Consider the following 57,671-nt stretch of genomic DNA (forward strand, 5'->3'; position numbering starts at 1 on the left):
GCAGGAACTTGACCCCGACCAACAACACGAACAATACCTAAAGGCGGGTCAATTCTCGGTGGAAACGCCGGGTCAGCTCTCAGTGGAAATCAACATCCAGGGGCGAATCTCGACGAGGCATGCGCCGTCACCGCAATCAACGAAGCTGCTGAAGCGCTGAAATAGCCCCGTGCCAAGCGCAACGCTTGCTCCCCGGCCGCTGCCGGGGGGCGATGCTATTGCCCGCCTCGCCTGTCCGCCCTTGTGGACCTGTCAGGACGGCACTCTTTCATCGATCACATCTTTGCCGCCTGCGCCATTCTTGGCTATGTTTGAGTATCGATGCGAGCGGTGCCATTCCATTTTCGCGTGCTTTCCCGGGATGTATATCGGTCGCCTATCCGTTATTGCCGGTTCAATGCGTCAATAGAGGACTGCCATATGTCATCGGACGGTGATTGCGTCAGAACACGGCATCCTCTCCAGTTGCCGAGCTGCGCTTTTCGAATGTTGCTCGTCCTTCACCTCTGCTGATCGCCTTCGTTCCGGGTGAGCACATCTAGGGGGATGAAATACCGCCTCGGGCGTCTGAAGGGCCACGCAGAAGGGGTTGGAAAAGGAGTAGACCATTGACCTCTGCGCGGCCCGAACCCCGTGGAGGGGCAGGGCATACGCCATCCAACGATCCAAGCAGTTAACTACAATACCGAGGATGCGGTTCCCGTTCAGTTCCGCCACTCGTTGCTCTGCTTCGGCCATACTGACAAATGGTCACATGTAAGGGCTGTTCATCGAAGGTTCATTGTGCAGAAGCCCCAATAGAACCCTTCCGTCGTCGACGTAGTACCTCAGGCGGAAGGGAAGACCGAAACGTCAACATTTCGACCGAGGCTAATCACATGTCGCACAAATTGCTTCTCTCCGCTGCCGGATCGTTGCTTGCTGCTTTCATCATGTCGACGCCGGCACACGCGCTGACGATGAAGGAATGCAGCACAAAATATCAGGCGGCTAAAACTGACGGCTCCGCCACAGGCATGAAGTGGAACGACTTCCGCGCCAAATTCTGTGGCGCGGATGCGGCTGCCGCCGATAAGGAAGACGAGGCGGACGTCACAAAAACAACCGATAAAGAGCCGGAAAAGGCAACGACCGTGGCGCCGAAGAGCGTGAAGTTCCCGAAGGCGGTGGACAAGAAATATTCAAGCGAGACGCCTGGCAAAGGCCGCCTGCACACCTGCGTCGACGCCTATCACGCTGCCAAGGATGCCGGCACGCTGGGCGATCTGAAGTGGATCCAAAAGGGCGGCGGCTATTGGAGCCTTTGCAACACGAGCATCAAGGGTGCCGGCTGAGCACAGGCGCTTTCCGTTACCCGAGAAACCAGGCGGCTTACGCCGCCTGGTGACGAAAACCAAAACAGGCGCTATTCCACCATAAACGTGCCGCCCCCTTGGAGTATTTCTTACCCCTGCCCAAAGTGACGGGAATTCGCTATGCCGCCGTTCATGAGGCCAAGGGCAAGGCATTTGATGCCGTCTACATGGGAAGGTATCCACGGGGGAAATTATAACATAGTCCGCTTCCCGCGGAAGCTCGCGCGCCATCGGCGACACCCTGTCCAGATCTAAGATTCGGCTTCCCGGCGATATAACCCCGTGCAACACGACAGTGTCACCGTTCAAATCGCTCCAGCATTTTTCTTAACTGCGCATTTTGCAGCTTTAGCTTTACGGCCAGCTGACCCCTGAGCACCCGGATCTCTTCGTCAAGGCTCATCTCGTCTGCATGGGAGACGTGTGAAATCGCTCCCACTTTCTTGCCGCGACTTCGTTGTTTTCGCGGGGCGACCTCGACAGCTGGCCTGAGGTCCGCAACACCTTGAGCAGCAGTGACGTCGATAACAAGCCCAGCGGACAAAGCAGGACCAGCGGCCCCTTCGTTTCTGGTGCCTTCGCGGCCAACCTTGTCGAAGACATCGTTTTCGGCATTTTCGGAATGCACAAGTTGTGGGGAAACTGCACCGGTTCGAGGATGTGTCGCGTCGCTAGCCGGCCGATCAGCGCCATTCGCGCTCTCGCTGGCAGCCACGTCAGCCAAACTCGCAGTAGCGGACGCGTCCGGCTTAGCCTCGGTGGCCGAGAAGTTTTCTCTCTTTTGTTGGCGTCCCGGTGAGATCAGTCGGGCCAGAAATTTTCCAGGGAGACGCCATTAATCCACCCTCGAGCTTTATCCCGCAAGCAGGCTGCAAACTTTTAGTCCGGCAACAGCATCCACCGTTGCCAAACTGTATGTCTCGATAAGCATAGAAATGCGGCCGGCGATTGACCGGCTGCTTATATCAATCGAGCTTGAGCCGCTTGCGCAGATCGGCGTTTTCAGCGCGAAGTTTCTCGGCAAGAAGCTTGCGCAGTCGTTGATTTTCTTCTTCCAACTGCAGGAGATCTTCCATCTCATCGATCGCCGTCATCGGCGCGGCCGCGGCGATCTGCACAGCTTTTCTAGCACGGCCTGCAGGCGCACGTTTGGCGCTCGCGGCAGCTTCGATCGCCTTTGCCTTGCGCCCTCGCCTCCTGCCGTCACCAGCGCTGGTCAGAGCAGCTGCTGGCTTTGCCGCAGCGTCAGCTGACGCCGTCTCGGATGCCGCCGCTTTCTTGGCACGGGGCTTGCGCTGCATCTTCGGCGCAGCAGGCGTTTCGACAACGGTCGGTACATCGATCTTGGCTGCCGTATCAGTCTCGTCGGCCATGCTCATCTCCTGTGTATCTGATGCAGTTGTCGACGGCCCGAGAGGCGGTGTCAACAATGACTCGACCCGATCTGCTTTTGGTAAAGACATTTCGCTCTCGGACCTGCCATTCTGAGAGTTATCCGACAGATACGGCGGCGCCTCTTCCTCGAGGTCGCGTGCGACTGACTTTAGATCCATGTTGCCCCAGATCGAGCTTGACCTGGAATCGAGTTTTTGCCTGCCGGTTTTGTACTCGACGGCAAAACTGCGTTGCACTTTTTTCAATATAAGAGGCCCTTGGAGAATTCTCGGATGGGTTTGGTAAATGCTGATACATCGGAAATAACGATTACCGCACTGCCAGTCCATACCCTCAACAGCCTGCCGCCAGCTTTTGGCTTCTAGTTATGGTGTTCCCACGAAACGCAAGAGCTGACCCCGAAAGCCTAAGCACATGGCCGCATCGTGCAGTGGAAAGCCGTGGCCGGCGCAACTGCCTGACGTGACAACAAGCGCCTTGTTCAGGCGTCCACGAACAACGCGACATCGCCGGGGCAAGAGCATCCCTTCGCTATTTGGATGATCCACATTCCCTGTGAGACGTTGTAACGCGATTCCGGCTGCTAAATTCTTTGGGGCGAAGACACATTGCATCAGTCCCCGTTCCCTTGCGTGTCGCCCGAAGGTATCTATTGTCGACGAATGCCGGGCGGTTGGGAGTATGTAATGTCGGCAGTGCCGTTCTCAAAGATTTCGACGCCGCTCAACGCGCTGTTCGCTACAATTGGTCTCTTGGTCGTTGCTACACTGACGACGCAAGGCCTTACTGGACAGGAGAGACTTGCCTTTGAGCTGCTACTTGCGGCAATCTGGCTGGCCTATGTTCTCCAACTGAGCGGCACATTTCTTGCACGACGTCGCCGCTTGTCGGGCGGGATGCCGGCCCTCGTGATCGATTTGCTCGCGGTTCTGGTTCCGGCTGCTGCATTCTTGTTCGTTGGGTCCCGTGATCGAGACCTCTATTGCGCCATTTGGCTTCTCAAGCCCTTGCGCGACTCGACGTTCTTCAGGCTGCTGGCAAAGGTGGTCGCGAATGAATCGCGCAATCTGCTTGGCGTGACATCGGTGTTCGGCATCGTTCTTTTTGGCGCTGCGCTGGCTGGTTATGTCATCGAGCGCGACGCCCAGCCGGATAAGTTCGGCAGTATTCCGCAGGCGATGTGGTGGGCGGTCGTGACGCTGTCGACGACCGGCTACGGTGATGAGATCCCGCAGAGCCTGGCAGGTCGGGTTCTGGCCGGATTGGTGATGATGAGCGGGATCGGTATTTTTGCTCTTTGGGCCGGCATTCTCGCCACCGGCTTCTACGAAGAGGTTCGCCGCCAAGACTTCGTTCGCAACTGGAAATTGGTGGCTGCCGTACCCCTGTTCCAGAAGCTTGGCTCCGCGGCACTGATCGAGATCGTGCGGGCGCTGCGGCCGCGGATCGTGCCCGCCGGTGTCGTAATCTGCCGCAAAGGCGATGTTGGCGATCAGATGTTCTTCATTGTCGAGGGGCGGGTCACCGTGGCGACACCCGACCATCCAGTGGAACTCGGTGCCGGAAACTTCTTTGGCGAGATGGCGCTGGTCAGTGGCGATCCTCGCTCAGCGACGGTCAGCGCAGCAACCGAGGTATCGCTGCTGTCGCTCTACGCCGTGGATTTCCAGATATTGTCGAGCAGTAGTCCGGAGATGGCGGAGACCATCCGAAAGACGGCGTTGGAGCGGCGGGGCGGGCCGCCGAAGGAATAATCCATAACCTGATGGCTGCGCATTGCCGCGGCCGGTGGGCATTACATGACTGACTCGTCACTGAACTTTCATGGGGCCGTGATCAGCCTCAGCGGTTTTGAACCGCTCCCAAACGCTTCGGACAGCCTTAATCTGGAGCGCCCGCGACCGCGGCCGAAAAGACGGGGCGTCGAATTCAGGCCTCGAAAGCCAGCTCTGGCCGTGCCAGAACCGTTGACCCCTCTATTTCAGTGTCAGTGGCTGGTATTTAGGCTGGACCCTAATCATGCAGGGCTGGTTGCGTTCGCTTACTTCACAATGCGATAGGCGATATGCTGAGCGAGCGCCGTTTCGAGCACGCTAGTCGATCCTTGCCAATTCGTCATCGAATTTATTAAGGTTATCGAGATAACATTTAAAGGCTCGTCCGACTGCTCAGCGATTTTGCCAGTGCTTCGACTTACTATTCTCAAGTTCTTATCTGGCTTTTCGGGCGCCGACTCGCAGGTCTTCAAACATCCATTCTCCTGCTGTCCAGAACTGCTTTATAGCTCATAGCAGTATTCTCAAACGCGCAGACAAATTTCATTGTTTAGTAACTGGATACTGTCAATGTGCGTTTTAGCCATTGCGACTTCAGCGAGCAGCAGTTGTGTTGGCAAGGTCCGGCGCTCCGTTCGAAACGGGGCGCCGGGCCGATGTACGACAGTCAGATTGTGGGCACCTTCCGCAACGATGGTACAATGTCGACCATAGAATCGTGTTCGCGCTCGCCGATTTCTAACCGTCCGCCGGCATGAGCGACGTGGCGTGATCCCCCAAAGCGGTTCGGCAGCTGCGAAACTATATCGACATCGGCGATTAGTGACGCGTTGCAAAGGTGGGGCGCGAAACCGTCACTTTAGGGATAGTCGCTGGCGCCAGAGCGCAATTTCGTTCTGGCGTGGCCTGCGCCTAAGCGGGGCCTTGAGGCTCCAAAAAGAGACATTTCGCTCAAATTTTAGTGGTTTCTCGCACGGAATCTCCAGAGGGCATATGCATGCTGGGCCCATCAAAGAGGACGGGCAATGGCCAAGTTTAGAAAAATATCAATTGGCACGAAGGCTTCAATCGTAGCGGCCGCAGCGATTGTTGCCGCAACGAGCCCTCTCAATGCAACGGGGTTAAGCGCTCTGACGCGCACCAGCGGAAACAACTTAGTACGAATCGGCGAAGGGCCAAAGACTCTTGCACCTTTCGCAAGCGTCGTTTTCTGCATGCGGCACAAGGATCAATGCGTCAACACGGGCGGTCCGTCGATTATGGAACTCGACAAAAACCGCAAGTCGCAGCTCATCTCAGTAAACAATTCCGTAAATCACACTGTACGTCCGGTCAATGACAAGCCCGGAGCGGACGTCTGGAGCATGGACGTTGCCGCAGGCGATTGCGAGGACTTCGCGCTAACAAAGCGCAAGAAGCTCTTGCAATTGGGTTGGTCCTCAGGATCTTTGAAAATTGCTGTTGCTATAACGAACAACGGCGAAGGACACGCTGTATTGATCGCTAAGACCTCTGAAGGCGATCTAGTTCTGGACAACCGCTTCAACACGATCAAGGACTGGCGTAAGACGGATTTACGCTGGGTCATGGCCCAGTCAGGAGACAATCCTAAGTACTGGGCCAAAGTGAAGGCCGATGTGGAGGAGCCACAACTTGTTTCAGCCAGAGTAGCCGTGTCGGAAACAGCTGAAATAAATCACAGTAATGACCATGGCGAACACCAGTCGAACATCGCAATGACTTTCGCCTATTTTCAATAGATCCTGTGGTCAGCGAGCTGCGACGACCGGCAAGGGTGCGCCTCTTCAAAAATCATTGGAAATGGTCCGCGCCGGCGAAATCAGCCGAGCTGTTCCCTGCCCGCAAACCAAGACACCTAAGCGCCGGGAACAATCCGCCTCAGTTGCGCTCTTTCACCACGTGCTCTGTCCGAGTTTCCCCACGATCCTACGCCGATGGTATGCGAACCCGTGGCGCAGACGCAATCAGGTGACGCTCGTCCCATTTCTGCGCTCCCCATTGGCGGTTAGATAGTTTTACAAAACCAGTCGAGATTTTGGGGAGTGTTGAGGGCAAATCGCCTTACAAAATAAGCCCAAAAAAAGCGCCTCGGTATTAACCAATGATTAACTTTAGAGGTGACCTGGGCTGAGGATGAAAGTAAAGAAAGCACAAATCGAGTTCGACATAAGAGCGCACATGTCAACGGTAACGACGAAAGATAGTGAAAATAATATTTTTTCAAATTTTGCCAATGAAGAAAATATGCCATCGGATAGCGTTGATGTTCTGGATTCTGGACAAGCGGCAGTTCGTCCTACTTGGTGGGATTTCTTCCTCAAGAGGGTCTTCGATATTTATGCATCTTTCACGGCATTGCTAATACTGGCGCCGATTCTAATCATCATCGCGGCGCTTATTAGGCTTGAGACGCAGGGCTCCCCGCTGTTTTCGCAAACAAGGTGGGGTAAAGACGGTAAGAAGATCACCGTATACAAATTTCGATCCATGCGGTCAGAAGCATGTGATCCGAGTGGCGTTATTCAGACTGTCGAGAACGATCCGCGCATAACGTTTCTTGGCAGGATTTTGCGCAAAACAAATTTGGACGAACTACCTCAGCTTTTCAATGTGCTTCGTGGGGATATGTCGCTCGTAGGCCCAAGATGCCACGCTATCGGCATGCTCGCTGGCGGGATGCTCTATGAAGAGCTCGTCCCAGCCTACCATCGGCGCCATTTAATGCGTCCCGGCCTCACCGGGCTCGCTCAGATGCGTGGCCTTCGAGGACCGACCGATCGGCCCGCCAAAGCCCGCGCCAGAATAAATGCGGACCTTCACTACATTGAAAATTTCGATTTTTGGCTCGACATGAAGATCATCGTTGGGACGATTGTCCGTGAACTGCGAGGCGGAAACGGCTTCTAACTCCGTTAGACCGCTGAGACCGGCGACGTCGTTGTTCGCAGACAAGTACGGCTGCATCAACTAAGTTGCAACGCATTTGACCGCTCCAGCTTTCCCGCACCAGCCCAGATTTTGGATCAACAGAAGGACTATCAATGCGTATTGCTATGATTGGTGCCGGTTACGTCGGCCTTGTGTCAGGCGCCTGCCTTGCGGATTTCGGCCACCACATCACCCGCGTGGACAAGTCCGAAGCCAAGATCGATTCCCTTGAGCGCGGCGAAGTGCCGATCTTCGAGCCGGGTCTCAATGCAATCATTGAACATAATCGGGCGGCCGGCCGCCTCGACTTCTCTAAGGATCTGTCGGCTCCCGTCGCCGCCGCCGACGCAGTCTTCATCGCCGTCGCGCCGCGGCGACGGTCACGCCGACCTGAGCTACGTATATGCCGCCGCCCGCGAGATCGCCGCTGCAGTTACCGGCTTCACGGTCATCGTTACTAAGTCCACCGTTCCGGTCGGCACCGGCGACGAAATCGAGCGCATCTTCCGCGAAGAATTTCCGGGCAAGGACATCGCTGTCGTCTCGAACCCCGAGTTCCTGCGCGAAGGCGCTGCGATCACCGACTTCAAGCGCCCCGACCGCATCGTCATCGGCTCGGAGGACGCGCGCGCGACCGAGGTCATGCGCGAAGTCTACCGTCCGCTCTATCTCAACGAGGCGCCACTATATTTCTGCGAGCGCCGCACCTCCGAGTTGATCAAGTATGCCGCCAACGCCCTCCTGGCGATGAAGATCACCTTCATCAACGAAATCGCCGACCTCTGCGAGCAGATCGGCGCCGACGTGCAAAAGGTTGCCAAGGGCATTGGCATGGACAAGCGCATTGGCGACAAGTTCCTGCACGCCGGGCCAGGCTATGGCGGTTCCTGCTTCCCGAAGGATACGCTCGCCCTCGTCAAGACGGCGCAGGATTATGGCAGCCCGATGCGCCTGATCGAGACGACGGTTGCGATCAACGATAACCGCAAGCGCGCCATGGGCCGCAAAGTGATCGCCGCTTGCGGCGGCAGCGTTCGCGGCAAAAAGATCGCCATTCTCGGCCTGACCTTCAAGCCGAATACCGACGACATGCGCGACGCCCCCTCGATCACCATTATCCAGGCGCTTCTCGATGGTGGTGCAACCGTGCACGCCTATGACCCCGAAGGCATGGAAGCCTCCAAGGGCATGCTTGGACCGGTAGCCTACGGCAAAGACCCTTATGAAACCGCGAAGGATGCCGACGCGATCGTCATCGTCACCGAATGGGACGAGTTCCGAGCCCTCGACTTCCAGCGCTTGCATGCCGCGGTCAAAGCACCGACCATCGTCGATCTGCGCAACATCTACCCTGCCGCCGAAGTCAACCGTCAGGGCTTCAGCTATTTCGCCGTTGGCAAGAAGAGCAGCGTAAACAAAGCTAGCTGAGGAACTTGCCGGGGCCGAATTTACATTTGGGCCTCGCACCCTCGATAAGGCGCACCGCCCAGCTTGAGATGGGCATTGCACAATGAAACAGCGATCGCGTATCGCCCGTCTGGCGCCTTTGCGAAAGGGGTCTCGGGCATAACGAAAGCTCGCACTCCCGAAGACCGTTCCAAAGTTTGTGCGCCTTCTGGGGGACTGTCCAAGATAGCGCCCCCACCCGATCGAACCTCATTTACAATTCTGGCGTCAACTTCATTCCGCTGAGCCGGGCGTGAGCCAGCGTACTGGAGAACTGACCCGGTGATTTCTACTTCATTTCCACGCTCCATTGTCAGCGTATCAAATCCGGTTTTGCAGTCGGAACCCGGATAAATCGAGTCGCGGGAAGCATCATCTACAAATTCGTACTGGGAAAGCTTCCTATAGGTGCTTGGGCCGGGCATGAAAACATTATCTCGGAGACGAACCGGATATTTCCCGGCTGTGCAATCTAAAAATACTTCAGTACTCCTTTTGCCCGGATCGTAGACGACGGAGTTTGACAGCGAAACAATCGACCTAGGACTAATTCTCGGGTTTCGGTCGTTGTTATGTGCGAACAATACCCCGGAAATATCAATATCGAACACATCCGATCCAATCAGCAGACCCATCGAATGATTTCCCTTGGGATGACCCGCCGCTCGCAAAGCTTCAGATATAATTGAGTTTCTGATCTGAACATTGTTGGTGCCAGCGTGCCAGACGCTGAGGTTCTCATCGATCGCCCAACTCACGCTGACATTTTCCACAACCACGTTTTGAATCGCACCACCGTATTTCGCAGGGTTTCCGCCAATCGCGATACCATCTCTGACGCCTGAAACCTCAGGATCGCTTGACGGGCCAGGTCGTACGGAGACGTGGCGAATACAGACGTCATGGCTATGTACGCGAAGCGTCCCACCAACAAGCGTTACTCCCGGCTCAGGCGCCGTCTCGCCGGCCAAGGTTACGAACGGGGTCCGCAAGTCGATATCAGACTCAAGCCTGATTGTGCCGCCGACATCGAAGATAATTATTTTAGCTCCGGGCATTCTTGCTGCATCATCAAGACTCCCCTTCCCTTTAGGAGCGAGCGTTGTTACACGCACTATTTTAGCTCCCGGTTGAAGACCGCATTGAGAATTCGGCGCAAACTCCTCTGCTCGGAGGGGCGAAAAGGCGACTACCGTGGCGATCAAAATAGCCGAAAATGCCGAAAATGCCGAAAATGCTTTCATATAAATTATCTTTCGCAAACGTTGTGTAGAAGCATCGTTGGGGAGTGTTTTATTCACTTGTTTATATTAGAGCACGTCTATTGTCCCAATTGAATTTGTCGCACCCAAACCTTACCGAGGATGCTGGTCCCTACATGCCGACTTTGACTTTTTTTCTTTCGCTGTCTGGATCGTTAACCGCTTGGAAAAAGGCTGGCATTCTCGATCGAGAAATTCTCCATCTCAGCGAATATATAAAGGCTGGCGTGTTCGATAAAATTAATATCTTCAGCTACTCGCGCTCCGACCTTACGCTTTTAAGTGATTTGCGGGCCGCGGACTCGGTTTACGAAAAGTTTGATGTTCTCGTGCCTTCACGCAAGGCGACCAAACCGGTAGTTCTTTTGCATTCAATCTTCGGACCATTGCATCACTACCGTCGGATTGCGGCGTCTGCCGCGCTCAAAACCAATCAGATAAGTGGCAGTTGGGCAGCGCTAATTGCGAAAGTGTGTACGCGACGGCCCCTCCTGCTTAGATTTGGGTACATCCTTTCCCGGCGGTTTCGCCTGAATGGCCAGCGTTCGGCGGCGTTCCTCGCACGCCTAGTAGAGCGGATCGGACTTCGGCTCGCTGATGCCGTAGTAGTAACTTCAGAACAGGCCGCGGCGGAAATTCGCGGGCGCACAGAGTCCTCATCGAAAGTTCACCTTGTGCCGACCTATGTCGATACTGAGCTTTTTGCGCCGGGAAATGCGGTCGAACAAAATGGGCGATTTATCTACGTTGGCCGACTGACTCCGCAAAAGAACCTCGCGAATCTGATACGCGCCGCCCAATGCGGCGGATTTGAGATCGATATGTTCGGCGAAGGTCCGCTTAAGGGGGATCTCGCGGCACTCGCTGAAGGGCTCGGCGCTAAAGTGAGACTCTTGGGCAGTATACCGAACACAGAGCTCGCTGGCACGATGAAGAATTATCGCTATTTTGTATTGCCAAGCTTGCACGAGGGCTTGCCGAAGGTTTTGCTGGAAGCAATGTCAACCGGCTTGATTTGTGTGGGGACAAACATTCCCGGCACGAGCGATCTCATAAAAGACGGCGTGACCGGGTATCTTTCGGACGGAACGACCGATCTCGAACTCGCCGATGCCCTCCAAAGAGCTTCCGAAGGGAAAAACACCGGCTCCGCTGCGCGTGCTTTAATTGAAGAACGCTACAGCATACGCCGTTACATCGAGCAGGAAGCCGCAATATTCGAAAGTGTTTTCAACTGACATGTCGATAAAGGCAAAATCCCTATCAGGTATTGGCTGGTTATCATTTGCCAATTCGGCTAACCAATTAACGACACTTGTCGTTTTCGTCATACTCGCCCGTCACTTAACGCTGGAGCAGTTCGGCCTGGTGATGCTCGCAGTCCTGATCAACAACGTCTTCACAATCGTATTCAAGGAGGGAATTGTCGACTTCATCATCCGATGTGACGATGACCCTGGTGGCGACACCACGGCCACAGCTTTCTGGCTTCTTTTGATATTGGCTGCCCTATGCGTGGCAATTCAAAGCGGTGTGATCGCGCCGTTTGTCGACCATTTCTTCAGCGCAGACACGTCGGTGTACTTGGCCGCCATGGCACCCATTATTGTCCTGAACGCAATGAGTGTCGTTAACCTCGCCAATGCCCGAAAGAAATTCAACTTCAAGATCTCGGCTCTTCGGAACTTCATCAACGGGCTCTTGACCGGCATTGTGGCAATCGTCATGGCCTTGTTAGGATACGGCGCATGGTCGCTCATTATTTCCAGGATCGCCGGCGCCCTCGGATCAGCTGTGATCCTTTGGCATGAGGAACCGTATCGGCCGCAATTGATATTCAATGTCAAGCACGCAAAACGGATTGTATCCTATTCGGCACCAATTCTTCAATTCCGGCTTTTAAGTTATCTGTCGGGCCGCATGCCTGAGTTTCTTCTTGCTGCCTTCGCTGGTCCAGCCGCGTTGGCAATTTACCGGGTCGGTGGACGATTGATCGAGGCAGTCAACTCGCTCTTGCTGGATTCAATCGCAAACGTCCTCGTCACTACCTTTGCCAAGCTCCGCGACCGGGACACGGTCGAGCCCTATATACGCGTGACATCGGCGCTGCTCGCGATCCTTACCCCGATTTATATCGGATTCGGCGCTATTGCTCCCGAGTTGACGCATGTTCTCTATGGCGAGAAGTGGGCGGAGAGTAACATCGTTTTAACATTTCTGTCGCTTCAGATCGTGCCAGCCGTTCTAAAGATGGTCGCGATTACGCTGTTCAAAACTCGTGACCGCACCTCAAAATTGAGGACGCTCGGCATCCTGGATATCGTGTCGTCCGCTCTGTTCGCATTGACAGCGACGACCGGCAGTCCTTCAACAGTGGCGGCGGCGGTTGTCATAAGCGCTTTCCTGACTTGTGTGTTCTATCTGGCGGCCAGCCAGAAGGCATTTGGGATTTCGGGGGCATCCGTCGTCAAAGGAGGATCGCCGTATTGTATCGCAAGCTTGGCGATGTTTGCCGTTGTCTACCCCCTGGCAGGGTTGCTACTGTCGCACATGCCGCCGCTTGCTGCGGCAATGGTCGCAGCCCTAATAGGCGCTCTGATTTATGCTGCGATCATCCTTGTTTTTTTCAGAAAACAATCGCTGAGCCTGCTAGCCGAATTATTGTTTTTGCTGCCCACTCGTCTCAAAAAGCTTTTCGTAAAACGCGAGATTATGCCGGCGGACGAAGGCAAAAAACCGTAAAGACGCTTTCGAAATGCGTCATCTTCGTCTGGCGTCTATCAGCCTGGACTGCATATCCATGTCAACGGCCAAGCCGAAGTCCTTGATGTCTTGAACGGGCGCATGCTCCAGAAAGTGCGCCAGATCCGATGCGAGGGCACTGGCGGCGGCTGAACGGGTGACCGGTTGAAGGCTGAGCCATACTCGCATCCGAAGACTAAGCACGTCGGGCTCGACAGGCGCGTATTTGGATGACAACGACATGAGGGCCGCGAGCTCGGCAGTGTTTTCACCTTGCAGCCTGCGAAGCATCGCAAAACGGAGCCAATAGTTACCCTCTTTCGGCGAGCACCCAAGAGCGAATTTCATATATCGGTCGGCGCGAGTGAGCGTATCGACCCAAGCCGAAAGACTTGGCTCCTGCGCCGCCTCATCGACGGCGTGAAGCATGATAGTTACCGCCGGCATTACCAAGTCTTCCCGGCACCCGTGAGACTGTTTGAGTTCCATCGCAAGCGCGGCCGCGCGTTGCGCTGCTTTCTGACTTACAGAATGACCACCCTCGATACGAGCAGCCGTCGACACCAGATCGCTGAACCGAAGCGTTTTATAGAACTCGGTTCCCGCGAATATCGTCAACAGCCCGCAGGCGATCGAAAGCGCCCCACCTAAAACGGATTTCACGCGCTACTTATCTTCCAAGTAATAGTCTGAGTATTTTGAGTGATAGTATTCAACCGAACCATGCGATCGATAAAGCTTTAGTTTCTTAGTGTCGACCTTATTGAGAACCGCACCGATCGTTCTGGAATGTATTGCAGGCTCACTGCCCAACACAGCTTGCACGACCTTACGAGACGTCATCCCCCACTCAATAACCAGCATAAAACTATCAATGAGGGACGCCATAGCTCGAGCGTCGATGACCGGTCCTGCAGGCGGGAGGTCAATAATCACGTAGTCGAACTTAGCGCGAGCAGCTGCCAGAAAATCTGCCATCGCCTTCGACGACAGCAATTGCGCCGAGTTTGAGACGCGTTTATTGACCAACGCTGGTATAAATTCAACACCGCTTTCTTCAATACGGATGAGTATATTTGCGGCCGATGCGGAGCCATTCAAGATCTGGGGCAAGCCAGATTCTGCATTTGGCGCCAAAAGCCTGGAGGTTCCTGGTTGCCTGAAGTCCGCATCAAGAAGCAACGTTCGGCTGCCCTCTGATGCCAGCAAGTGGGCCAGGTTGATAGCAGCGGTGGACTTGCCCTCCCCGGGCAATGCCGAGACAACCCCGACAACCCGGCAGCCAGAGGTTTCATCGGATTCAAGAGCGATCTTCGCAGCTCTCAAGGTCTCTGCGAACATCGACATCGGGTGCGTTATGACATGATTTACCGCGCCATCTTTAACGGTAGGCATGAATCCAAGGAAATCGATATCGAGCGAGTTTCGGACTTGATCTCCAGTTCTGAAATACTTGTCCTGAAACTCCAGAAATGCCGAAGCTGACATGCCAGCGGCAATGCCCAGGATGCCGAACAGCGCAAGCGCCAGCGGCTTTTGCGGATAGCTTGGTACAGTCGGATTTTGAGCCTTCTCAATAATCCGCGCCTCGGTTATCGGGAACGACTGTTGCTGCGTGGCTTCCTGATACCGCGCAAGGAACGTCTGATAGAGGTTACGAAAAGTATCGGCCTTCCGTTCAAGTTCACGCAGTTGAACCTGCGTTTCCCCGGCTGCTGCGCTCACTTTGCTGGCTTGCCCGACACTGTCGGAAAGCGACTTTTCCTTCGAAAGGGCTACATCGTAATCGCTCTTATAGCTCTCAGATATGCGACCCAACTCTTCAAACATCAGGCGCTCATACTCGGCCATCTGCCCTCTCAGCCGAACCGCTTGAGTGTGATTGGGCCCGAGACGTGCAGAGATTTCCGCCTCTGTCTTGGAGGCTTCGAGATATTTCATTCTTAGATCGTTCGAAATCGAACTGTCCAAAACGTCGGTAACGATCGCGTCAGTGCGATGAGCGTCGATGATTATCTTGATACGATCATATCGAGCTTTTGCCTTGGCAGTCTCCGCCTGCGCATCAATGAGCGCTCTGTTAAGCTCAGATAGCTGTTGATCGGATATGAGTTGGCCGCTGGTTGCAAGAAGTCCATTGTCGGATTTGAATTTCTGTACCGCCAGATCCGTCTCAAGCGCTTTCTGTCTCAATTCGTCGATTCGCTGCTCCAGCCAGTCGCTGGCACGGCGCGTCGCGTCATACTTAGAGTTCAGTTTATCGAGCAGGTAGCCCTCTGCAATGGCATTCACAATTTTCGCAGAAAGGGCGGGCGATCTGGAGGTATACCCTATGTTCAATACGTAGGTTCGACCAACACGGCTCACCGACATGTTCGTTTTTACAGCTGCGGCTGCGTTTTCGCGGGCCTCGTCTATGGCATCCGGGTCTTCTGCTGAACTGGAAAAAAACCGCCGCAAATCAAGGAGCTGAGCCAAGCCGCTGCGTAGTGATTGGCTCGGCGACATGAAGATCGCGTTGTCCTGCAACTTAAGTTTGTCGACGACGGAAAGTGCCACTGAATCGGACCGAAGAACTTCAACTTCGCTCAAAACAGCGGCATCGTCGTTGACGGTGGCTCCGGTCTCGCTCATTTGGCTGAGGAGACCGCTATTGCTTTTGTCAATCAGCAGTGTGGCCGACGCAGTGTACATTGGTACAGCGCTTAGTAGAAAAGCTGCTCCCACCCCGAGCCCAACTGCGAGCGCGATGGCGACGACGGTCCACCGTCGACGAATTATCGCGAGGATAGCGTCAACGTCGAAGTTATCGCGTCGGGTACGAAACTCACTGCCGAGTTCAGCGGCATCATTTTTAAATGGGGACAGCATTCTAACTCCAACGCTACCAATTAATTTGGACTAACCACATTCGTCACGATGGTCGTTGATCTTCCGGCGGCTCTGGCCGCCAACCGTGTCGGTGCAGTCGTTGCGGTCGCCACGTCGCCACCGACATTTCCACTGTTGCCGACCGCTCCCGTATTGCCGATATCTCCTGCCCCGGCAGGAGCGGCACCGTTACCCAGTGCGGCAGTTGCGGTGTCATTGGCGGCACCGAGAAATGCCGTTATGACCTCCTCCAGGCCGCTGGCCGCGATTTTCTCCTGGATTTGAAGTGCGTATTCCGGTTGAGATACGGCGCACGCCCTTGCTGTCCAAGCCAAACCGGCGCCAATCGCTGACTTCTGGCCCGGCGAGGCGCCGGCGGCAAGCTGGACAAGGCGGTCGACATTATCAAACCGACTTCCAGCGAGGGTCCTGACCTCCAAGGACATTGCCGCACCGCCGGTCGGATATTTTGTGGTCAGATCGGCAGGTTGAGAGGAGAACGAGTCCAACTGCTCCGGGCTCGCCTTTGCCGGAGCGATGAAACACGATGCTCCCGCGTCAACAGCTGCATGTACTTGACCAGCACCAAACAACAACACCAAAGCAGCTGCGCACCGTAGTTTAAAATAGCTCATTCCCTCACCTCATTTTCGCGTGCGGACCATATTTTGTGGGAGTGCTTTAAACAACCGCCCGGCCCAGGTTAGTTACTGTATCGTTAATTTCCGGCACGTCGCGAATAGCATCGCGTGTCGTCACGGTGCTTGACGTTGCCCCAAAACCGAAGGGAACATCTGGCGCGGCGCCACCGCCTCCGCCGAAACCGTCTTTGCTGGAGGCAGAGCCCGCTTTGACGAAAAGGAGGAGAGTTGTGTTGTCTACGTTGATCTGGGCGCGATCGCTCCCAACCTTACGGCCCTTTGTCGTAGCTTTAACTGTCGCTTTCTGGTCCAGCGATTTATCATCGCAGCCAGAACCCAGGAGCGAGCGTCTAGCCGAGCCAACGCAAGGGCGACGGCCTGAAGAACCTTAGGACCACTTTTCATCAAGATCGCATTTCCTCAAACCTAACATTTTGAAATCGTTTAACAGATCAGCTTGTCGTTTTCGAGCGCTTCGCGATTTATTTTGAAGATGTTGCACTGGGGCAACGTCGTCACGACAAGTCTATGTGAATCGTTTAAATGTTGTATTATCTGAGATACCATGCATCCTAATATTGCCTTTGTCTTGACAGGAAATCCCAAAAGCTATTCCGGCGACCGCGGCAAATAGGTTGTTAACGCCCGGTATTTGGAGAGGGAAATCGACCAAGGAATGGGCAAGTAGCGTAAAAGTCGCGCTTATACCTAATGCTGCAAACGGACGGAAGCGTCGGCGGAGCTTCATACCGCCGAGATAGGTGCGACACAGAATCCACATCCCCCCCGCCAGTGCAACGAGGAAAATCGCGCCAAGTCCGAAAGTGCCCTCTAGAAAAGTGTTGTGCGCCCTATCCCATATACCGTTTATTCCACAATCTGCGCTCCGATAAGGCGGAAACGCCGAGCGAAATGCGCCGAAGCCCGTCCCTACCCAAAAGTTTGTGCCAGCCCTGATACCAGACAAGACCGATTCGTACGTGCATACCCGACTATCGGCAAGTTTTTCGGTGGTCAGGCGAATGATCGCTCCTTGACCGAACAAAACGATACACGAAAGAATGAAGCCGCCCATGAGAAATGAAGGAGTGACCGTTCGTTGCTCCTCGCGCGCCGGACCGCCGGAAGAATATGCGCGGAGCAATACTGCCATCAGCAGGCAACCAAGTATAGTGGCTGCTATGCCCGCCCTCGACTTGGTCAAAAGTAGCGCAAATATACCTATCGCGAACAGCGCGGGCGTCATCCATCTCCATGTAGGCTTCCCCTTGGGTGCTGCACGCTGCCCATAAAGCATGAGCGCCAAGAGAACCTGCAGAATGAGACCTATGTAGGCCGCTGCGTTATTTCGATTCACAAATGGGCCTGTGAGGCTCTCCTTGTAATGCAGCTTGTCTGCCAAGACGATATGATCAGGGTCTACAAAAAACTGGATCAGCGCCCCAACTACGATTGCGCCGCCCCATGCACCGAGCAGCCGCAGCAGGCGCAACGCCCTATCGTCGCCGGTCGATACGGCCCGAAACAAAAAGAAAATGACGATAGGGACGAGTAATCGCAATATCGCGATATCGGTTGCCCCGGGTGACACAGAAATCGTCTTTTGCCGAATACTCTCGAAGCTTTCGAAAGCCGCGCCGAACGTCATGAAAGTCGAAATATCCAAGGACTGCGAATAGGCGGCAGCTGCCAACGCGCAAGCGATGATGAATAAAAGCCATAGTGTTTTTGTCTCAGCGGCGCGGGGCATCAAAACAAATGCCACCGCGCCTGTTACGAACGTCAGGACAGCGATAAATTGGAACTGAAGTTCGGCGACACCTCCGTATGCTAATGCCGAGAGTGCCACGAGGAAACCGAGCCAATGTGCGTAAAAACGTGACCTCACAACCGTCACCGCACAGCCGTCACCTGAGGGGGTTTCCCAGCGGCGATTGTTTGCGTCATTTCTCGATCCTGCTGCGAGTAGAACGCGGGATTTTGAGCCACGAGAGGAATTATGTACCAGAACATGAAGTCTGCCTGGAGCGGACCATCGTTGTGGTAAAATATGTGCACGATATACGGGACGAATGCGAGCACGCCCACCAAATTTTTCGAGCAGGCGCGCAGCAGGTATGGAACGACAAAAAGCGCCAACACCCCATGCTTGTTGATAAACATCAAATAGTAATTATGGAGCGCATGGACCGTGATCGCCTGAGAATTGGGATAGTTTTTCAGCCAATCCCAGTACTCGGAATAGTGAGCGATGCTGTCGAATGACAGCCCATATCCGAATGGCCTATAGAAGAATAACATCGAACCGTAGACGCTAAGTACCAGACGTCCCTCGCCCGAACTGTTTTCCGTGTTGAATGTCCGAAGCCCGGAGGAATTCATGGCCTCAACAATAGAATCTCCAAGGAGAACTGCAGCCACCATGAAAAGGCCACCTAACAGCCCGAGCATCGGCTTAGCAGACGCCAAATACAGGCAGAAAAATATAGCTAAGCCAAGCATCGGCGACCGATTACCAGAGCATATTGCAACGAAACCGATGAGTGCGATCGTCGCAATCAGTCTTCGATCAAACCCGCTCATGATAGCATTCCGCCCAACTTGGCTAACGCGGTATGCGAAAATTACGGCAAAGGCCAAACTCAGCTGCGTTCCGAGATGAACCGGGCTATATGACAAACCCAACGCTCGGTAATGTGGGTCAAATCCCTCGAAATCTACGAGATCCCGTGGCTGTAAAGCGGACAGTGCGTCGTAGGCGGACCAAGCGGGCGAAAATCCGACAAATTGCAAGACGGCAAAAATTGACGAAATCGCGACCGGCAGCAAAAAAATTAAAACCATTGACTGATAGCCAACGATAGTTATCACGCAATATCCGACAATCAAGCCGATGATTGCTTGAATGTGGATCTGGAAAACTTGACCGATGGAGTAGGTGAAGCCGTCGCCCACCAAAGCGCTGGATATCAGTGCACAACAAGTCAAAAACGTAATGACAAATATCTGATTTCTTTGGTCCTTAACCGCGCGAACGATAAGTCCAGGCTCACACGCGCCCACCACGGCAAGTAACACCGCGACGAACAGCAATCTTACGGGCAGCCCACCGACCGATAGTCTCACCAGCACAACGGCAAGCATCATGTTGATCGCAAACAGGGTCGCTACTATCGGTTTCAGCAAGACGTTACTCAACAGGTTTCACGGTTTTGGCGTTCAATCAGTGGACTTGCGAGTACCATTCGACGAAGCGCCGAACACCCTCAGACACAGGTGTCTGGGGCGTATAGCCCGTCAACAACTGAAGAAGCTCGGGCGCTGCATAGGTACGAGGCACATCGCCCTGTTGCATAGGTAGCATATTACGCAACGCTTTCTGATCCAGCGCCTGCTCTACAGTTTCGATAAATGTTTCCAAACCAACCGGCTGCCCGCCCCCGATGTTCACAATGCGGAACGGGGCGTGCATTGATATAGTGTCAATCGCGGCGTTTGCAGGCGTCGAGGGCTGCGGAATCACTGGTATGAGTCGGACAATCGCTTCAACTAGATCATCGATATAAGTGAAATCTCGGGACATTTGCCCATGTCCATAAACGTCAATTGGCTTGCCGTCGAGTATGGCACTTACGAATTTGAAGAGCGCCATATCCGGCCGGCCCCACGGGCCGTAAACTGTGAAAAACCGAAATGCGGTGGTGGGAATCTTATGAAGGTGCGATTGGCTGTGCGCCATCACTTCCATAGCTTTTTTTGTCGCTGCGTAGAGGGTCAAAGGCTCGTCTGCCTTGTCCGACTCCCCAAATGGAATCTTGCTATTTGCGCCATAAATAGACGAAGTCGATGCCAGAAGAACGTGATTGGGTCGAAACTGCCGGCACAAATCCAGTATGTTCCACGAACCCACCAAATTTGATCCGATGTATGCGTCAGGATTCTCCAAGCTATATCTCACGCCTGCTTGAGCGGCCAGGTGCACGACAACATCGGGTCGAGCCGAGTTGAATGCCTCTGTCAGTCGCTCACGGTCCTCGAGCATTGCGATGACCGGGTGGAAGCTACTGTAGCTCGATAGAATTGCGTGCCGCCGTTCCTTTAGAGAGACATCGTAGTACGGCGTCATCCCATCAAACCCCGTCACGGAATGACCTTCCTCCAACAGACGTCTCGCAAGATGAAAGCCGATGAAGCCCCCAGTTCCAGTCACTAGAAATTGCATATCTCTTCGTCTTCTCTTTATCTGCGGCAAATTTGCCTCGGATCGTGCCGACACTAAGCACACCCGGATGAATAATCTATAAGGGACAGTCCGATTGGCTATCTCTCAACAAAAACACGCGCCATGTGATCACGTATTGGTTTTGTGAAGTAACTTGCGACAGATCGATCGTTCCCCCTGATGAACGACTCCACGGGCATACCGGGAAGGAGCTTCAGTTCCTTCAGCTTTGCGACTTCATCAGTCGGGATGGCAATGTCGCATTTGTAAAACGCAGTATTCGTTTTGGCATCCATCTCGAGATCCGCCGACACTCTTACGACCTGGCCGGTCAAATCTGGCGTTGTATTTCGATCAAACGCACTAAATTTTAGGAACGCTGACTGACCAACGGCAACCTGATCGATCATCGATGGCGCAAGCCTCACGCTCACCACGAGTTCACTTTGGGACGGGACTATCTGAAGGAGCGTTTCGGCCGGTGTGACAACAGCACCAACACTGTGGATATTGAGATCGTGAATAGTGCCCGCTGTTGGCGCACGTATTTCGACACGATTCAGTTGATCGCGGGCCGTGACTTCTTTTTCGGTCAGTTCATCCAGGCGGCTCTGAACGTCTCTTTCCTCTGTTTCAACCTGCGACCTTAGATCCTGATCGATCTGCAATAGCTGGATCCTTATTTCCGAAATCCGTGCTTTCGCACTCGCTGCGGAGGCAACCAGTTGCCCATTCTCGCCCTGAATGCGCGCTTCGCTTCGATCAAGGCTATTCAATCTGTTGAGTGAAACAAGACCTTGCTTGTAAAGACGACGTGTTCCTTCCAATTCTTTATCGATCAGACTGATCTCTTGAGCCTTTGCGGCTTGTTGGGTTTCCAAGCCTTTGATCTGCTCTTGGTACTGGTTGATTTGTTCACCGAGTTGTTGACGCTGTCCCTCGCGCGCGTCTCGACGGCTCTGAAAGATGCGACGCTCCGCTTCCATCACTCCGTCGATCTTGTCGGGCGCAAGTCGCAACGCTAGCTCCGACGGGACGACAATATCTTGCAGTCCTGTCCCCTCGGCAAAAAGCCTGGCCTTCCTTGAGTAGAGCTGATTAATTGCGGCCTTCAAGATCTCGTAGTTCATCTTGGCAGCAGTTGCATCCAACCTGATTAGCACTTCGTCGCTCTGCACGACCTGTCCTTCGCGCACCAGGATCTCGGTTACTATTCCCCCACTAGGGTGTTGGACCGGCTTGATGTTTCCGTCAACGACGAGCGTTCCGGGTGCGACTACTGCGGTTGCGAGTGTTGTACTCCCGGCCCAGACGGCAAAACCGCCAAATATCGAGATCACCGCACATACGCCAAACAGCATATGACTGCGTAGCGATTTTTGCAGTCCCTTTCGCGTCTCCCCGTTCATGCTCCGAGATCTCCATCGACAACCTTAAGCGTTGTTGCCGGCAACGCCCGAGGCCCCTCGGATATTCGATTGATGATGGCATCCCGCTTCCCGTACATTGCGACGTCGCCGTTTCGCAGCATGAGTACATGGTCGACGATGTTCATGATGTCAGAACGATGCGCGACAACAACAACAATACCATTTCTGTCCTTCACTCGTTGCAGTGCGTTAGCGAGCGCACGCTCTCCATCGACGTCCAGATTTGAATTCGGCTCGTCCAGCACCACCAAGAATGGCTTCTTGAAAAGCGCCCTTGCAAGGGCAATACGCTGCCGTTGACCGGCCGATAGATTTTTGCCGCCCTCTCCGACCGCGGTTTCATATCCATGCTCGAAGTGAACGATCATGTCGTGTGCGCCCGCCGCATGGGCTGCATCCAATATATCGTCGTCATTCGCATTTTTATCGAAACGGCTGATGTTTTCCGCTACGGTCCCCTCAAAGAGTTCGACTGTCTGAGGAAGATATCCGATGTGCGAACCACGTGCAGCGTCCGTCCATTGATCTAAGGCCGCACCATCAAGTCTAATCTCTCCCCTTAATGGCGACCAGATCCCGGCAATTGCTCGCACGAGACAGGACTTACCTGAACCGCTAGGACCGATGACGCCGAGTATGCTTCCCGCCTCAAGCGCGAACGAGGCGTTTTTGACAGCTAGCTTCTGGGTCCCGGGTGGCACGATCGCAACGTTTCGAACCTGCAAGTTCAGCTGTGGAGCGGCCAGGTTCGTTTTATGCTCGGTGACCGTTGCTAGTTTGGAACTCTCACTAAGTCGTCGCCACGCTTGCATCGCGCCAATCAAACACTTCCATTGGCCGATAACTTGCTCCACTGGTGCGAGCGCGCGGGATACAATTACCGAGGACGCCAAGATCATCCCGCCAGTCAACTGGCCATCAACGACGAGAAACGCTCCGAGTGCGAGGACACCCGACTGGACGGCATATCTGAACGTCTTGGATGCGCTGGCAGCCATACCGGCAAGATCGTTTATCTTGCGGCCCGATTTCGCATGCGCCTCGTGATGGTCGAACCATCGCTCATACGCGCGATCGAAAAGCCCCATCGACGCAATGGCTTCCACATTTCGATGAACCTCTTCCTCCAGCCGACCTCGGGCGGCGAGCGTAGCGCTAAGGTTTCGCGCTTCTCGCTTCGTGGCAAAATGCGTTATTGCCGTCAGCATGACCAGGACCAAAAGTGCTGAAGTAGCAGCAACCCCGATATACGGATGAAAAAGAAAACATACGAAAAGGTAGAGAAGCGCCCACGGAAGATCAAACAAAGACAGGAGGCCGCTTCCGGATAGGAACTGCCTTATCTGATCCAAATCCGCGGCCGGCCTCGTTGCACCCGGCCGCACACCTGCAACACGAGGCATCGTTGCAATGATGCGGAAGACCGAGGATGCTAGGTCAATATCTAAGACGCCGGCAACACGTGCCATAATACGGCCGCGTACCACGTCCAAAACGCCCGAGAAGAGATAGAGAAATGCAGCGAGAACACCCAGTGCAACGAGCGTAGGCATGTTCTTGCTTGGTATCACCCTGTCGTAGACCTCAATCATGAAGATTGGACCTATAAGCGCCAGAAGGTTTACGCAGCTTGTCAGAACCACAGCCATGATAACTGCGGGAGTAAAAACACGCGGGGGGAACGGTCGAGTGTGACTCATTTTTGACTGCACTTGTTGGGTCCTGCCCTCACGATCCAACGCTTAAGCGGCAGCCGCTTTGCTGGGCTCGTGATTGTGGACGGGATGAATATCATTGTCATTGGATACGCCGATCTTCGCCAATATTGTTTCAACGACCTCATCCCAATCGGGAAATAAATTCCGATTTACCGTGAACGATTCGGGATCGAGCAGGGCTTGCTCGATCAAATCAGCGAGCTGGGTGCCATTGTTGGGATCGAAGTAGTGAACATCTGGCAGTTGGAGGTCGCGATTGGCGTCAATGTCCGAAAGCAGAACGGGCGCACCGCATTGTATTGCTTCGAGGACCGAATTGGACATACCCTCGTGTATCGAGCAGTTAACGAAAACCGCGGCTTTGCGCAGTCGTTCATAGACCTCCTGCCGATTGAGAGCACCCTCCATCCTGAGGTTTACCAGCCCGCGGCGCACGATATCCGAAGACAAAACGTCAATTTCATTCGTCTTATCGGGCCCACCGACGATCGTGACGAGTGTTGAGCCCAAGACGCTCGCAGCCTCGACCAACACCGAATAGTTCTTCTGGCTCGTAATGCGGCCAACGGCTAGAGCGCCAACGCGCTGAGTTTCAACCGCGCCCTCGTCTCTAGTAATCCCATTCCGGACAAGGGTAGCAGCAATCGCTTTTCTACTAAGGTGACGCTGAATACTGGGCGAAACCGCGATAACGTGATCAGCAAATCGCATCGTCTTTTCCGAAAAACGGAAGTAAAGCTTGGCTAAACGGCCCCATTTTGGGAGAAGGTAATCTATGGAACCGCTCCGCACCGTCACCAGCGGGCGTCGACGGGGGTTGAGGCGAGTAAACAAGCCGAGCGCGGCTGAATTTATACCAAGCAAAAAGACGTAGTCGTAACGTCCAGTTAAGCACAGCCAAGCTGCCTTCATGTAATATAATATCTTATCGGTTTTTCCGAAACCAAATGTGCCGGTTACGTGAACTCTTACCGACGAGTGGGCACGGTCGTCGTGTTTTAGGCAGGTAGCCTCTACGTCGATAATCTCTGAAGCACGCTTGCAGAATTCCTCAGCAAACTTCTCGACTCCTCCTTCGTGGCCGGTGATCCCCCGAGCACCGACTACAAGCATTTTCTTTTTACTTGCCAAGACCGATACTCCTTCGAAGGCGCCTGAAAAAATTTGGAGTTAGAAGAATGAAGGAGTACTTGAGGATGGTCCGTGCTGCGTCTGAGAGAGAGCCGGCTTCCGATATGTCCATCAATCGTGCTGCGAATGAAAATAAAGCCTGTCTTTTCCGTTTGGCCACGGTGATAGATTCTGCCGAGTACCGGCGCTGGATGAGTTGCTCCGGAATGCAGGAGAACGTCAGCCCCTGGCGGGCGGATCGAAGATAGAGTTCGTAGTCCTGAGCATATCTGAAAGGTTCACAATAGCCGCCAATGTCGACCACTCGGCTCCGGCGATATGCAACCGTCGATGCGACAATGAAGTTTCTTTTTCGGAGCGCGGCCACTATTTCGTGGCCCTCGATCGGACCTTTGATTGCCCAAGTCGAACTATTGCCTTCAGATTTCCCCTCGGCAAACGAGTATACGAAATCAGCTGAAGTTGCCTGAAAATGCGCATAGATCTTGGCGAGTCTCTGCTCGGTTGGAATGTCATCATCGTCGTTTCGGACAATCACATCGCCGCTCGCAATGCGAAGGCCGACATTCAGGCTTTTCGTCAACCCGAGGTTTGATGGATTGACATGTATCTTCAACCGCTTGTCCGTGGCTGCCAACGCGTTGAGTTTGGCCACATCTGCGCTCGGATCGTCGACTACGATGACGATCTCCAGCGGCACATCGGTCTCTCGCCGAAATGTGTCGACAACCTCCTGCAGGTCGCCTCCACCGGTGGTACAAATTAGAATTGAAAGCATCGGGATGCGGCCTGCGAGATTAATTAAGTTATTCTTCTTCGAACGCGCCGCTGACGAGCGGCGCGCTCAGAACCAAACATCAGACGATGTGGGATATCTTCTGCTTGCACGGCCACTGGGTGAAATGTTCGATATGGCTACGGCGTTTCCGCCCTCTCCATGAGCGTCCTAGTAACGTGCAGAGGTGGGTTTGGTGTTAACGAAGAACGGCATTATTTAATTACTTGTGATTGAACGCGCGGATTGTTACCGGCGCGTTCAGACCAACCATCAAACGATGTGGATATCTTCTGCGTGTACAGTCACTGGGGTGAAATCTGCGATATGGATTGCAGCATTTCCGCCCTCACCATCTGCATCGTAGTAAAGTGCGTAGGTTTTCGTGTTAAAGACGAACTGCGCGCCCGCGCCTTCGGCTTCACTCTTGTCACTCGACGTGAATAAAGCGTTGACGTCGTAATCGGCCTTGTTGAATTGCAGCGAGTCGATACCGGATTGGAAATCGCGGATTCGGTCGATGCCGTTAGCAGCACCCGCGGCCTCAAACACAAAAGTATCTGCCCCTGCTCCACCGGTGATGTCATCGTTGCCGGCCCCGCCGCGGATCACATCGTTGCCGTCCAAGCCTGCGATCTTGTTGTCCGCGGAATCGCCAGACAGCTTGTCCGCAAAAATCGAGCCTTCAAGATTCTCGAAGTTTTTCAACGTGTCGCGGCCAGCACCGATTGTGTCCTGCGACTTTGTGTTGATCGAAAGATCGACCGTCACTCCACTGATCGCGTCTTTGTAAGACACCAAGTCAACACCGGTGCCACCGTCCATGAAGTCATTACCATTGCCACCGCGGATGATATCGTTGCCCGTCAGACCCAATAAGTTGTCGTCGCCGTCGCCGCCGAAGAGGGTGTTGTTTCCGCTGTTGCCCTTGATGGTGTTGTTAAGCTCATTGCCGGAGCCATTAAGGTTATCTTCGCCCATTAAGGTCAGGTTTTCGACATTGGGACGCAGGGTATAGCTGATGTATGACTTAACGTGGTCAATACCCTCGCCGGCGAGTTCCACCACCACGTCCTGAGCGCTTTGCACGACATAAGTGTCGTTACCCACGCCACCATACATCTTATCGTTGCCTTCGCCACCATCGAGGAAGTCGTCGCCAGCGCCGCCGACCAAGATGTCGTTCCCGATCCCGCCGCGCAGATTGTCATGGGCATCGGTTCCGACAATGTTATCGCTTCCGTCTGTGCCGTAGACATTAACTGGACCTGCTTGATCAGAAAAATCGCCGTCCTGGCCCGGTTGAAGATTAATTGTAGCCACTTTTATACTCCCTGTTAACTTGTGTACTGATGATTTGAGTTAGCTTATCCACATCTCAGGATTTAACTTCCCTCACGCGGGACGCTACTAACATTGTCCTAAATAGCAACCCTGTTTAAACGATAATTAGCGTAATCGTACTATGATTAATGCTGCTAAAGCCCTGGATATACTCAATCCCAGATTGAATCATCATAGATATTTCACCAAGTATTCGATATCGATACAACTCCATGAGCTATTTGCTTAATGCGGCGTTAACGTCAAAGACCAATTTTGGGGTCAATGACAAATTGTGCATTTGACTCAGCTACGGCTCGCATCCGCGCACGCTGTCAATGCAGGAAGAACGAGTGTAACTCCTCGAAGCAGTATGGCCTTTCTTGCGTTATTACTGCTTTTTGACGTAGCCAAATCCACATCTCCAGATTTAATTTCTATCGGGTGGGAGGCTACTAACATTGTTTGAAACGGGAATCCGTTTAATCGATAATTAACGTAAACGTATTAGGTAAATATCCCAATGGAGGCGCGAGCATCTCGATTATATCAGTCGGGGATTGCATACCTCAGCAGGCATTTGGCTGTCGATTGAGCGGCGCGAGCTATCTCCTTAGACATTAACGTATGGTCCAATTTTGGGATCAATGATAAATGTCGGTTTGGAGTGGCTCCGATCCCAATCCGCATCGTACTGAAGGATCGAGATCGGGAATATTGACCGACAACCGCGACGCCCCGCTTAGCTTTGCTTGTCGCACCGCTCCGACACAGACACATCGTCATTGTGGCCGACAACTCCTCTACGAGAATTCCGGTCGCGGGTTGGAAGATGCCCTTTGGTATGAGCGTTTTTTGGGACTTTCGGCATACATAAGGAAAACCAAGCCGGGGCCAATCCATGGGGCGAAGGGGTCAATCGCCGGTGTGGCCGCTCCGTCGCCGTCGCCATTCCACCAACCGACCGAACCCCGCGTGTTCTCTAACCATCGCCTCTTCACTGGAATGCGCTCTCTCTGGCCATGCTGTCGATTTACGGGCCGTCCTAATTGGCCTCCCGTGCGTCCCCGTTGTCGGGGTTTCAACTTAAAACCTGGCAGCCCTGAACCGGATGGCAACCGAATTTCACTGTTTAAGGTTTTTTGACCGATCAAACTCGATTAACAGGAAAACCTTTAGTAATAAAAATTTTGGCAAGTCCCATGCCAGCGGAGATCCTGTGCCAATCGTCTCGGTCATTATTCCTTGTTATAACGGGGAACGCACGCTTCGCGAAACAGTAGCTAGTGCCGGCGCGCAGACGCTGACTGATATTGAAATCATTATTGTCAATGACGGATCAACTGATATGTCGGGGCAAATTGCAGAGTCCTTACAACAGCATGATCGCCGGATAGCCGTGCACACGATTGCTAATCGGAAGCTCCCAGGTGCGCGGAATTATGGAATCGAGCGGGCATCCGGAAAATATATAGCGCCTCTAGACGCAGATGATCTTTGGCATCCGACCTATTTGGGGAAGCTAGTCAAAGAGTTAGACCGAGCCGGCGATAACTCTGCCTTTGCTTATTCGTTCCTTCGGCGAATAGACGAGAATAGCAACATCATTGAGACGAAACCTTCGATCGCCATAAATGGCACTGCGCTGCAAAGATCGATAGTGCACAATTTTGTTGGGACTGGTTCAGGCATCGTTATTCGTCGGAGCGCGGCGGTTGCCGTTGGAGGATATGATGAGCGCGTCCGCGGCAGTGAAGATTATCTGATGCAGATTAAGCTGGCGGCCGTTGGCGAAGTGGTATGTGTTCCCGAATACCTAATCGGCTACCGGCAATCAGCTACATCAATGTCGATAAGCAGATTTGCGATGGCTCGAGGCTCTTTGGAAGCCCTTGATATCGCCGTTTCGGAAGTTGAAGGCATCAATCCCTCTGTCGCTCGGTGGGCCATGGCTCGGACCCAGATGCACGGGATGATACAAGCTGCGAAGTCTTATCGTTTTGGCCTCGCCTTCGGCCTTGCCTTCAAAGGGCTTTATAATGATTTTGTCGGGCTTATTGCGGACGGGTTCGAACGCGGGCGCCGCCGATACGGTCGCCTCCCCGCCGTAACTTCATCGGAAACACCGCGCCATTTCAATGACATTGATCCGACGGCCGACTTCGTCGAGCTCAGCAAGACCTTTAGAAGAAAAAGACTAGAAAGGGCTTCCCGCCTTGAAGCGGGGAGCCCCTCTGCTTCTAGCTTTCACCAAACTCGTTTGCAACGTCGGCGCGCCGGTTTCTGATAAAGGGCATCGGCAGGTGAACGGGTAACCGTCCCTTGAGCTTCAAAGCTGGCATTTCGACAAGGTGCCAGGACGCCGCAGCAACCAAAATCGACGCTGGCAGGCTTGTTGCGATCACCGCCCACCATGTCCGCAGCGATGGCAACAGATCAACCATCGCCTGCTGGATTGCGAAATGATAGAGAAAGAGCCCATACGAATAGTCGGCTCCCTTCAGGAAGTTGATGCGGCGCGGATTGAGCAGGCCGAGCACAACGGTCAGGTAGGCCACGAAAGGGGCGCAAAAGTACTCGCCCATCGGTAAGCCTGACAACAGAGCGAGGCTGATTCCGAGTGCCACGCCAAACGGGATCACTCCAAACGGCAATCTATCGCGATACTGATAGCAAACCACGCCCCATAGGAAAGTCTCGACGAGCACGTTCCCTGGTACTTTCGTCGCTGTGACTGGGAGTTCACCGCCGTGAACGAAAAACCGGGCAATAGGGTAAGCGATCAACATAACCAAACATGCCAGCATGAAGACCTGCCGCTTCTTTGTGAAGCCAACGAGGACTGCGGCAGTCAAACTAATATAGCAAAGTAGCTCGAACGGCACCGTCCAGAGCTGCCCGTTGACCTTGTTAGGATACGGGTTATCGGCGAAAACGCCGGGAAGATAGTAGTAGATATGACCGGTAATGTTGAGCAGATAACGGAAGAACATCTCACTTCCGAAATACTGCGAAAATGCGACCGTGGTCACGATCGGGCCGAGTATCAAAGCAGAGAGCAGAACTTCAACGGCCAAAGCCGGATAGATACGGAGAAAGCGCAGTCCAAGGAAGTGAAGGATCGATTTTGACCGCATAAAACTTCCGGCTACCAGGAAGCCGCTAAGAGCAAAGAACATTGGCAGCACTAAGCGCAACCAGGGGCCGTAGAGCCAGGTATCCCAAGCAAAGTCCAAACCCGTGCCGTAGGCGGTGGTTAGACTGTGCAGACACAAAACGATCAACGCGAGCACGATGCGCATACAGTCGAACCCACTTGGTCGACCGGACGCTCCAATAAGCTTGTCTTCTAAAGTAGATCCCCGCATGTGCCGCCCTCATTGCGATGGAAAAGTAACGCACCCTCGACAGGTTCCGCGATAATCAACAGGGCGCTCGACGACTAACGTCGGAGCGCCCTGGGTTGCGTCGCCCAATGTTGCATTTTATGGACGACGGTATGGCGGACGACTAAGCGCATGAGTGGTTCAGCTGATGGCAATGCAGCATCGAGCGCACTTCGGCCAAAAAATTATTTATTCGATCTTATCGCTATTTTGACAATGGCCGGCCACCGCCAACCGACATTGTCGGCGTCCGAAGACGAAGGCCGGAAACATGCGATTGACCCAAACACGTGATAGAGAGCATGCAATCCAGACATGCAGTTCCTAACTTTTTCAAGCCGACGCTCTATGGGCAATTCGTACTGGAAGCTCAATATCATCCGCGCCTGAATCTGACGGACTGGACGCGGATTGAAGGGTAATCTCATCGATGCAAAAGGAACAAATTAGCTCGTCGCCATCGATCTTCTTGCCCTTACCACACCGCATGCATGAGTGCCCACGCTTCTTCCTGCCGAACAACATCGAACCGGTACTTCCTTAATCTGTTAAAATGTTACGAGCAAAACTCACCATGTTATACGCTTGAGGCATTGCGGCAATTCTTATATTTTTGCTTGCATTTTAAACTCTCTCAAATCCAGTCTAGGTGGACGGCAGAGCGCTGCTTGCATGCCCATTAAACGTAGTAAAAGTTATTTCGCGCTACGGCAGTCTAGAAGACTGCATAACTTTCCATTTGTCCCCGAATGGCCGAACCTGGGCAAACGAGGATCTCGCCAGGATATGACCTACGACTCAGCTGGTGCCGGGTATACCGCGAAGATTCACTGGCATCCCTGGGAGCTTGTTGTCTCTTGGAAAGGGCCGCAACAGCGGCATCGATTGCTGGCATTGCAGTCTCACCGACCCAGTGCCGCAGAATATCAACGAATTTAAAATCATCCCCAGCAGTGCCTAAAACCATCATAAGTCCATAAACCGGACTTTGACCTCGCCCCATTTGTTTCAAACAGTAATTGCAAATTTCTCTGTAAAGTCGAGCCCTGCTTCGGACCTTTTTTGGGTCTAAGTAGAAACAGTGGACTTTATCAACAGCGCTGTCGGCGCCTTAGCCGGAAATTTTTTATTTTAACTCAAGTGACTTCCGTGATTGTGAAAGACTTTTCGCAATTACGTCTCTTGACTTGCCTGCAAGTAACGGAATGTTGGGAACATCAGCACTGTATACGCATCCAGATGTTCAGATCCGCACCGTTCTCACTGCCGGCTTCGATCTTCGAGGCGGATATGACCGTGTCCTTGCCGGATTCAATACCGACGCCGCCACCGCCTGTGATGGCGGAGCCGACGGCCGTCGTCGTTTCCAGATGCGTGGTCGTCTTCTCGCTCGTACCGAGGAAACCGCCCTTGCTGCTGAGCCTGGTGTCGAGGGTGGCAGTGTCGGTGGCTTCGGCGATCGTCACGTCGCCGTCGGCCTTGAGAGCGACCTTGCCGTCGGCGGCAAGCTTGCTGCCGACAATGTTGAGGTCGTGATCGCCGCCGCCGTTGCCCGCTTTCACCGAGAGATCGCCGCCAGCCGATATCTCCGAGCCGACATGGGTGATCGACGAGGCGGACTTCTTGCCGAAGGTGGATGCCGATTGCTCCTGGGCGGCGGTGATATTGATATCGTCGCCGGCGGCAAGCGCGACATTGCCCTTGGCCTCGACGGAGGAGCCGGAAAGCAGGATGTCGTCGCCGGCCTTAATGGTCGCATTCGTGCCGGCGGAAAGCTGCGATTGCTGCTGGTCGGTGGAAAGCGTCCTGGTGTAGCCGGATTGGTTGTTGCGGGCGACATCGGTCGAGACCACGGCCACCGAACCGTTGTCGGCCGCCACATCGAGCGTCGTTCCCGCCTTGGCGGAGCTGCCGATGACGTTGACATTGTCGGTTGCCTTGATCGTCAGGGCTCCGCCGCTGGCGACCTGGGTGCCGGTGGCATTCTGCTGACCTGAGTTGTCGACCTTGGCCGCTGCGAGCGTGACATTGGTGCCGGTGAGCTGGGCAGAGCCGCCGGCATTCACCTTGACGCCCTTCAGCGCCAGATCGCCGCTGCCGCCGGCAAGCTGCACGTCGCCCGATGCCGTCACACCGGCATTGGTGTTGACCATGTTCTGGCCGCCGATCGTCATGGTCTGAGCGGCCAGCGTGATACCATTGGTGGCGTTGAGCACCGTGTCGCCGCGCGACAGGAACGTTCCGCTGCCCTGAATGGTCTTGCCGGCGATGGTAAGCCCGCCATTGGACGCGATCAGGCCGGAATTGTCGAGATCGTCGACATCCATGTCGACCGAGCCGCCCGCCATGACGGCGCCGGCGCCGCATGCCCAACCTGCCCGTATCACGGCTGCCGGAACTGTTGCCCTGGAACTGGTCCGCCGTTGACAGCGCCCGGCAGAGAGCAGCCTGATGGCCCGCCCGACGCATGTCTACACGATCGATCATGTTGCTTCGCTGATAGGCGAGAACTCGAACTCCTCCAGGAAATCGCCAGCAACTCAGACAACATCGATTACGGCGAGATGATCCATGCCCATGACGGCAGCGAAGAGGGCATAACAACCTTCACCGACCGGGGCATCGAAAGCTTAAAGGAATTCCTCGCCGATATGCGCACCTGGGACGGCGGCGTCCGGCAGTTCCTTGTGGACGAGCAATGTGATCCGGAAAGGATCGAACGCATCATGGCAGACGAGCCGAAATCATAAATCCCGCGGCCCTGGCCGGATGGATACGCTCGATATCACGCAGACTGGTGATCTGACCCTTCATACCGGGAAAGGCCGTGGCGATCACACCGGAACCTGGTGCCGGCTTGCCATTAATGTAGATGTCAGCAAGCGTACCTTCGATGGCGACCAGTCGCAGCATCTTCGCCTTAGCGATGTCCTGCGCCGGTACGTAGACGCGGGAGCTGACAAACCCCTTCTCGAGATAGAGATGGGTCAGGTCGCGCAGCAGCGTGTTGATATCGCCGACCCTGCGCCTAGCTTATGCGCCTGGCTCAAAAACGGCAATCACAGCTTAATTGAGCTATATGCTCAGGAACCACCTATTTGGGCCTGTGTGACCAACGCCGGAACGAAATCCGCCACCAAGGCCGAGCTGGAAGCCCCGATTTCACGGTAGCTAACGCTCCTGCATCGCCTCCGAAGCGATTTCAGCCAGTGGCGAGTAGAGATACTCAAGGATGCGCCGGCTGCCGGTCTTGACCTCGATGGTGACGGACATGCCGGGGGAGAGTGGGACGCGCGTTCCATCGATATTGATGCCTGTCTCATCCGGCTTGATGACCACAGGGAAAACCAGGTTTTGAACGCGTTGGGCATTGCCGATCGGGATGACGCTCTGCAGCTCCTTGGCCGGCTCGCCTTCGAGCTGCTGTGCGTCCGGTTCGGGGATGGCGTCGGTCGCGACACGGGTGACCGTGCCGTTGAGGATGCCGTAGCGGGTGAAGGGAAAGGCCTCGACCTTGATGACGGCAGGCTGGCCCGGCGAGACGAAGCCGATGTCCCGGTTCGGCAGATAGGCTTCGATCTCCAGCGAAGCATCATCCGGAACGATCCGCATCAGTTCCGCGCCTGCGCTCACGACCTGGCCGACGGTGGTGATCGCCGATGTCTGAACGATGCCGTTGATCGGGCTCTTGATCGTCAATGACTCCAGCCGCTTGGCCGCCTTCACCAGCTGCTGTTCTTTTTCATCGATCTCACGCGAAGCCTGTGCCTGCTTCTCGGCATTGTCGGCAACGAAGGTCTTGATCGCCTTCAACCCTTCGCTCGCTGCGGCGACGATCGCCGTCTCCGCCTCTGCCCGCTGACCGATCTGCTCGGCCAGGTTTGCCTCTTCCTTCTGCTTGATCTCGACCGCATCGATGACGCCGGATTTCGAACCGGCGCTGAGATCGACCAGATTGGAGCGCATGGTGACGCGATCTGTCAGGGTGGCGACCAGCGCCTGCTGGGCGGCAACCATCTCGCTATACCGCTTCAGTGCGGCGAATTGCTGGTTGCGCTGGGCCGCAAGGCTGTCGAGCGTCGATGCCAACTGCTCCAGATCTGAATTGTAAAGCAGCGTCTCGCGCGTCCGGATTTCCGCCGGTATCGAATTGTCGAATTGCGGCGCAATCTCGATGCGGCGCGCTCCGCTCCAGAGATCGCCCTTCTGCCAGGCGGCGACCTGCGCCAAGGCCGCACTGCGCCTCGCCACCTCGGCGCGCAGAGTGGAAAGGCTGATCGACAATGCGTCGACCTCGGCGCGGGCTTCCGTCGGATCGAGCTCGACAAGAATGTCTCCGGCTTCCACCTTGACGCCGTTCGAAACGGGCACAGCGATCGTCTTTCCGACCTCGAGCGACTGGATTACCTTGACGCGACCGGTCGGCTGAATCTTGCCCTGCGCTGTCGCGACGATATCGAAGGTACCGAGATAGCTCCAGACTAGCGCGCCGGCGGTGAGCAGGCAAATGAACCAGATGAGCGCGGTGCGGATCGGCGAGGCCGGCGTTTCGAGGATTTCCAGCGCTGCCGGCAGGAACTCGTTGTCCACCCGCAATCGCTTCTGTGGCTTCGGCGGAAGCCGGGGAGGCTGGACGTTCTGGTTCATGATTCAACAGGCCCCGTCTGCAATTGCCAGAGATGGGCATAAAGCCCGTTCGGGCGGGCCAGCAGCTGCTCGTGCGTTCCCTCTTCGACGATGCGGCCGTCCTTCATGCCGATGATACGGTTGCAGTGGCGCACGGTCGCCAGACGATGGGCGATGATAATGACGGTGCGGCCGCGGACGATCTCGCGCATATTGGCAAGAATGATGCGCTCGCTTTCATAGTCGAGCGCGCTGGTGGCTTCATCGAGGATCAGGATCGGCGGATTGGTGGCAAGCGCACGGGCAATGGCCAGCCGCTGCCGCTGGCCGCCGGAAAGATTGGCGCCGCGCTCTTCGATCAGCGTGTCGTAGCCGCGCGGCAGTTTGGCGATGAACTCGTCGGCGCCGGAGAGTCGCGCCATCTGGATGGCGGCGGCCCGCGACATGGCCGGATTGACCATGCAGATATTGTCATGGATCGTCCGGTTGAACAGCATGTTCTCCTGAAGCACGACGCCGATATTCGACCGCAGCCAGGCCGGATCGACCTGGGCGATATCCTGGCCGTCGACGAAGACTTGGCCGCTGTTCGGGATATAGAAACGCTGCACCAGCTTGGTCAGCGTCGATTTGCCGGAGCCGGAGGGACCGACAATGCCGATGACTTCGCCGGGCCGGATCGAAAAGCTGATATCCTTCAGAACATCCTGGCCATCCGGGGAATAGCGGAAGTTCACCGATTTGAAGCCGATCGCGCCTTTGGGCGGCGGCAGGCTGACGGCGACGCTCGGGCGCGGCTCCTGCGGGGCGTTCAGAATATCCGAAAGCCTGGCGACGGAGACCTGCACCTGCTGGAAATCCTGCCAGAGCTGCGACAGGCGCAGGATCGGCTGTGAGACCTGGCCGGCGATCATGTTGAAGGCGACAAGCGCCCCGACGGTCAATTCGCCGTCGATGACCGCCTGCGCGCCAAAGAGAAGCAGGGCGGCCGAGGTGATCTTGTTGATGTACTGGATGGCGTTCTGGCCTTTTGCCGCCAGCATGGTTGCGAGGAATGACGAGCGCACATAGGCAGCCAGCCGCTCTTCCCATTGCGAGGAGACCACCGGCTCGACGGCCGAGGCCTTCAGCGTCTGAATGCCGACCACGGTTTCGACGAGCAATTGCTGGCTGAAGGCGCCGCGCTCGAACTTCTCGTCGATCCGCTCCTTGAGGAAGGGGCGGATGAGAAACCCGATCGCCAGGTAAAAGGGAATGGAGGCGACGACGATCCAAGCAAGCTTCGACGAATAGGTAAACAGCACGAAGATGAAGATGATGGTGAAGATCAGATCGAGGCCGGAGAACAGGCCCTGGCCGGTCAAGAAATTGCGGATGGTTTCGAGCTCGCGCACTCTTGCGACCGTCTGGCCGGTGGCGCGGGTTTCAAAATAGCTAAGCGGCAGGTTGAGGAGATGGCGAAACAGGCGCCGGCCGAGTTCGACATCGATGCGGTTGGTGGTGTGCGACAGCGCATATGTTCTCAAATATTGCAGCACGACATCGAAGAGCCCGACGGCGGCAAGGCCAATGACGAGCACGATCAGCGTGGAATAGCTGCGATGGGCCAGCACCTTGTCGACGACGACCTGGAAGAACAGCGGCGTCACCAGCGCGAAGATCTGGATGACGAGCGAGGCGATCAGCACATGGCCAAAGGCCCGGCGATACCGCCAGATCGCCGGCAGGAACCAGCGGAAGCCGAAATTCTGCTGCGAGGCGCCGGGGCCGGCAAAGCGGCGCTGGACAAGAATGAACTCGCCCGAGGTCAGGGCGAGAAGCTCTTCTACCTCGACATTGCGGGCTGAGAAATCGATGGGATTGATCAGACGATAGTGCCCCTCGGCGGCCACGCCGCCGAAGATCGCGAAGGTACCGTCCTTCAACGAGACAAGGGCGGGAGCTGGCAGGGTCGTCAGCCGTTTGGCATGATGTGCACGGACAATGCGCGCCTTCAGGCCGACAATCTTTGCGGCGCGCAGAAGATCGTCCCGTGACGCCGGCGCGGTCAGCGCAAGCTCTCGGCTCAAAGTCTCCGGGCGGGATGCGATCCTGAAATAACCGGCCACGGCGGAGAGGGCCGCCAGGCCGCTGTCGGCGATCGCTGCCTCCGGTATGGCATTTAGCTCGTCCGTCATCGCCGACACCGCGGCGTCAGAGTCGGGAGCTGTTTGGATGTCCATCATGATGTGGGATCAGTGAAGGGCGGGCATGCCGGCGCTTTGCAGCGCCGACAAAAAACAGGAGACCTTCTTATACGACATTGAACGTCTAACTCGGCCGGAACGAAAGCATTGCGTCACCGACCAGATACTCTTTGCCATCGACCCTCTGGTAGGAGCTGGTGCCTGTGATCGTCGAACCGTCAGCGAATGCCTGAGATCCATCGGTGGTCGGCATCAGGTTGATGAGCTTGATGCCGGCGTCCGTCATCGTCAGGAGTTCGCCTTGGTCGGTGAGACCATTCTGATTAGCGTCCCGCCAAATACGAAACTCATTCCAGCGCTCGTCGTCGACATTCAAGACGTTGTCATGGTTCGTATCGAAGACAAGACGGACGCCAGCGAGGTCCGAAATAGTCCCCGCAGTCTCGCCCTGTTCAGCCCAAAGTGAGAAAGCCAGCTCCTTTGCCTGATTGATAACCCCGTCTGGGCCTGCGGCTCCGTCGGCTGCAAGATCGATGGCAAGGAAACCATCGGAAGAACCAGCCCAGGCCGTCGTATCGCGAACACCGTCTCCGTCCCAGTCGAACGTCGGCGAGGCGATAATGTTTGTCAGATCGATCGGACGAAGATCAACGTGGCCGTCACCGTTGAGATCCAAAAGTACAGGGCCAATCAGTTGACCGCTCGAATTATAGTGATAGGTCTTACCATCTCTGGTGACATCGTAATTGCCATTGTCGAAATACTTTGTCGTTTGAACTAACGTATCGCTCGCATCATAGTCGTAGGCAAATTGGTAGTAGTTATTGCCAGGATCGTAGTCATAGGATCGGTGCGTCAGCCAACCGTTATCCCAAAATTCCCGCAGCCAAACGAGCGTCGTCCCAGTATAAGAATATTGCTTCTGCCACCAGGAATTGGTGTTCGTTGCATCGTATTGGTACGCAAGTCGTGTGTTATTATCATAGACGACATTTGATGACGTACGCCGACCCCAGCCATCATAGTTTTCCTCACTGTAGGTCCAATTCAAACCGCTGCCGGTTTCATCTGTCGTTTTTCGATAGGCAAGCGTACCGGTTGACCGCACCTCCTCGACAACAGTTTGCGTCACGGCGCGAGAGGCGTTCCAGTCAATCTTGGTCAGCGTAACCGATCCGTCGGCATGGGTGACCGCTGTCTCAGCATGATCAGTAGTGCCATTGTTGTCATTGTCTTTGGACAGCGTAGTCATTAGGCCATCGGCGCTGGTGGAGATCGTCCCCGTGGCCGTGACCGCTCCACTCGCATTTGTTTCTGTGACTCTCGTCATCACGGAGCCGCTGACCTCGGTGGTCGACTGCATGATTGTCTCGTAGACACCATTGCCATCATAGTCGTATTTGGCGGTCTCTGTGCGACCGTCAGCCGAAGTCGTGGTCTCGATCTTGGCGGCGATGGCCTGCTTCCAATAGACGACGCCCGGCGTCAGGTTGGAAACAGCTCGTGCTGTTGCATTGTTGGTGACCACCGCGACCGAGGCGCCGGTTGGATCGATGGTGGCGGTTTCAACCTGGTCGTTCGCGTTGTCGCCATTGGTGTCCACCGACGTCGTTTTCACCCTTCCGTCTGCAGAGGTCAGAATCGTTGTCTTCGCAGCCAAAGTGCCAGCCGGAAGATTCGTGTCCGAGATGATAGTCGCGCTGCTTCCATCGGCATTGGCGGTGAAATTCGTTACCCGCTGACGGTCGTTCGTGCCATTGCCGTCAAAGTCCCAAGTGGTCATCTTCTGACGACCATTGGCGGACACGACCACGGTCGACTTGTCCCTGACCGTTTTTCCGTCGGCCTTGAAGTTGGTCGTGACCGATGTCTGGATGCCGGAATTGGCGGTGACAGTCTGCTGACGCTGCTCGAGGATGCCATCGCCATTGCCGTCACGATCGACAGTAACAGTGAGCTTGTCGGCGCTGGTCAACGTTACGACCTTGCCGATCCGATTTCCGCCTTTTTCCGTCGTATTGACAATCTCGCGGATGGCACCGTCAGCCAGAATAGTCGTCGTCGTCGTGGCGGCCTGGTTTCTGCTGATCGGATGGACAAACATCGAGCCGGGGGGGCCGGGAAAATCCTCGCTTTGTTCGAGGAATGTAGTTATCAGGCCGTTCGCACTTGTAGTCATAATGATCTGAGTAGGGCCCGACTCGGGGGGGTCTATCCGTCTGGTTTTCGTGCCATCAGCATTCAATACCGTGACATCGGTTGTCGTCTGGTAGGCGCCGCTGCCTGTCGGATCGAACTGAGTGGTGATCGAAAGTCCGTTGGCGCTTGTGGTGACTATAGAGCGGCTGGTCAGCGTCGTGCCGGTAAAATTGCTGATCGTCTGTGTCTTTGAGCCATCGGCGTTCAACACAGTGACATCGGTCTGGCTTTTGTCGAAGGTCGTACCGCCACCGGTGCCGATGGTGTCCCACTTGGTGGTCGTAGTCAGACCATCGCCGGACACATCGGTCAACGTGATGCTCTTGGTTACGCCGGCGACGATATTGTCCGTCCTGGTCGTCTTGCTGCCATTGGCGTTCAGAGCCGTGGCGACGGTCGTCTTCTTCTCGACCGTTCCATTGCCGTCGCTGTCGTATTCAGTGGTTTGTGTCAGTCCGTCGGCAGACGTCGTGACCTTCTTGGAATCTTTAAGCACTGCGTTGGCGCCGTAGTCGTTGAACGTCTGGACGGTCGAGCCGTCAGCCTGCTTGGTCGTAACCGTCTTCTTGTCGATGGTGTTATTGCCGTCGACGTCGACTGTGACGGTGGACGAGAGACCGTGCGCTGCGACCGTCGTGACGGTCGTGCTTTCGAGCGCTCCGTCAGCTTTGCGGTAGGAGAGGGTCTCCGTCGTGCCGCCATCGGCGTTGAGAACGGTGACATCACTCATGGAGCGAACCACAGTGCCGGTGGCATCGGCCCAGTTTATCGTCTTGCTCAGGCCGCTGGCGCTGACGGTTGCCGTCGTGCGGGAGATCAGCGCATTGCCGATCCCCGACTTCGAGATCGTCTGGGTGCGGCTGCCGTCGGCGTTCAGGGCCGTCACATCGGTGGTGACGAGTTCGAAGACGCCGTTACCGTCAAGGTCCGAGCTCGAGGTTTTCGACAACCCGTCATCGGAAGTGGTGACGATGGCCTGGCTTTCGAGAGCGCCCGCCGTATTATATTGCTTGACTTCGTCCTTCTTCGTTCCGGCGTTGTCGATCGTGATCGTTTCCATGCGATCGACAACCGCATCGCCATCGATCTTCGAGCTCACCGTGGTGGTTTTCTTGTCGGCGCTGACGGTGGTGATCGTCTGCGAGAGCAGTGTGGCGTTGGCGTCGGCTGCCCTGACTGTTTCAGTCTTGGTCGTCGATCCGCCCGGATCGAGCGGCGTTGTCGTCCACGACGAGGTCCTGTTGACCGCTCCGTTGCCATCCAGATCATACTCGGTCGACCCATCAAGACCGTTGAGGTTGGTGGTGACCTTGGTCGTTCCGACGAGCGTCGTTCCCCGATAATCCGACGTCGTCTGAGACTGCTTGCCGTTGGTGTCGAAGGTCGTGATGTCCGTCGTCCTGGTGTCAACGACTCCATCACCATTGAGATCCTCGCTCGTGGTGATCGACATGTCATTGCCGCTGGTGACGATGGTTTTCGTGTCGAGGAGCGTGGCATTGCTGCTCGTCAGTGAGATCGTCTGGGTTTCACTGCCGTCGGCATTCAGCACCGTCTGGTCGGTCGTGATTCGGTCAGCGAGGCTATCGCGGTTAAGGTCGACGGCTGTGGTCGTCGTCAGGCCGTTGCCGCTCACGGTGACGATGCTGCTGGTCGTGCCGGTTACGGTATCATTCGGGGTGAAAGCTGTTTCCGTCGTCGTGATCGAGCCGTCCGACGCGGTGACCTTGACCTGGCGGGTGTCGATCTTGCCGTCACCATCGGCATCGGTCGAGACCGTGGTCGTGCGGCGATCGGCGCTGACTTCGGTGATGGTCTGTGCGTTAAGTGTTCCGTTTGCGCTGGTGCTGCTAACCGTTTCGGTGCGCTTCCCAGTGCCATCGAGCACGATGACATCGGTCGCCGTCTCCTCGAACACACCATTACCATCAGCATCGGTCTTGACGATCTGGGTCAGGCTGTCGGTCGATGTGTTGGTGATGGTCGTGGCGATCGTCGCGCCGTTGGCATTCTTCGACGTCACCGTTTCCGTGCGGCTGCCGTTGGCCTCAGTGGTGATGACATCCTCGACCACGAGTTCGTTGACGCTATCGCCATTGGCGTCAGTGCTTGTGGTCTTCGACAGGCCATCCGCCGTTGAAATGGTTGCGGTCTTGCCGACCGTCGAACCGTCGGTGTTGAGCGTGCTGACCGTACTGGTTGTCTTTCCATCGGTGCCGACCAGGATGGTGGTCAGGCTATCGTTCTTGCCATCGCCATTGGCATCACCGGCAATGGTGATCGACTTGCCGTCGGCGCTGGTTGTCGTCACGGTCTGAGACAGGATTGTATTGTTGCCGCTGCGACGCTGGACCGTCTGGGTGCGGTTGCCGCTGGCATCGAACGCGGTGACATCGGTGTCGGTGAAGTCGATAACGCTATCGCCATTCATGTCGCCGGTTATTGTCTTCGACAGTCCATTAGCGGTAGTGACCGTCGTCGTTGTTGAGCGCAAGGTGGATGAGGCGTCCGTATTGTAGGTCGCGGTCTGCAACGTCACGTCCCCGGATGCAGCCACAGTCGATATAGTGACAGTTCGCGTTTCCGCGAGTCCGTTGCCATCTGTGTCGGTCTCCACGGAAATTGTGCGCCCGTCGGCGCTCGTCGTTGTATCAATAGTCGAGAGGACGGTGCCGTTCGCGCTGCGATCGACGGTCGTTTTGTTGCGGGCGCCATCGGCCGCGATCGTCGTGGTCTCGGTGACAATGTCGTCGTAGGCGCCGTTGCCGTCGCGGTCGAGGCTGGTTGTCTTCGTCAGGTCGTCCGCGGAACCACTGACAGCTGTCCCAAATAGAACCGTGCCGTTGACGCTAAGTTGCTGCGTAGTCGTCGTGGTCGAACCGTCGGCATTCTTGATATAAATCTGCCGCTGGTCGATGATGCCGTCGCCGTCCAGATCGACCGTTGTCGTCACCGTCAGATGATCAGCGCTGGTGATCGTCGTGGTGCGATCCTTCAGCGATCCGTCGGCATTGAAGTTCGAGACAATCTTCGTCTGCAAACCTGAAGCGTCGATGGCCAGCACATTGGTCTGCGAGCGGTCGAACGTGCCGTTGCCGTCGTCGTCGAACTGCGTCTGCACGCTTCTGCCATCGGCGCTGGTGGTGACGATGTTGCGGAAGGCCAGGCTGCCATCCTTGTTGTAGGCAAGGATCGACTTTTCGACCGAACTGTCGGCCTTCGTTAGGCTGCTGGTCTTGACGATATAGGCGGCATCGTCGTTCGCCAGCTTGGCGTCGCCGACCGTTCCCGTCGTGCCGTCGGCGCGGATGAAGGTCGTTGTACCGGTGATGGCGGAGCCGTCTTCGAAGGTCTGGCCGCTGCCCTTCGGCGTCAGGTCGATAGAGGTGATGCCGAGGCTGTCGAGCGTTACAAGCTGGCCATTGACCTCCACCCGGAACTTCGACCACTGGGCATCGCCGGCATCGAGCTTGCCGTTGCCGTTAGTGTCGAAGACATGCTTCAGCGCCTCGAGGTCACCAGTTGCCGAAGAATCCCATTCGGTAAAGGCGAATTCGTTCGATTGGCTGATCTTGCCGTCGCTATTTGCGTCGATGACGAGAACGCCGGTGCCGGTTCCCGCCCAAGCGGTGCGATGCTGGTAGCCGTCGCCGTCCAGATCAACGAACTTGGAAGAGGTCGATAAGGTCTCGACGCTCAAGCCGCTGCCGGTCAAATCAAGAAGAACCGGACTTCTTTGTCCCCAACCGCCCCCGTAGCCCTTGGTGTACTGGTTGTCCCGTAGCGCTGGCTGAGAAGATGTCTTTGGAGTTGAATGATCGGCAGCGTAAGTCGGCCCCCTACTCGTACTGATGCTCTTAGGGTTCGGCGAATGCTGCGCCCTCGATGCAGCATTGCGTTCGTCGCGCTCTGTTGGCGAAAGGCCGCCGCTTGTCCGGGAAGTCGGGGATTGCGTCTGTTTTTCGAAGTCCCTCAGCCGCGACATGCTATCGTTCTCGCTCTGCCGGTATGACCGTTGCGACCCACCGCGCTGCTGCTGAATGTTAGGCGGCTCGGAAACGCGATGCGCCGGTACACTGACTTCGGTCCTGGCGCGTTCGTCTCGGGCTTCGAGTGACAGGCCAGCCCGCTGGTCAGCCGCACGTACGGCCGCCGCCCGCTCGTCCCGTGCGTCAAGCGATAGTTGGGACTTTGCATCCGCCGTCAGCGCCGCCGCAGCCCGAAAACCACCCCAATCCTCGGGACGCATCTGCTCCTTGGGAGTGTCCCATCCTGTCCAATCAACGAGTGTATCGGCAAATTTCTGCTGGAGTGATCTCGCATCGTAGGCCCACTGAGGGTTGGGGCGCGTATGAAGTACTTCAGGGCTCCACACCTGGGTGGGGCTTGCAGCAGGGCCGTAAAAATAAGGTTCATTGACGGGGTCGTTGTCAATAATTGTTATTGATGCAGCAACACCATAGGACGGGACCCTAATATTTGTCCCGTTAGAACGAGTCAGGCCTCCACCCGATCCTCGCGCGGTCAAAGTTAACCCCTCCTCACCCAAAACCGGCCCAAGAAACCCCGTCCCATAGCTATTTCTCAGATAGCTATTTCTCAGCTGGGGTGCTGTCGCAGCCAACCCAGCCCCAACCCCTTTGATGCCGCCGGACTCCGGGTTGAACAGGCCAAGCACAGCGAAATAGCCCGCGGTAACTTGAACCGAACTAGGCCAGGGGCTGCTCAAACTAGGCCAGGAAGCGGTGATCGACACAGGGCCCCAGCGCCCGTTGTAGCCGACCTGCAGTTGCCCCTTGATCGACCAGCCCGAGCCCCGAAGCTCCCCTGACCTGAGCGAACCATATATTTCCATTTTGCCCCCCTGGTTATGCAATTCATTTGACGTTATTTGAGCAATGCTATTAATGGCGCGATCCATAAAATTAAGGACGTGACAATGAGAATGGGCCGCCCATATAAAACTCTCGATTTATTTGAGGCAATATCTTTTGGGTCAGTAGAATCACCTCTGTAGACGCCAGAACCAATGCTGCTATCTATATCAAAATTCCAATTATTCCTTTTGTAGAATATTATTTCTTGCACTTCTTCTTTTATCAAGATCGAAAACGCGACAAAGAAAATGATAACTATTAATACAACCCAGGTATAATTTGAGTAATCTGCATACGAATACATCGTTCTTCCTTTGAGCGGGCCATCTATTGCGGACAGACCAATTCGTCGACCTTGCGCCTTTCCCGAGGACCGCCAGCAAACGCGGGTTCGTGGGCCGATCAATTTCGAAGAGACTGCGCCCATAATCACAGCGAATTGGCCGACAGCATGTTCCTCGGACCCAGTACACGCCGTACCAAGAGGATAGGAAAAAGGATTTCGGGGTGCCCCAATGGATTCCGGTTCGAAAAGCATCGGCAGCGAAAAACAGTCGCCGCAAGGTTCTAAAGCATGGCTTCACACACTGCCGGCATATCGTGCTCTGGAAATAGCCTGATAATCGGATGGATGTTCGATTTTCCGCCGTTTAGAGAGCGATCAAAAGCGTTCGCCGAAGACGCATGTAGAATATTGCCCATTTGTGGAAATCAACCCAGCCCCTACGATTGTCCAAGTTGCCAGTTTGGGTTGAACAGGTCAATGGTCTTCGAATGAAGCTGCACAAAAAGAATATGGTTCCAAAAATACGGAAGGGATGAGGCATTTTACGCCGTATTGCTCGCGAATTCGACACTTCAAAAACAGAATAATCTTCCAAGAGGGAACAAAGTTAAACCCCAATGACTCTGAAAATTGGAATAAGTCACACGGAGGTTCTTCGGGATAGCTATTTTAGCGTTTGCTAGAACGCTGCAGACCAAGGCGCTCAACCACTGCACCACAAAGTGCGGGCGCGAGTCCGAAGAAAAGCAATTGCGCAATTCCAGAAAGCCCAAAGGGAGGACATTGAGAATAGATGACCTCAGCAACCCGATGCCGGCACCGACGATAAATGGCAGATAATCATGAGCGAAGGTCGCCGGCGTGCGCGATGACAATGCGGCGGAAAGCCATGCCGCGTTCTCCCCGCTGATCGCCGTGCCTCCAATTATGTGAAATGCCATTTCCCGGATGTCTTTCTGCGCGGCACTTCTGAAGTAGCAGCCGATGGGATTCTATGCCCCAGCCCACATCGGGTCGGCATCAATTACTTCCAAGCCCGGCTAATCTGGGACACCTTAGCCCTTGCGATCCAAGGCGTCCTCAACCTTCTTACGGCTGTTTCCAACTTCCTTCACAGTCTCTTTGACCTCCTGTTTGGAGACGCCCTCCTTCTTCGCTTCATAGCGGACCTCGTGATCTTGGCCAGCCGCGACGCGGGCTCGATCTTGATTGCGGCTTCGTGGACTTTTGGACATCTCAAACCTCCGTCTCATGGCTATGAAACGGCTAAACCTTCTGAGATCGACGAAGTTCCTGCGCAGCGGTGAGCTGTTCCGATGGCGCAACCAGCAACGGCAGACCTACCGATGACTAGCTTGCCCATCTGCTGCCGGAGCTCGCTCGCAGAACTCTCATTGAAACCGGTTCCGACTTCGCCGACATAGACGAGCTCATTCCCTTTACGGGCGGCAAGCAGCAGCCTCCCGATGCCCCCCGAGCGACGCCGTCGCCTTCTCATAGCCGACGATGAGGAAGCCGTCGCGCTGTAGGCATTTGAGCTTCAGACGTCGGCCGCTGCGATAGGTCCTGTTGCGATCTTTGGCGCCCATGCTCGCACGCAATGCGCAGAAGTGTTCGCCATCCACTTCGATTTCTTCCGAGAGCGTGATCGCCTCCTCGCCGCCAGGCGGCACGAGCCCATCGAGGAGATGCCGGCGAGAGGCGAGGTCGGTGCCGGTGATGTCGTGACCGTCGAAATAGCGGAGGTCAAACGTCATCAGGATTGCTTCGCGAGACTGTCTTGCGCCGCCTCGCCCGCCGAGAGCTGCTGAAGCATGCCGAAATCGGACCGGCCTTGCGTGTCGAGCACGACGGCCTCACCATGCAAATCGCGGTCGAGACGGACAAGCTCTTGGCCGCCGCGACGATCGAGGGGAAACGCTCCGTCCAGTCGATCTGGCTGTGACCGTTGGCGATCTTCGTGAGGACGTCGGTGAGATAATCCTGCGGCGTTGCTGTCGTTTTTGAGTTTTATGGCGTTCAGCTCGATGGCTGCTTTTAGGACACTGACCATAGTGTCTGAACCGCTGAAATGAGCGGCATTAGGTAGCAAAGACCACCAAGAGCGATTTAAGCCTCTGAGTCGAAACAGAAAAAGCGTTCCACAATGCCGCTGACATTGATCGGGTTAGTGACAATGTTGCGAGGTAGCCATCATTGCGCTTCCTCCGCAAAGCGCCAAAAATGGACTTTCCAAACATTACGCGGGGAGTGTAGAAACACCGATATTTAGGGCGAGTTTACCTGATATGGAAACCGTTACACTTTGGAGGCTTGATGAGCCCGCATGAACTATTTGAGCGGGCCAGAGCGCTTTGGCCTGAAATAATACCTCACACTGGTGACAAGCGCGAAGCCCTCAACAGGGTGTATTGGCCTCTCGAAGAAAAGTTGGGCTGTGAGGACGAATGGCTCAGCCTCATAGCATGGGCGTTCCATCAATCATTTTGGGTGCACGCCATTAAAGGGGCAGGGGCGGATGATCCCACTCTAAGTCCGGCCAATGTGCCATTCAGTCTTTTCGACCAGTATATGCGGGAAAACCTGCAAGACGAATATTGGTTAAATAGGCGGACCGAATACTCTGGCTGTTGAGGCCGACTAATTCCGAGCCAACTTTCTCTGCCGCCGCTGGGCGACCAGTGCTTCTTGAGCTTCGTCGCGCGACGGAAGTTGACGTTCTGATCTCAAGATGTGAAATGCGCCGCAGTTTGCATTAGGGCAGCCGCAGGAAACTGCGTCATGGTATTTGGCTTCTCCCGCACGCTTTTGGGCGGCGTTCGTGCGCTCTTCGCTTTTTTGATGGTGTCAATAATCGCGCCGCGCTTCAGGAATTAATCGTCCGTTGCTGCACTGCCCCGATTGCTTCTTGTCGGCACCAAAATCAAAGCATGACCGAAAGCCTGCAATGGGGCCGAAAGCAGTCGCAGGTCGCACGGATCGCCAGTAAGGGTCTTTCGAACCCTCATCGAAATTAACCATTTATGCCTCCTTCGATCGCCAGCGAGAAGACTTCGACGATTTTGTTTCCCTTCCCGATGGAGCTCGGCAATCTGATGGCCGTTAAGCCGAAGTGATCGAACGGCACTGGCGTAGCTCATCGATGATAAGAAGCTGGCAGTCTGTCGGAACGCCGCCGCCCCGTGGTCTTTGCCAGCTCGGCTTAAATATGCAGAGCGCTTCCCATGGCTTTCAGCGCCGCCTCCATCACCGCTTCGCTGCGGGTCGGATGCGCGTGGATCGTGCCGGCGATATCTTCCAGGCGCGCGCCCATTTCGATCGCCAGCGCAAAAGCCGCCGAGAGTTCGGAGACACCTGCCCCCACTGCCTGGATGCCGAGAACGAGGTTGGTGTCGGCGCGGGCAACGACACGCACGAAGCCCTCCTCCGAGACCATCGTCATCGCCCGTCCGTTGGCGCTGAACGGAAACTGGCCGGTGCGGATTTCATAGCCTTGCGCCCGCGCCTCCGCCGGCGAAAGGCCGGCGCTGACGATCTCCGGATCGGTGAAACAGATGGCCGGAATGCAGCGCTTGTCCCAGGCGCGCTTCTTGCCCGCGATGATCTCGGCCACCATCTCCCCTTGCGCCATGGCCCGATGAGCCAGCATCGGCTCGCCGGTGACGTCGCCGATCGCATAGATCCCGCGCATTGAGGTGCGGCAGCGGTCGTCGATCCTCAGATAAGGGCCGGCGCGATCGAGATCGAGCTCTTCGAGACCGGAACCGGCCGTCCGCGGGCGGCGGCCGACGGTGACGAGAATGCGCTCCGCCGGCAGGGTCTCTCGCCGGCCATCGGAGGTTTCGGCGAGCAGTGCCTCGCCATTATCGGTAAGACCGATCGCCTTCGCACCCGTCAACACGCGGATACCCATTTCGCTCAGCCTGCGCAGGACGGGCCGCACCAGCTCGGCATCATAGAGCGGCAGCACCTGTGGTGTCGCCTCGACGACCGTCACCGCCGAGCCCATCTTGGCAAAAGCCGTTCCGAGCTCCAGCCCGATATAGCCGCCGCCGACCACGACGAGTTTCTTCGGCAGCTCCGTCAGCGACAGCGCCTCCGTCGAGGAAATGACCCGGCCGCCGAACGGCAGGTTGGCAAGCTCCACCGGATCGGAGCCGGTGGCGATCACCACGGTCTCGGCGCGGATGATCTGCTGGCCGGTCTCCGTCTCCACCTCCACCGTCTTGCCATCGCGGAAGTGAGCCCGACCGTGGACGATCTTGACCCGAGACTTCTGCAGTAACCCCGAGACGCCGCCTGTGAGCCGGCCGACAATGCCGTCCTTCCAGGCAATCGTCCTGCCAAGATCGATCGAGGCGCCTTCGACGCGGATGCCCATCGGGTTCTTGCCGGCGAGCATCTTTTGCGTCGCGTCGAATTCCTCGGCCGCATGGATCAACGCCTTGGAGGGTATGCAGCCGACCGTCAGGCAGGTGCCGCCCGGCTTGCCGGCCTCGACGATGACGGTATCGATGCCGAGCTGGCCGGCGCGGATGGCACAGACATAACCGCCCGGACCGGCGCCGATGACGAGGAGCTTGCAGACAATTTCTTTCATGGCTCAGCCTTCGATGAAAATGAGCGCCGGGGTTTCGAGCAGCGTGCGGACGCGCTGCACGAAGGTCGCCGCATCCCAGCCGTCGATGATGCGATGATCGAAGCTGGAGGAGAGGTTCATCATCTTGCGCGGCACGAATTGCGCGCCGTCCCAGACGGGGCGCGTCGCAATCTTGTTGACGCCGATGATCGCCACTTCAGGATGATTGATGACCGGCGTCGAGACGATGCCGCCGAGCGCGCCGAGCGAGCTGATGGTGATCGTCGAGCCCAAAAGCTCGTCGCGCGTCGCCGTGCCCGAGCGCGCCGCTTCCGCCAGCCGGTTCATCTCGGCGGCGCAATCCCAGATGCCGCGGGCTTCCGCATGCCGCACCACCGGCACGGTCAGACCGGCCGGCGTCTGCGTCGCGATGCCGATATGGACGGCGCTATAACGTGTGATAATGCCGGCATCGTCGTCGAACGTGGCGTTGACCTCGGGCTGCTCGGATATCGCCTTGACCAGCGCCCGCATCAGGAAGGGCAGAACCGTCAGCTTCGGATGACCTTCCCTGCGGTCGCCGTTCATGGTGGCGCGCAATTCCTCGAGCGCAGTCATATCGACTTCCTCCACATAGGTGATGTGGGGGATGCGCGAGGTGGAGAGCACCATTTTCTCGGCAATGCGGCGGCGCAGGCCGGTCAGCTTGATCTCCTCGGTCGCCGTCTTCCTGGCAAAGCCGTTCTTGGCCGCCGCGGGAGCAGTCCCCTGGGCGAGGAACTGCTCGATATCCTCGCGCAGAATGCGCCCGGCCGGTCCGCTCGCCTGCACCTGCCTGAGATCGACGCCGCTTTCTCTGGCGAAGAGCCGCACGGAGGGAGCGGCCAGAGGCTTTTCAGCCGGTGCAGCCGCAGGAGCCGGCGCGGCCGGGGCAGGCTTCACAGTCCCGACTTTCGCCGTCTCGGCAACCGGCGCCTGCGAGATCCGCACGGGCTGGGCCTCGCCGGCATCGCCCGCCGTCTCGATCCGCACCAGCGGCGCCTTGACCGCAATACGGTCTCCGACCTCGCCGGCAAGCCAGATGACGGTGCCATTGACGGGAGAGGGAATTTCCACCGTCGCCTTGTCGGTCATGACGGCGGCGATCACCATGTCCTCGCGGACCGGATCTCCCGCCTTCACATGCCATTCGACAAGCTCGGCCTCGGCGACGCCTTCCCCGACATCGGGCATCTTGATGATGAATTCGCCCATGGCTCAGGCCTCCATGACTTCGGCAAGCGCCCGCCCGACACGGCCGGGACCAGGGAAATAATCCCACTCCTGCGCATGCGGATAGGGTGTATCCCAGCCGGCGACGCGCACAACCGGGGCTTCGAGATGATAGAAGCAATGTTCCTGCACCAGGGCTGCCACCTCCGCGCCGAAGCCCGAGGTCAGCGTTGCCTCATGGACGACGACGCAGCGCCCGGTCTTCGAAACCGATTTGACGATCGTATCGAGGTCGAGCGGCAGCAGGCTTCTCAAATCGATCACTTCGGCGTCGATGCCGGCATCGTCGGCGGCGGCAAGCGCCACATGCACCATCGTGCCGTAGGCAACCACGGTCACCGCCGATCCCGCGCGCCGTACTTCCGCCTTGCCGATCGGGATCGTGTAATGACCGTCGGGCACCTCGCCGAGATCATGTTTCGACCAGGGTGTGACGGGCCGCTCGTGATGGCCGTCAAAGGGGCCGTTATAGAGCCGCTTCGGCTCCAGGAACATCACGGGATCCGGATCCTCGATCGCCGCGATCAGCAGGCCTTTGGCGTCATAAGGGTTCGACGGCACGATCACCTTCAGCCCGCAGACATGGGTGAAGAGCGCTTCCGGGCTCTGGCTGTGCGTCTGGCCGCCGAAGATGCCGCCGCCTGCGGGCATACGCACAACGATCGGGCAGGTGAAATCGCCGTTGGAACGGTAGCGGATGCGCGCCGCCTCCTGCGTCAGCTGGTCATAGGCCGGATACATATAATCGGCGAACTGGATTTCGACGCAGGGCTTCAGCCCATAGGCCGCCATGCCGATCGCCGTGCCGACGATGCCGGATTCGCTGATCGGCGTATCGAAGCAGCGGGTTCTGCCGTATTTTGCCTGCAGCCCTTGCGTGCTGCGGAAAACGCCACCGAAATAGCCGACATCCTCGCCGAAAACCACGACATTGTCGTCCTTCGCCATCGAGACATCCATGGCGCTACGCACCGCCTCGATCATCGTCATCCTGGTCATGTCAGTACCCCGCCTTCTGCCGCTGGCGGCGGATATGCGGCGGCATCTCGGCATAGACGCCCTCGAAAATATCGCGCACCGAAGGCCTGCCGCCGGCATGCAACGTGCCATGCGCTTCAGCCTGACGCTGCGCCTCGATCACTTCGTCCATGATTTCGGCTTCCGCCTGTACATGCCGCTCCTCCGACCATGCGCCCTTGACGATCAGATGTTTCTTCAGCCGCAGCACGGGATCGCCGAGCGGCCAGGCCTCAGATTCCGTCTTCGGCCGATAGGCGCTCGGATCATCGGAGGTCGAATGGGCCCCGACGCGATAGGTGACATATTCGATCAGCGTCGGTCCGAGATTGCGCCGCGCCCGCTCGGCCGCCCAGCGGGCGACAGCATGGACGGCGAGATAGTCGTTTCCGTCGACCCTGAGCGCCGGAATGCCGAAGCCGAGGCCGCGGGCGGCAAAGGTGCCGGAACCGCCGCGGGCGATGCCTTGAAAGGTCGAAATCGCCCATTGATTGTTGACGATGTTGAGAATGACAGGCGCCTTATAGGTCGAGGCGAAGACGAGCGCCGAATGGAAATCGGATTCCGCCGTCGATCCGTCGCCGATCCAGGCGGCAGCGATGCGGCTGTCGTTCTTGATCGCCGAAGCCATCGCCCAGCCGACGGCCTGGACATATTGGGTGGCGAGATTGCCGGAGATGGTAAAGAAGCCGTGCTCCTTGGACGAATACATGATCGGTAGCTGCCGGCCGCGTAAGGGGTCGCTCTCGTTCGAATAGATCTGGTTCATCATCTCGACCATGGGATAGTCGTCGGCAATCAAGAGGCCCGCCTGGCGATAAGTCGGGAAATTCATGTCTCCCTTGATGAGCGCCTTGCGGAAGGCGCAGCTGACGGCTTCTTCGCCGAGATGCTGCATGTAAAAGGAAGTCTTGCCCTGGCGTTGTGCCATCAGCATGCGGGCATCGAAGGCGCGCAGCTTCATCATATTGCGAAGCCCGGTCAGCAGCTCCTCGTCGGAGAGCGATCCTGCCCAGGGGCCGACCGCCTCGCCGTCGCGGTTCAAGACGCGGATGATCGAATAGGCGAGATCGCGGATATCTTCCGAGGCGACATCCACCTCTGGCCGCGGCACGGAACCGGCCTTGGCGATCTTGACGTTGGAAAAATCGGGCTGGCCGCCCGGACGGACGGCGGGTTCGGGGACGTGCAGGCTCAAACGAGCGGAATCCACCATGTTTTTTCTTTCCTCCCTTTGCCGGCCACGCCCCTCTCCCCGGAAGCGGGCCGGATGTCATTCTTATAGATTGCGGGCGATCACCATGCGCTGCACGTCGCTCGTTCCCTCATAGATCTGGCAAATGCGCACATCGCGATAGATGCGCTCGACCGGGTAATCAGCCATGTAGCCATAGCCGCCATGGATCTGGATCGCGTCGGAGCAGACGCGCTCGGCCATTTCGGAGGCAAAGAGTTTCGCCATCGAGGCCTCCGACAGGCAGGGCAGTTCGGCCTCCCTCAAGGCAGCGGCGTGAAAGACCAGTTGGCGCGCCGCCTCGATCCGCACCGCCATATCGGCAAGGCGGAAGGCGACGGCCTGATGCTCGAAAATCGGCTTGCCGAAAGCCGTGCGTTCCCTAGCGTAATCGCGCGCCGCCTCGAAGGCGGCCCGTGCCATGCCGACCGCCTGCGCGGCGATGCCGATCCGCCCGCCCTCGAGATTGGCGAGCGCGATGCGATAACCTTCGCCTTCCGCTCCGAGCCTCAGGTCGACGGGGATACGCATCGCGTTGAAAGCGATCTGGCAGGTGTCGGTGGAATGCAGGCCGAGCTTTTCCTCGACGCGGATCACCTCGTAGCCCGGTGTATCCGTCGGCACGATGAAGGCGGTGATACCCTTCTTGCCGGCATCGGGATCGGTGACGGCAAAGACGATGATGACATTGCCGTTCTTTCCCGAGGTGATGAACTGTTTGGCGCCATCGATCACGTAATGATCGCCGTCTCGCCGCGCCCGGGTTTTCAGGTTCGAGGCGTCTGAACCGGCCTGCGGCTCGGTCAGCGCAAAGCCGCCGATCCATTCGCCGCTTGCCAGTTTCGGCAGGAAGCGCTGCCGCTGTTCCTCGGTGCCGAATTTCAGGATCGGCACGCAGCCGACGGAGCTGTGCACGCTCATGATCGTCGAGCACGGCCCGTCGCCCGCGGCAATCTCCTCGAGTGCTGCGGCATAGGCGATAACGCCGGTATCCGACCCGCCATAGGCCTCCGGCACCAGCATGCCGAGCAGGCCGAGTTCGCCCATCTCCTTCAGTTCCTCGCGCGGGAAGAGATGCTCCCGGTCGCGTTTGGCCGCTCCCGGCGCCAGCCGGTCACGGGCAAAGTCGCGGGCGAGATCTGTGATCTGCTGCTGAAGTTCGGACAGGATCATCTCACCTTCCTCCCCTAGTGCCGCTCGATGGCGACAGCCGTCGCCTCGCCGCCGCCGATGCAGAGCGCGGCCATGCCGCGCTTCAGTCCGTATCGCTGCAGCGCCGAAAGCAGCGTCACCAAAATCCGGGCCCCCGATGCGCCGATCGGATGGCCGAGCGCGCAGGCGCCGCCATGCACGTTGACCTTTTCATGCGGCAGGTCGAGATCGCGCATCGCCGCCATGGCGACGACGGCGAATGCCTCGTTGATTTCGAAGAGATCGACGTCGGAAAGCGCCAGGCCGGTCCGGGCGGAGAGCTTCTGCAGCGCGCCGATCGGCGCGGTGGCGAAAAGATTGGGTGCCTGCGAATGCGTGGCGTGGCCGAGGATCGTGGCGAGCGGCGTCAGGCCGCGCCGCTCCGCCTCGGAGCGGCGCATCAGCACCAGGGCTGCCGCGCCATCGGAGATCGAGCTGGAATTGGCCGCAGTCACCGTGCCGTCGTCGCGGAAAGCCGGTTTCAGCGTCGGGATCTTGTCGAGCCTGGCCTTCCCCGGCTGTTCGTCGCGGCTCGCCACCTGCTCGGCCTTGCCCGATTTCACCGTGACAGGCACGATCTCGCTTTCGAAACAGCCATCGGCGATCGCCTTCTGCGCCCGCGTCAGCGAAGCGATGGCGTAGGTATCCTGCGCCTCGCGCGTGAACTGATAGGCCTCGGCGCAATCCTCCGCGAAGCTGCCCATCAAGCGCCCCTTGTCATAAGCATCCTCCAGCCCGTCGAGGAACATATGATCCACGACCCGCCCATGGCCGAGCCTGTAGCCAGCGCGGGCTCGATCAAGGAGATAGGGCGCGTTCGTCATGCTTTCCATGCCGCCTGCGACCGTCGCAGAAGCGCTGCCGGCGGCAATCAGGTCATGCGCCATCATGACAGCCTTCATGCCGGAGCCGCACATCTTGTTGACGGTGCTCGCCGCCGTCGCAAAGGGCAGACCGGCATGGATGGCCGCCTGACGCGCCGGCGCCTGCCCCTGCCCCGCAGCCAGCACGCAGCCGAAGACGACCTCCTCGATCGCCTCGGCTTCGACGCGGCTGCGCTCAAGTGCTGCGCGGATCGCCGCTGCTCCGAGCTCCGGCGCCGTCGCCTCCTTCAACTCTCCCTGAAAGCTGCCGATCGGGGTGCGCGCCGCACCGGTGATGACGATAGGATCCTGCAAAACCATCTTTCCTCCTTGGGCGGCGCTCAACGCGCGCCCATCCGCAATGCGCCGTCGAGGCGGATGACCTCGCCGTTCATCATGTTGTTTTCAAAGATATGGCGCACCAGCCCGGCAAACTCCGCCGGCCGGCCGAGCCGCGGCGGAAAGGGCACGCTCTTGCCGAGTGCTGCCTGAACCTCGGCCGGCATATCAGCCATCATCGGCGTCTCGAAAATGCCGGGCGCGATCGAGACGACGCGAATGCCGTGGCGGGCAAGCTCGCGGGCAACAGGCAGGGTCATCGCCGCCACTCCGCCCTTGGAGGCGGCATAGGCCGCCTGGCCGATCTGGCCGTCGAAGGCGGCGACCGAAGCCGTATTGACGATGACGCCGCGTTCGCCTTCCGCATCCGGCTCCGCATTCCGGATGGCTTCGGCGGCAAGCCGGATCATGTTGAATGTGCCGATGAGATTGATGCCGATGGTGCGTGCGAAACTCTCCAGCCGGTGCGGCCCATCGCGGCCGATCACCTTTTCGGCCGGCGCCACGCCCGCGCAATTCACCAATCCGCGCAAACCGCCGAAGGCTTCCACCGCAGCGGCAACCACTGCCGCCCCTTCCTCGCCATCACTGACATCCGCCTTGACGAAGCGGGCATCGCTGCCGAATTGCCGGGCGATCTCTTCGCCCGCCTGCATATTGAGATCGGCGATCGTCACACGCCCGCCGGCCTCGACGAGCGCACGTGCCGTCGCCGCACCCAAGCCGGAACTGCCGCCGGTGACGATGAAACTTGCTCCACGGATCAGCATGAACCTGTTCCTCCCTGCCGGCCGCGCCCTCCTCCAGGCGCAACCGACAGGCATGATTTTATTCGCTCCACCTATTGCAAGCGATGACAGAACTGCTTCATTGTTTCGAGCAGTTTTGCCATAGCGCGGGGATTGATATGGCCGAGATCGAGCGACGCATGATCGCGCCGGGCTTCGTCGAAGAGGCGCTCGACAGCCTGCGGCGGCTGGGCAAGCCGACGGCTCCGATCCTGGCCCGCCTCGGCCTGCCAACGACCGTCGACGAGCCGGTTTCGGCCGAGACCTATGGCGCGCTCTGGCTCGCAATCGCTGCCGAGCTCGACGACGAATTCTTCGGCATGGGCGCACGCCCGATGCGTAGCGGCAGCTTCACGCTACTCTGCCATTGCGTTCTGCACGCGCCGACGCTCGGTCACGCGCTGCGCCGGGCGCTGCGCTTCCTCGATGTCGTGCTCGACGACCCCCGCGGGCGGCTCGTCGTTCGCGACGGCCTTGCCGAGATCGAACTTCGGGATGCTGGCGGCCCGCGTTCGGCCTTCGCCTACCGCACCTATTGGATCATCCTGCATGGCATCACTTGCTGGTTGGTCGGCCGGCGCATCCCGATCCGCCTCGTCGATTTCCGCTGCGCCGAGCCCGAACAAGGCGCCGATTACCGGCTGTTCTTCGGTGCGCCGGTGCGCTTCTCCCAGCCAATCAGTCGGCTCGGCTTCGACAGTACCATGCTCGACCTGCCGGTGGCGCGTAGCGCCCGGGCGCTCAAACAATTCCTGCGCGCCGCACCCGCCAATATCCTGGTGCGCTACCGTTACGATGCCGGCATCGCCGCAGCCGTCCGCCGGCGCTTGAGCCAGGCCACGCCCGCCACGTGGCGAAGCTTCGCCGAGCTCGCCGCCGATATGCGCATGCCGCCCTCGACGCTCCGCCACCGGCTGCACGACGAGGGGCAAAGCTATGCCGCGATCAAGGACGATATCCGCCGGGATCTCGCCATCGACCTGCTGCTGAACACATCAAAGACCATCGGTGAGATCGCCGTGCAGCTCGGTTATTCCGAACCCAGCGCCTTCTTCCGGGCTTTCCGGAAATGGATGGGCAAGAGTCCGGAGGCTTTCCGGCGGGAGGAAGCGGAAAATCAAACCTATGTCAGTCGAACCGCTTGACGCGGCCCGACTGGCTTCGCGCTTTCGCGAACATAGCGGCAATCTTCATCACGAAGGATTTGCTGAAGCGGCCAAGAGCCTCCTGATGAGGCTCGATGTACCAGGACTGCTCGACAATATCGTAATTGTATTCGTCTATGACGATCCAGCTCTGCTTAAGATCACCAAGACCGGCACGCCGGCGTTCGATGTCGGGGATTTCAAGGGCAACCCTCCCCGCCTGCGGTGGCTGTGTGGTGACCGGCAGAAGCACAAGGTGCGTATTTCCATCACCCGCACTGCGGATTGCGACAACGACACAAACTGGTCGCTGTTTACGCCCTTCGGTCTCGCCACGCTGCTGCTGCCATGCCCAGAGATAGGGATAGGATATTACTTCCCCCGGGCGAAATTCATGGCTCATCGTCGTAGCCTTCACCCTTCGCCAGCCGCTCGATCGCTTCGCCGAACAACTCGGCATGTTCGTCCGGCATCTCCGAGAGCTGATGGGCGCGACGCGGGTCAATGCCACTGCGCATCCGCTGGTAATGTTCATAGCTCATCAGCACGAAACGCGGCTTGTTGTGCCGGGTAAGAACAATCGGCTCCCGGCTCGCAGCATCGGTGACATCGCCGACCTGCTTGTTGAGATCCCCTGTCGTGAATTGT

At 56.8% G+C, this 57,671-nt stretch carries 38 protein-coding genes and 5 pseudogenes (1 of these 43 running past the window's edge); 10 read left to right on the forward strand and 33 right to left on the reverse strand.

Going from position 1 to position 57,671, the window contains the following annotated elements; translation table 11 throughout:
- Positions 1 to 878: 878 nt before the first annotated feature.
- A complete protein-coding gene (locus FHX14_RS12415; RefSeq protein ID WP_184377271.1) occupies positions 879 to 1,334 on the forward strand; it encodes a hypothetical protein in 456 nt (151 codons plus the stop codon).
- A 319-nt stretch (positions 1,335 to 1,653) separates the two neighbouring features.
- Here FHX14_RS12415 and FHX14_RS12420 read toward each other — a convergent pair whose 3' ends face one another.
- Together FHX14_RS12420 and FHX14_RS12425 are read right to left on the reverse strand one after the other, a co-directional pair.
- A complete protein-coding gene (locus FHX14_RS12420) occupies positions 1,654 to 2,169 on the reverse strand; it encodes a hypothetical protein (RefSeq protein ID WP_184377576.1) in 516 nt (171 codons plus the stop codon).
- A 151-nt stretch (positions 2,170 to 2,320) separates the two neighbouring features.
- Complete coding sequence (locus FHX14_RS12425; protein ID WP_184377272.1) at positions 2,321 to 2,995, reverse strand: transcriptional regulator; 675 nt, start codon at positions 2,993 to 2,995, stop codon at positions 2,321 to 2,323.
- Positions 2,996 to 3,436: 441 nt separating this feature from the next.
- On the opposite strand from FHX14_RS12425, the gene FHX14_RS12430 reads away from it, so the two are divergent.
- The 4 genes and pseudogenes from FHX14_RS12430 (at position 3,437) to FHX14_RS12445 (ending at position 8,902) form a co-directional block, all read left to right on the forward strand.
- Positions 3,437 to 4,504 (forward strand): cyclic nucleotide-binding domain-containing protein, encoded by a 1,068-nt coding sequence (locus FHX14_RS12430; RefSeq protein WP_184377273.1) that lies wholly within the window; start codon positions 3,437 to 3,439, stop codon positions 4,502 to 4,504.
- A gap of 1,046 nt (positions 4,505 to 5,550) precedes the next feature.
- Positions 5,551 to 6,285, forward strand: coding sequence for a transglutaminase-like cysteine peptidase (locus FHX14_RS12435; RefSeq protein WP_184377274.1), 735 nt, complete (start codon positions 5,551 to 5,553; stop codon positions 6,283 to 6,285).
- Positions 6,286 to 6,724: 439 nt separating this feature from the next.
- Positions 6,725 to 7,453 carry a sugar transferase gene (locus tag FHX14_RS12440; RefSeq protein ID WP_184377275.1) on the forward strand — a complete coding sequence of 243 codons (729 nt, stop codon included), beginning with the start codon at positions 6,725 to 6,727 and terminating at the stop codon, positions 7,451 to 7,453.
- Between the two features lie 134 nt (positions 7,454 to 7,587).
- A pseudogene (locus tag FHX14_RS12445) lies at positions 7,588 to 8,902 on the forward strand (UDP-glucose/GDP-mannose dehydrogenase family protein).
- Positions 8,903 to 8,922: 20 nt separating this feature from the next.
- On the opposite strand, the gene FHX14_RS12450 reads toward FHX14_RS12445, so the two are convergent.
- Complete coding sequence (locus FHX14_RS12450) at positions 8,923 to 10,164, reverse strand: pectate lyase (protein WP_210301026.1); 1,242 nt, start codon at positions 10,162 to 10,164, stop codon at positions 8,923 to 8,925.
- 134 nt (positions 10,165 to 10,298) lie between these two features.
- Here FHX14_RS12450 and FHX14_RS12455 point away from each other — a divergent pair, with 134 nt between their 5' ends.
- Together FHX14_RS12455 and FHX14_RS12460 are read left to right on the forward strand one after the other, a co-directional pair.
- The gene (locus FHX14_RS12455; protein ID WP_184377276.1) at positions 10,299 to 11,420 is read left to right on the forward strand and encodes a glycosyltransferase family 4 protein; all 1,122 of its coding nucleotides are present in this window, start codon (positions 10,299 to 10,301) and stop codon (positions 11,418 to 11,420) included.
- Position 11,421: 1 nt separating this feature from the next.
- On the forward strand, positions 11,422 to 12,924 hold the full coding sequence (locus FHX14_RS12460; protein WP_184377277.1) for an oligosaccharide flippase family protein: 1,503 nt from the start codon (positions 11,422 to 11,424) through the stop codon (positions 12,922 to 12,924).
- 18 nt (positions 12,925 to 12,942) lie between these two features.
- Here FHX14_RS12460 and FHX14_RS12465 read toward each other — a convergent pair whose 3' ends face one another.
- The 11 genes from FHX14_RS12465 to FHX14_RS12515 all read right to left on the reverse strand — a co-directional run bounded on the left by FHX14_RS12465 (position 12,943) and on the right by FHX14_RS12515 (position 27,035).
- On the reverse strand, positions 12,943 to 13,587 hold the full coding sequence (locus tag FHX14_RS12465) for a hypothetical protein (protein ID WP_184377278.1): 645 nt from the start codon (positions 13,585 to 13,587) through the stop codon (positions 12,943 to 12,945).
- Positions 13,588 to 13,590: 3 nt separating this feature from the next.
- Positions 13,591 to 15,795, reverse strand: coding sequence for an AAA family ATPase (locus tag FHX14_RS12470; protein WP_184377279.1), 2,205 nt, complete (start codon positions 15,793 to 15,795; stop codon positions 13,591 to 13,593).
- Positions 15,796 to 15,815: 20 nt separating this feature from the next.
- Complete coding sequence (locus FHX14_RS12475; protein ID WP_184377280.1) at positions 15,816 to 16,430, reverse strand: hypothetical protein; 615 nt, start codon at positions 16,428 to 16,430, stop codon at positions 15,816 to 15,818.
- Between the two features lie 532 nt (positions 16,431 to 16,962).
- Positions 16,963 to 18,285: an O-antigen ligase family protein gene (locus FHX14_RS33465; RefSeq protein ID WP_348649242.1), complete on the reverse strand. Its 1,323-nt coding sequence runs from the start codon at positions 18,283 to 18,285 to the stop codon at positions 16,963 to 16,965.
- A 44-nt stretch (positions 18,286 to 18,329) separates the two neighbouring features.
- Positions 18,330 to 19,622 carry an O-antigen ligase family protein gene (locus FHX14_RS12485; RefSeq protein ID WP_184377282.1) on the reverse strand — a complete coding sequence of 431 codons (1,293 nt, stop codon included), beginning with the start codon at positions 19,620 to 19,622 and terminating at the stop codon, positions 18,330 to 18,332.
- Positions 19,623 to 19,659: 37 nt separating this feature from the next.
- Positions 19,660 to 20,658, reverse strand: a complete 999-nt coding sequence (locus FHX14_RS12490; RefSeq protein WP_184377283.1) for an NAD-dependent epimerase — start codon at positions 20,656 to 20,658, stop codon at positions 19,660 to 19,662.
- Positions 20,659 to 20,756: 98 nt separating this feature from the next.
- Positions 20,757 to 22,067, reverse strand: coding sequence for an HlyD family type I secretion periplasmic adaptor subunit (locus tag FHX14_RS12495; RefSeq protein WP_184377284.1), 1,311 nt, complete (start codon positions 22,065 to 22,067; stop codon positions 20,757 to 20,759).
- Positions 22,064 to 23,788: a type I secretion system permease/ATPase gene (locus FHX14_RS12500; protein ID WP_184377578.1), complete on the reverse strand. Its 1,725-nt coding sequence runs from the start codon at positions 23,786 to 23,788 to the stop codon at positions 22,064 to 22,066. Before FHX14_RS12500 ends, FHX14_RS12495 begins: the two co-directional genes overlap by 4 nt.
- Positions 23,789 to 23,830: 42 nt before the next feature.
- Entirely contained in the window at positions 23,831 to 24,937 is a 1,107-nt protein-coding gene (locus FHX14_RS12505; protein ID WP_184377285.1) for a glycosyltransferase family 4 protein, read from the reverse strand.
- Positions 24,927 to 25,715: a glycosyltransferase gene (locus FHX14_RS12510; RefSeq protein ID WP_184377286.1), complete on the reverse strand. Its 789-nt coding sequence runs from the start codon at positions 25,713 to 25,715 to the stop codon at positions 24,927 to 24,929. Before FHX14_RS12510 ends, FHX14_RS12505 begins: the two co-directional genes overlap by 11 nt.
- 270 nt (positions 25,716 to 25,985) lie before the next feature.
- Positions 25,986 to 27,035 (reverse strand): M10 family metallopeptidase C-terminal domain-containing protein, encoded by a 1,050-nt coding sequence (locus FHX14_RS12515; RefSeq protein WP_184377287.1) that lies wholly within the window; start codon positions 27,033 to 27,035, stop codon positions 25,986 to 25,988.
- 1,111 nt (positions 27,036 to 28,146) lie between these two features.
- Between FHX14_RS12515 and FHX14_RS12520 the strand changes: the two genes are divergently transcribed.
- The gene (locus FHX14_RS12520; protein WP_184377288.1) at positions 28,147 to 29,322 is read left to right on the forward strand and encodes a glycosyltransferase family 2 protein; all 1,176 of its coding nucleotides are present in this window, start codon (positions 28,147 to 28,149) and stop codon (positions 29,320 to 29,322) included.
- Here the strand turns inward: FHX14_RS12520 and FHX14_RS12525 are convergent.
- The 10 genes and pseudogenes from FHX14_RS12525 to FHX14_RS12570 form a co-directional block, all read right to left on the reverse strand.
- Complete coding sequence (locus tag FHX14_RS12525; protein WP_184377289.1) at positions 29,276 to 30,337, reverse strand: acyltransferase; 1,062 nt, start codon at positions 30,335 to 30,337, stop codon at positions 29,276 to 29,278. The genes FHX14_RS12520 and FHX14_RS12525 overlap by 47 nt on opposite strands.
- Positions 30,338 to 31,659: 1,322 nt before the next feature.
- Positions 31,660 to 32,784, reverse strand: a pseudogene (locus FHX14_RS12530) (hemagglutinin repeat-containing protein); the annotation flags it as partial.
- 281 nt (positions 32,785 to 33,065) lie between these two features.
- A pseudogene (locus FHX14_RS12535) lies at positions 33,066 to 33,164 on the reverse strand (IS5/IS1182 family transposase); the annotation flags it as partial.
- Complete coding sequence (locus FHX14_RS12540; RefSeq protein WP_348649245.1) at positions 33,146 to 33,433, reverse strand: POTRA domain-containing protein; 288 nt, start codon at positions 33,431 to 33,433, stop codon at positions 33,146 to 33,148. The gene FHX14_RS12540 and the pseudogene FHX14_RS12535, both read right to left, overlap by 19 nt.
- A gap of 159 nt (positions 33,434 to 33,592) precedes the next feature.
- The gene (locus FHX14_RS12545; protein WP_184377290.1) at positions 33,593 to 35,068 is read right to left on the reverse strand and encodes an HlyD family type I secretion periplasmic adaptor subunit; all 1,476 of its coding nucleotides are present in this window, start codon (positions 35,066 to 35,068) and stop codon (positions 33,593 to 33,595) included.
- Positions 35,065 to 37,224 carry a type I secretion system permease/ATPase gene (locus tag FHX14_RS12550; RefSeq protein ID WP_184377291.1) on the reverse strand — a complete coding sequence of 720 codons (2,160 nt, stop codon included), beginning with the start codon at positions 37,222 to 37,224 and terminating at the stop codon, positions 35,065 to 35,067. The genes FHX14_RS12545 and FHX14_RS12550 overlap by 4 nt, the downstream gene beginning before the upstream one ends.
- A 133-nt stretch (positions 37,225 to 37,357) precedes the next feature.
- Positions 37,358 to 44,287, reverse strand: a complete 6,930-nt coding sequence (locus FHX14_RS12555; protein ID WP_246713385.1) for a hypothetical protein — start codon at positions 44,285 to 44,287, stop codon at positions 37,358 to 37,360.
- Between the two features lie 1,363 nt (positions 44,288 to 45,650).
- Complete coding sequence (locus FHX14_RS12560) at positions 45,651 to 45,830, reverse strand: DUF3606 domain-containing protein (RefSeq protein ID WP_184377292.1); 180 nt, start codon at positions 45,828 to 45,830, stop codon at positions 45,651 to 45,653.
- 95 nt (positions 45,831 to 45,925) lie between these two features.
- Positions 45,926 to 46,563: pseudogene (locus tag FHX14_RS12565) on the reverse strand (ATP-dependent DNA ligase); the annotation flags it as partial.
- Positions 46,564 to 47,442: 879 nt separating this feature from the next.
- Positions 47,443 to 47,616, reverse strand: coding sequence for a hypothetical protein (locus tag FHX14_RS12570; RefSeq protein ID WP_184377293.1), 174 nt, complete (start codon positions 47,614 to 47,616; stop codon positions 47,443 to 47,445).
- 14 nt (positions 47,617 to 47,630) lie between these two features.
- On the opposite strand from FHX14_RS12570, the pseudogene FHX14_RS33025 reads away from it, so the two are divergent.
- Positions 47,631 to 47,711: pseudogene (locus tag FHX14_RS33025) on the forward strand (slipin family protein); the annotation flags it as partial.
- Between the two features lie 86 nt (positions 47,712 to 47,797).
- Here the strand turns inward: FHX14_RS33025 and lpdA are convergent.
- The 7 genes from lpdA to FHX14_RS12605 form a co-directional block, all read right to left on the reverse strand.
- On the reverse strand, positions 47,798 to 49,195 hold the full coding sequence (lpdA, locus tag FHX14_RS12575; protein ID WP_184377294.1) for a dihydrolipoyl dehydrogenase: 1,398 nt from the start codon (positions 49,193 to 49,195) through the stop codon (positions 47,798 to 47,800).
- 3 nt (positions 49,196 to 49,198) lie between these two features.
- On the reverse strand, positions 49,199 to 50,428 hold the full coding sequence (locus tag FHX14_RS12580; protein WP_184377295.1) for a dihydrolipoamide acetyltransferase family protein: 1,230 nt from the start codon (positions 50,426 to 50,428) through the stop codon (positions 49,199 to 49,201).
- A gap of 3 nt (positions 50,429 to 50,431) precedes the next feature.
- Entirely contained in the window at positions 50,432 to 51,445 is a 1,014-nt protein-coding gene (locus FHX14_RS12585) for an alpha-ketoacid dehydrogenase subunit beta (RefSeq protein ID WP_184377296.1), read from the reverse strand.
- 1 nt (position 51,446) lies between these two features.
- Positions 51,447 to 52,679: a 3-methyl-2-oxobutanoate dehydrogenase (2-methylpropanoyl-transferring) subunit alpha gene (locus FHX14_RS12590; RefSeq protein ID WP_003591701.1), complete on the reverse strand. Its 1,233-nt coding sequence runs from the start codon at positions 52,677 to 52,679 to the stop codon at positions 51,447 to 51,449.
- Between the two features lie 63 nt (positions 52,680 to 52,742).
- Positions 52,743 to 53,870: an acyl-CoA dehydrogenase family protein gene (locus tag FHX14_RS12595; RefSeq protein WP_184377297.1), complete on the reverse strand. Its 1,128-nt coding sequence runs from the start codon at positions 53,868 to 53,870 to the stop codon at positions 52,743 to 52,745.
- Positions 53,871 to 53,884: 14 nt separating this feature from the next.
- Positions 53,885 to 55,072, reverse strand: a complete 1,188-nt coding sequence (locus FHX14_RS12600; protein WP_184377298.1) for an acetyl-CoA C-acyltransferase — start codon at positions 55,070 to 55,072, stop codon at positions 53,885 to 53,887.
- Positions 55,073 to 55,092: 20 nt separating this feature from the next.
- On the reverse strand, positions 55,093 to 55,860 hold the full coding sequence (locus FHX14_RS12605) for a 3-hydroxyacyl-CoA dehydrogenase (protein ID WP_184377299.1): 768 nt from the start codon (positions 55,858 to 55,860) through the stop codon (positions 55,093 to 55,095).
- A 137-nt stretch (positions 55,861 to 55,997) separates the two neighbouring features.
- Here FHX14_RS12605 and FHX14_RS12610 point away from each other — a divergent pair, with 137 nt between their 5' ends.
- Positions 55,998 to 57,023 (forward strand): AraC family transcriptional regulator, encoded by a 1,026-nt coding sequence (locus tag FHX14_RS12610; RefSeq protein WP_184377300.1) that lies wholly within the window; start codon positions 55,998 to 56,000, stop codon positions 57,021 to 57,023.
- Here FHX14_RS12610 and FHX14_RS12615 read toward each other — a convergent pair.
- Both FHX14_RS12615 and FHX14_RS12620 read right to left on the reverse strand, forming a co-directional pair.
- Complete coding sequence (locus FHX14_RS12615; protein ID WP_184377301.1) at positions 57,007 to 57,426, reverse strand: hypothetical protein; 420 nt, start codon at positions 57,424 to 57,426, stop codon at positions 57,007 to 57,009. The two genes, FHX14_RS12610 and FHX14_RS12615, sit on opposite strands and share 17 nt — an antisense overlap.
- Positions 57,416 to 57,671, reverse strand: partial view of a type II toxin-antitoxin system Phd/YefM family antitoxin gene (locus FHX14_RS12620; protein WP_184377302.1) — the 3' portion only. It continues 5 nt past the right edge of the window; the window shows 256 of its 261 coding nt (coding positions 6-261); its start codon lies beyond the right edge, outside the window; its stop codon occupies positions 57,416 to 57,418. Before FHX14_RS12620 ends, FHX14_RS12615 begins: the two co-directional genes overlap by 11 nt.

This window comes from Rhizobium sp. BK619, assembly GCF_014195245.1.
Classification (GTDB): domain Bacteria; phylum Pseudomonadota; class Alphaproteobacteria; order Rhizobiales; family Rhizobiaceae; genus Rhizobium; species Rhizobium acidisoli.

Bases quoted from the DNA above. Each gene is read 5' to 3' on its own strand.
- FHX14_RS12570 (WP_184377293.1), bottom strand. From the start codon at position 47,616: ATGGTTAATTTCGATGAGGGTTCGAAAGACCCTTACTGGCGATCCGTG.
- FHX14_RS12470 (WP_184377279.1), bottom strand. From the start codon at position 15,795: ATGCTGTCCCCATTTAAAAATGATGCCGCTGAACTCGGCAGTGAGTTT.
- FHX14_RS12580 (WP_184377295.1), bottom strand. From the start codon at position 50,428: ATGGGCGAATTCATCATCAAGATGCCCGATGTCGGGGAAGGCGTCGCC.
- FHX14_RS12550 (WP_184377291.1), bottom strand. From the start codon at position 37,224: ATGACGGACGAGCTAAATGCCATACCGGAGGCAGCGATCGCCGACAGC.
- FHX14_RS12560 (WP_184377292.1), bottom strand. From the start codon at position 45,830: ATGTCCAAAAGTCCACGAAGCCGCAATCAAGATCGAGCCCGCGTCGCG.
- FHX14_RS12440 (WP_184377275.1), top strand. From the start codon at position 6,725: ATGTCAACGGTAACGACGAAAGATAGTGAAAATAATATTTTTTCAAAT.
- FHX14_RS12590 (WP_003591701.1), bottom strand. From the start codon at position 52,679: ATGGTGGATTCCGCTCGTTTGAGCCTGCACGTCCCCGAACCCGCCGTC.
- FHX14_RS12475 (WP_184377280.1), bottom strand. From the start codon at position 16,430: ATGAGCTATTTTAAACTACGGTGCGCAGCTGCTTTGGTGTTGTTGTTT.
- FHX14_RS12510 (WP_184377286.1), bottom strand. From the start codon at position 25,715: ATGCTTTCAATTCTAATTTGTACCACCGGTGGAGGCGACCTGCAGGAG.
- FHX14_RS12520 (WP_184377288.1), top strand. From the start codon at position 28,147: ATGGCAACCGAATTTCACTGTTTAAGGTTTTTTGACCGATCAAACTCG.
- FHX14_RS12460 (WP_184377277.1), top strand. From the start codon at position 11,422: ATGTCGATAAAGGCAAAATCCCTATCAGGTATTGGCTGGTTATCATTT.
- FHX14_RS12610 (WP_184377300.1), top strand. From the start codon at position 55,998: ATGGCCGAGATCGAGCGACGCATGATCGCGCCGGGCTTCGTCGAAGAG.
- lpdA (WP_184377294.1), bottom strand. From the start codon at position 49,195: ATGAAAGAAATTGTCTGCAAGCTCCTCGTCATCGGCGCCGGTCCGGGC.
- FHX14_RS12495 (WP_184377284.1), bottom strand. From the start codon at position 22,067: ATGAACGGGGAGACGCGAAAGGGACTGCAAAAATCGCTACGCAGTCAT.
- FHX14_RS12450 (WP_210301026.1), bottom strand. From the start codon at position 10,164: ATGAAAGCATTTTCGGCATTTTCGGCATTTTCGGCTATTTTGATCGCC.
- FHX14_RS12545 (WP_184377290.1), bottom strand. From the start codon at position 35,068: ATGAACCAGAACGTCCAGCCTCCCCGGCTTCCGCCGAAGCCACAGAAG.
- FHX14_RS12585 (WP_184377296.1), bottom strand. From the start codon at position 51,445: ATGACCAGGATGACGATGATCGAGGCGGTGCGTAGCGCCATGGATGTC.
- FHX14_RS12415 (WP_184377271.1), top strand. From the start codon at position 879: ATGTCGCACAAATTGCTTCTCTCCGCTGCCGGATCGTTGCTTGCTGCT.
- FHX14_RS12435 (WP_184377274.1), top strand. From the start codon at position 5,551: ATGGCCAAGTTTAGAAAAATATCAATTGGCACGAAGGCTTCAATCGTA.
- FHX14_RS12600 (WP_184377298.1), bottom strand. From the start codon at position 55,072: ATGGTTTTGCAGGATCCTATCGTCATCACCGGTGCGGCGCGCACCCCG.
- FHX14_RS12615 (WP_184377301.1), bottom strand. From the start codon at position 57,426: ATGAGCCATGAATTTCGCCCGGGGGAAGTAATATCCTATCCCTATCTC.
- FHX14_RS12525 (WP_184377289.1), bottom strand. From the start codon at position 30,337: ATGCGCATCGTGCTCGCGTTGATCGTTTTGTGTCTGCACAGTCTAACC.
- FHX14_RS12605 (WP_184377299.1), bottom strand. From the start codon at position 55,860: ATGCTGATCCGTGGAGCAAGTTTCATCGTCACCGGCGGCAGTTCCGGC.
- FHX14_RS12430 (WP_184377273.1), top strand. From the start codon at position 3,437: ATGTCGGCAGTGCCGTTCTCAAAGATTTCGACGCCGCTCAACGCGCTG.
- FHX14_RS12595 (WP_184377297.1), bottom strand. From the start codon at position 53,870: ATGATCCTGTCCGAACTTCAGCAGCAGATCACAGATCTCGCCCGCGAC.
- FHX14_RS12455 (WP_184377276.1), top strand. From the start codon at position 10,299: ATGCCGACTTTGACTTTTTTTCTTTCGCTGTCTGGATCGTTAACCGCT.
- FHX14_RS12555 (WP_246713385.1), bottom strand. From the start codon at position 44,287: ATGGAAATATATGGTTCGCTCAGGTCAGGGGAGCTTCGGGGCTCGGGC.
- FHX14_RS12500 (WP_184377578.1), bottom strand. From the start codon at position 23,788: ATGAGTCACACTCGACCGTTCCCCCCGCGTGTTTTTACTCCCGCAGTT.
- FHX14_RS12490 (WP_184377283.1), bottom strand. From the start codon at position 20,658: ATGCAATTTCTAGTGACTGGAACTGGGGGCTTCATCGGCTTTCATCTT.